This is a genomic window from Corynebacterium sp. HMSC068G04 (genome assembly GCF_001814885.1).
GTDB lineage: Bacteria > Actinomycetota > Actinomycetes > Mycobacteriales > Mycobacteriaceae > Corynebacterium > Corynebacterium hiratae.
This window is the reverse complement of sequence record NZ_KV818338.1, coordinates 163,006-205,804: the sequence shown is the minus strand read 5'-3', so window position 1 is coordinate 205,804 and position 42,799 is coordinate 163,006. Positions and strand designations below refer to the sequence as shown.

The following is a 42,799-nucleotide window of genomic DNA, read 5'->3' as shown; positions in this document are numbered from 1 at the left end:
CCACCTGCAGGTTGCGGGTTTCAGGTCTGGGGGAATGCAGAATGCGCAAGGCGCCCCCCGCACTCGTGGCATTATTGAAAATACGGGCCGGGGCGCAGCCTGAGTGGAGAGATTTAGGCATGAAAAAGTGCCCCTGACAGGGATCGAACCTGCGACCTTCGGTACCGGAAACCGATGCTCTAATCCGCTGAGCTACAAGGGCATTGCTGGCGAAATGCCAACGATGCGATTCTAGCCTATAAAGACTGAAGCGCAGTAATTGGCCTCACGCCGATGGGGGTGTGGTGGGAGTAGCGAGCGGTTAGGATCGCCGCTCGCTCGTCTCCCGCAGCCTGTGCGACTAAGCGGGCTGCTCCTGTGCCTGGGGCTGGTCAAAGAAGCCCGGCGCATCCGCGGTGTGGACCTCACCGGTGCGCAGGTAATCAACCACGATCTGGTCGACGGCCTTGTTGCCCATCGCGAAGTGGCCGTGACCCGGGCCGTGGACGGTCACCACGCGGGACTGCATCGGATCCGAGAGACCGCGGTAGAAAGCGTACGGGGTCTGCGGGTCACCGGTGGCCTGCAGCTGCAGCGGCTTGGTCTGCAGGTTCTGGCCGGAGACGGCAATCGGGGTGTTGACCGGTGCGCGGCCACCGCAACCCGCGCCGGAGGCGTACATCGAGTTGAACAGAGTGAAGGGGTCAATCGTGACGAAGTTCGACCAGAGGAACGCCGGAATGAGGGTGGGATCCGTCGGCGCGGTGTTCTCATTGCACATGATGATGTTCTGCATGCTCACGGCATTGAGAACGTCCTGCTGAGCCTGCTGCGGATCCTGCTGAGGCTGCTGTGCTGCCTGCTCCTCAAAGTTAATTGGCTCGATGCCGCCGATGTGCTTGGCCAGCGTGTCCCAGGCCTCCGGGCGGGGGAGCAGCTCACGGGTTGCGGACAGCGTCGGCGAGGAGGCTTGGACAGCTTGCGGGTTGCGTACCTTGCCGGCGAGGTGCTCCGCCTGCACGCGCAGCTCACCGGTAGCAGTCATGATATTGGCACCTGGCTGGCCGGCGAACTCCAGCCCCGGCGGGAGGTCACCAATCTGGGCGTTTGGTGGAAGCACAGTCGGGCGCACGCCTGCCTCGGCGGCAACAATCTGGGACCAGCGCTCGTAGGCCTTCAGCGGGGTCTTTCCGGCGTGGTAGGTGGCGTCATTCTTGGCCACGTACGCAAAGAAGTCATGTAGCGCATTCTCGTAGCCTGCCTGCTGGGAAGCGAAGATCTGGTTCCATGCCATGTTCGGGTTCATGCCAGAGTCGAGCACGACCTTGTCGGTGTGCTGTGGGTAGAGCGTGGCGTAGGTGGAGCCCAGGAAGGTGCCGTAGGAGAGACCGGCGATGTTGATTTTCTCCTCGCCGAGTGCCTGGCGGACAACCTCCCAGTCCTTGGCGGTGTTTTCCGTCGTCAGGGAGTCGGTGTAGCCAGGGGTGTTCTTCTCGCAGTCATTGCGGGTAATCGCGCCGATCTGCGTCATCTCCGCAAGGGGATTGGCGCCCAGCTCACTGGCCGTGCAGTTCACCTCTCCCGACTCGCGCAGGCCACGCGGCTGCACACCGATGATGTCGTAGCTCTGTTTGACTTCCTCCGGCCACGCGGCGAAGCTCACCCAGCTATACGCGTCACCGCCCGGGCCACCCGGGTTGGTAAACAGGGTGCCCTGTCGGTTTCCGGTGGCCTTGAGGCGGATGAGGCCGACGTCGATGGTGCCTTTCTCCGGGGCATCGTGATAGGTCGGAACGGTCACGTGCCCGCATTCAGCGCGCTCTTCGGTGACCCCTTCCGGGCACGGGCCCCAGTTGATGGTGGGTTGATCGGCGTGAGCAACAGCGGGCGCGGCAACCAGGCCGGCAGCAACAGCTACGGGCCCCAGCACCGAGCCTAAAACGCGAGAAAGACGCATAGAATAAGGCTCCTCAAATCGTTAATAAGTACGTGCCTTATCCTATGCGCCGGGGGTGATGTGAGCCGAGTGTTCGGAAGGGGCGGGTGCCCCCGAACGTCACACTACTTAACAATCACCACAATAAGATCGCGCGGGCCGTGGACACCCTCCACGCGGGAGAGCTCGATATCCGAGGTAGCGGAAGGGCCAGAGATCCACGTTGCCGGGCGCTCCGGGTTCATACGGGAAACCATCTCCGGGACACCGTAGACGATCTGGTCCTTGCGCACGATACACACGTGACGGTCCGGCACCAGGGTCAGCGCGCGACGGCCACAGGTCTCATTGGACTCAAGCACAATGGTGCCGGTCTGCGCGGAGGTGACGTGGGATTCGGTCACCACGGCATCGACAGCGTCGAGCTCGCGCGGGTCCTTGGCGTTGTCGTCTGGGGTGGTGGTGCCTTCGAAGCCGTCGAGAAGCCCAGCGTCCATGCCGGGTGCGTAGACGACGTTCGAGCAACCGCGCTCTTTAAGGATGTCCACGAGGGTGGAGTTCAACCCAGACTCATCGGTGACGTGCACATCAGCCTTGTAGTCTTCGAGGCGGTCCACCAGCATCTCACGCAGCTCATCCTCGTTGAGCGTGCCTTCCTTCTGGTACTCGCGCGGAATGTCTACGTGGTCCGGCAGGCCGGCCTGCTTCTGGGCGGCGGAAATGCGGTTGAGGATTTCCTCTTTGGCGGTGGTCACTTGATGCCCTCCTTCTTGGCTTGGGCGAGGAGTTCTTGAGCTTCGTCAGTGTCGAACCATTGGCGGAAGGACTTCTTCGGCGGAACGGCGGTGTCGCGTACGTCGGACCACCCAGACATGAACAGCGGCAGCTTGTCGATGACTCCGTTGAAACCGCCGAGGACACGGCCGAGCGCCACCATGTGGGTGATCTGGTTCCAGATCTTCGGGTTCTTCCACACCAGCTCAACTACCTGGAAGAGTTTCTCTTCGACCGGCGGGGTGGCGTGGGTGACCTTCTGGTAGCGGTTTTCCAGAATGACCTGGGAGAGCGGGATGCGCACCGGGCATACCTCGTCGCAACGGCCGCACAGGGAGCAGGCATAGGGCAAGCTTGCCGACGGATCGTTGTGGTCCTTCATGCCAGTCAGCTGCGGCGTCAGGGAGATACCAATCGGGCCCGGGTAAACGGAGCCATAAGCGTGGCCGCCGGCGCGCTCGTAGACCGGGCAGACGTTCAGGCAGGCAGAACAGCGGATGCACTTGAGTGCCTCGTGGCCCTTGGGGGAGGACAGAGCAGCGGTGCGGCCGTTATCCAGCAGCACGATGTGGAAGTTCTGCGGGCCGTCACCTTCGGTCACACCAGACCACATGGAGGTGTACGGGTTCATGCGCTCTGCAGTGGAGGAGCGCGGCAGCAGCTGCAGGAAGACCTCGAGGTCCTGGAAGGTCGGGACAAGCTTCTCAATACCCATCACGGTAATGAGGGTCTCCGGCAGGGTCAGGCACATGCGGCCATTGCCCTCGGACTCCACGATGTTGATGGTGCCGGTTTCTGCCACACCGAAGTTAGCGCCGGAGATGGCGACCTTGGCCTTCATGAACTGCTCGCGCAGGAACTGGCGGGATGCCTCAGCCAGTTCCGCCGGCTCGGCCTTGAGGGAGTCATCGGTATTCGGCATCTTGTTGACAAAGATGTCGCGAATCTCCGCGCGGTTGCGGTGGATAGCCGGGACCAGAATGTGGGAAGGCTTGTCCTCACCCAGCTGGACGATGAGCTCCGCCAGGTCAGTTTCCTGGGCGTGGATGCCGGCCTCTTCCAGGTGCTCGTTGAGCGCGATTTCCTGGGTGGCCATGGACTTGATCTTGACCACCTCGGTCTCACCGGTCTCGCGGATAAGACCCTCGATGATCTCGTTGGCTTCCTTGGCGTCGCGTGCCCAGTGGACGATGCCTCCGCGCTTGGTCACCTGCTCTTCGAATTGGAGCAGCAGTTCGCCCATGCGCACGGCGACGTCATCCTTGAGTGCCGAGCCGGCGTCGCGAAGCTGCTCCCAGTCCGGTGTTTCATCCACGGCGTGCTGGCGCTTGTCACGAATCGTGGTGGTGGCGTGGTGCAGGTTGCGGCGCTGGGTGGCGTTGTTGAGGCCCACGTGAGCCAGCGGCACGAAGGCCTTCGAGCCGCGCAGGTTGCCGTAGCCTTCAGGAGCGCGCGGAGGAGTGGTGTCGAGGAAGGAAGTCATTAGAGCATCTTCTCCTTGGAGTAGGCCGCAGAGGTAGGAGTCCACGGGTGTTCCTTGGTGGAGGCGAGGATTTCCGCCAAGTGGATAGCGCGAACACCGGAGCGCTGGCGGGCCAGGGCACCACCGATGTTCATCAGGCAGGAGGAGTCACCGCCGGTGACGTATTCGGCCTCGGTTTCGCGGATGTGGCGGGTTTTGTCACCCACCATCGCGGCAGAAACCTCGGCGTTCTTGAGCGCGAAGGTGCCGCCGAAGCCACAGCACTCTTCAGCATTAGGCAGCGGGGCGAGGTCGATTCCTTCGACCTCCTTAAGAAGCTGGTAGGGGCGGTCACCCAGTTTGAGGAAACGTAGGCCGTGGCAGGAGGGGTGGTAGGTCACGCGGTGAGGGAAGAAGGCGCCGACGTTGGTGACACCGGCGACGTCGACAAGAAACTCCGGCAAGTCCAGGGTCTTGCCGGCTGCCTTCTTGGCGCCGTCCACATCAGCGGAGGTGCCGAAGCGGTCCGCGATCATCTCGTGCTGCTCGCGCACGGCGCCCACGCAGGAGCCGGAGGCAGAAACCACGTAATCAATGGAGGGATCCGCGAAGGCGTCCGCATAGGTGCGGATCATGCCCAAGGTCTGCTCCTGGTAGCCGGTGTTGATGTGCATCTGGCCGCAACAAGTCTGTTCCTCGGGGAAGACGACGTCGTAGCCCAGGCGGGAGAGGATCAGGGCCGTGGCCTTGTGGGCATCGGGGAAAAGTGAGTCACCGATGCAGGTGGAAAACAATGCTATTCGCATTTGTGAGCGCTCCTTAATCTGCCTCCATGTGGCTTGTCCCGTGCTGTGCACAGCGGAGTTGTGCTCGGATGCGCGCTACCAGGACAGCCGCACTGGGCATTTTTCGAGTGTGTACCTTTGAGCCTACCGCCCAAAACTCACATTATCGACACGGGATTACCCCTCCTACCTGGCTTTTTATCGCAACACTAATGTTGTGAAATTCCTAACGTGCGGTGATGGTCGCAGCGGTCGCGGCCGATATGAGGCAACCCCCAGACTGGGCGATGAAGACGCCCGAATCTGGGGGTAGTTAGTGGTGTAGAACTTTATGGCTAAACCCTTTTAGGGGACCAAGAAGCCCAGCACGTTGGTCATGAGGAAGACGATGACGCACACGACGGCGAGGAAGGCCACAGAGTAGCCCACGACGGCCTTGAAGATGCGGGATTCCTCGCCCTCCATCTGGACCGCGGTGGCGGCGATGGCCAGCGACTGCGGGGAGATCATCTTGCCCACAACGCCACCCGAGGTATTGGCGGCCAGCATGAGGTCCGGGTTGACGCCGATGCGCTCGGCGGCGGTGACTTGCAGGTTGGCAAAGAGCGCGTTGGCAGAGGTGTCCGAGCCGGTGACCGCAGTGCCGATCCAGCCCAGAACGGGGGAAAAGAGCGCGAAGATGCCGCCTACAGAGGCTACAAACTGGCCAATGGAAATGGTCTGGCCGGAGTAGTTCATAGTGTAGGCCAGCGCCAGGACCAAGATGATGGTCAGCGCGGAGAACTTCATGCGGTTGACTACCTCGCCGAATTTGGCCACTGGTGCGGAGGCCTCCAGCGTGTAGCGGCCGTTCTCATTGAAGGCCATGTAGATGATGGCCACGATGATGCCGGAGATGAGCAGCAAGGTGCCCGGGTTGCCCAGCACGTTGAACGTGAAGGCGGTGTCCATGGCGTGGCCTTCGGCGTCGAAGACGGTGCCGTCGAGAAGCGGCCAGGCAACGTTGACCTGCAGGAAGCCGAAGATGGCCGGCCATGCGGTGGCGATGGCGAAGACAGCGGTGACCACGGCATAGGGCAGCAGGGCCATCCAAATGCGGCTGCCGTTGAGATCCGTGACCTCCTCCTGGGCGGGCAGCTCCATGCGCTCGCGCAGGCTGTCGACACCCTTGGGCTTCCACACACGCAGGAAGATGAAGCCCGCGCCGAGGGAGACGATGCAGGCCACGACGTTGGTGAGCTGGTAGGCGAAGAAGGTAGCCGCGGCCCACTGGGCAATGGCGAAGGAGATGCCGATGACGGCCGCGGCGGGGCCGGCCTCCTTAACACCGCGCATGCCGTCAAGGATAAAGAGGATGAAGAAAGGCACGACGGCGGCAATGAGCAGGACCTGGAGGGAAATCAACGCGGCGATGTCAGCGGTCTGCTCGGCGGTGCGCCCGCCGACCGAGCCCGCGGTGGTGACTGGGATGCCCACCGCGCCGAAGGCCACGGGCGCGGTGTTGGCAATGAGCACCGTGGTGGCCGCCTTGAGCGGCTTAACACCCAAGGCCAGGATCATGGTCGCCGTAATCGCGACGGGAGCGCCGAAGCCGGCGAGGGCCTCCAGCAGGCCACCGAAGCAGAAGGCGATGAGGATGGCCTGGATGCGGATATCGCCATCGCCCAGCAAGTCAAAGGTCTTGCGCAGGTCATTGAATCGTCCGGAAGCCACGGTCACTTCGTAGAACCAGATGGCGGTGATGATCACCCAGACGATGGGGAAGAGGCCAAAGAGTCCGCCGCGCACCGCGGAGGACAGGGCCATGCCGGTGGGCATGTCCATGCCAAAGACTGCGATGAGGAGTGCCACGAGAAGCGCTACCGCACCCGAGGTATGGGCGCGGGCCTTGAGGCCCAAGAGCGTGATGAAGAACGCGATGAGCGGCAGCGTGGACACCAGCGCGGTAAGCCCCACGTTGCCAGCAATGGCGTCGGTGGTGATGTTGAAGGTTGACATAAATCTCAATTCCAGTTGGCTCCCGCTGGCGTCCTCGTGGAGATCCCCAGGATGCGGCACCGCATGTTTCGGCCGAGCGAGAGGGCGAAAGATTGAATCGATTCAGATAACGCCTTTTAGGGTAGAACTTGGCGCTTCGCTGTGCTGCATTGTTCACCCGATGGGGGTGAGTGACCTTGCTAACGTCTGAGACCTGGTAGCGCCTCCAAGCGGCGGAGACGATAGACTTTGGCCCTATGAATCCTGAAGATCTTTCCGTCCTGATCAAGAACACTGCCGCCGCCGTGCTCACCGAGCATGAGCTGGACTCCTCCGTCCTGCCGGAGACCGTGAGCGTGGAGCGCCCGCGCAACCCGGAGCACGGCGATTACGCCACCAACCTGGCACTCCAGGTGGCCAAGAAGGCCGGCACCCAGCCCCGCGAGCTGGCGCAGTGGCTGGCGGATGCCCTCGCCGGCAATGACGCCATCGATGAAGCATCCATCGCGGGCCCGGGATTCCTCAACATTCGCCTCGCTGCTGCTGCCCAGGGCGCCATCGTGGCCCAAGTCCTTAGCGCCGGTGCGGACTTTGGTAGCAACTCCACCTACCAGGGCAAGAAGATCAACCTGGAGTTCGTCTCCGCGAACCCGACTGGCCCGATCCACCTGGGCGGAACCCGCTGGGCTGCCGTGGGCGATTCGCTGGGCCGCGTGCTCGAAGCCTCCGGCGCGGAGGTGACCCGCGAGTACTACTTCAACGATCACGGCGGACAGATCGACCGCTTCGCTCGCTCCCTCGTGGCTGCCGCCAAGGGCGAGCCCACCCCGGAGGACGGCTACGGCGGCGATTACATTAAGGAGATCGCGCAGGGGGTGCTGGATCAGAACCCGGCAGCTCTCGATGGCAGCGACGCCGACGTGCAGGAAGCCTTCCGCTCTGCCGGCGTGGAGATGATGTTCGCCCAGATCAAGGAGTCCCTCCACGAGTTCGGCGTGGACTTTGACGTCTACTTCCACGAGAACTCCCTCTTCGAGTCGGGCGCGGTGGAGAAGTCCATCCAGAAGCTCAAGGACAACGGCAAGCTCTACGAAGCCGAGGGCGCATGGTGGCTGAAATCCACCGAATACGGTGACGATAAGGACCGCGTGGTCATCAAGTCCGATGGCAACGCCGCCTACATCGCCGGCGATATCGCCTACGTGGCCGATAAGTTCGACCGCGGCCACGACCTGGCCATCTACATGCTGGGCGCAGACCATCACGGCTACATCGCTCGCCTGCGCGCCTCGGCCCAGGCCCTGGGCTATGACCCGGAGGCCGTCGAAGTCCTCATCGGCCAGATGGTGAACCTCGTCCGCGATGGCCAGGCGGTCAAGATGTCCAAGCGTGCCGGCACCGTCATCACCCTTGATGACCTTGTCGAGGCTATCGGCGTCGACGGCGCGCGTTACTCCCTGGTGCGCTCCTCCGTGGATTCCAGCCTGGACATCGACTTGGGCCTGTGGGCTTCCCAGTCGGCGGATAACCCGGTCTACTACGTGCAGTATGGCCACGCCCGTATTTGCTCCATCCTGCGCAAGGCAGCAGAGCTGGGCTTCGACACCGCCGCGCTTGCCGACGGCCCCCTCGACCTCCTCACCCACGAGAAGGAAGGCGACCTCATCCGCACCCTAGGCGAGTTCCCCGAGGTTGTGGCCACCGCCGCTACGCTGCGTGAACCGCACCGCATCGCGCGTTACGCCGAGGAGCTTGCCGCCGTGTTCCACCGCTTCTATGACCAGTGCCAAGTGCTGCCGAAGGCTGGTGAAGAGACCGAGCCGATTCACTCCGCACGCCTCGCCCTGGCCAGCGCCACCCGCCAGGTCATGGCCAATGCCTTGACCATGGTCGGGGTTAGCGCACCGGAGAAGATGTAAGAAAAGGTATCGATGACTGATTTCAATTCTCTTCCGGCCCACGTGTGGCCGCGCAACGCAGCGCGTGACTCCGATGGCGTGGTCTCGATTGGTGGCGTTTCCCTGACCGAGCTGGCCGAAGAATACGGCACCCCGCTCTATGTTTTCGATGAACAGGACTTCCGCTCGCGCTGCCGGGACATGGCCCAGGCCTTCGGCGGCCCTGACCACGTGCACTACGCCTCCAAGGCTTTCATCACCAAGCGCATCGTGCGCTGGGTAGACGAGGAGGGCCTGTGCCTCGACGTCGCCTCCCTCAATGAGGCCAAGCTAGCGCTCGCCGCGGACTTCCCGCCCGAGCGCATGACCGCGCATGGCAATAACAAGGAAGACGAGTACCTCGAGCTGTGCGTTAACGAGCGGATTGGCCATGTGGTGCTGGATAACGCGGAGGAGCTCTCGCGCCTCAACAGCATTGCTGCGGCCGCCGGCCGCGTGCAGCCGGTGATGATTCGCGTGAAGCCTGGCGTGGATGCCCACACGCACGAATTCATCGCCACGGCTCACGAGGACCAAAAGTTCGGCATCTCCCTGTCCACCGGCGCTGCCTTCGAGGTGGCTCGCACGGTGCTGGAATCCGCGAACCTTAAGCTCGTGGGATTGCACTGCCACGTGGGCTCCTCGGTGTTTAATGCCGATGGTTTCAAGCTGGCAGCCGAGCGCGTGCTGAGCCTGTACAAGCGCATTCACTCCGAGCTCGGCGTTGCCCTCGAGGAGTTGGACTTGGGCGGCGGCTTCGGCATTCCCTACATGGAATACGAGGAAGCCCTCGACGTCGCCACGCTGGCCAAGGACCTGCTCGACGCCGTGGAGCGCACCGCTACTGAGCTCGGCATCAAGCCGCCTTTCGTGTTGGTGGAGCCCGGCCGCTCGCTGGTGGGGGCCTCCGCGGTCACCGTCTACCGCGTGGGCACGGTCAAGGATGTGGAGACCGGCAAGGCGGATCTGCCGATGCGCCGCTACCTCTCCGTGGACGGTGGCATGTCCGATAACATCCGGCCGGCGCTCTATGGCTCGGAGTACGACGTGCGCGTGGTCAACCGCCGCACCCAGGGCGAGCCCGTAGATTCGCGCATCGTGGGCTTCCACTGCGAGTCCGGCGACATTCTGGTCAACGAGCGCCGTTTCCCCTCGGATATCACTACCGGGGATCTCCTCGCTTTCGCCACCACCGGTGCCTATCAGTACATGATGGCCTCGCGCTATAACGGTGCTTTGCGCCCGGCGGTCGTCTCCGTGCGTGACGGCAAAGCCTCGCTCATGCTGCGCCGGGAAACGGTGGAGGACTTGTTGGCGTTGGACGTCGACTAGCGCGGCGTTGCCACAGCTCACCGCATTTTATTCACAAAGATATGGCCGGTCGCGCGTTGTGCCGGCCACTTCGCGTAGAAATAGACAGCTCGTTCTGTATAGTGATGGGCTAGCACGTAACAATCATTCGCAATTTCAACAAGGGGACACCATGACGATGACGAACCGTAGCAAGAAACCCGAAGGCGAACCCGTAGGAATCGCGCTGCTTGGATTTGGCACCGTGGGCGCCGAGGTTTTCCGCCTCGTGCAGGAAAACGCTAACGCTTTTGCGCACCGCATTGGCGGCCCCGTGGAGATCCGCGGCGTCGCCGTGCACAACAAGAACAAGCTGCGCCCGGGCGTGCCGGCGGAGCTACTGACCGACGACGCCAAGGCACTTGTCCTGCGCGATGATATCGACCTCGTCGTCGAGGTCATCGGCGGCATTGATTTCCCGCGCGAGCTCGTCCTCGCGGCCCTCAACGCCGGCAAGTCCGTGGTTACCGCCAACAAGGCTCTCGTGGCCGCGCATGCGGATGAGCTCGCTGAGGCCGCCGACCGCGCTGACGTCGACCTTTATTTCGAGGCCGCCGTGGCCGCTGCCATCCCGGTGGTCGGCATGCTGCGCCGTTCCCTGGCCGGCGACAAGATCCAGCGCATCTCCGGAATCGTCAACGGCACCACGAACTTCATCCTGGACGCCATGGAGTCCACTGGTGCCTCCTATGAGGACGCACTGGCTGAGGCCACCCGCCTGGGCTACGCCGAGGCCGATCCCACCGCTGACGTGGAGGGCCACGACGCTGCCTCCAAGGCCGCCATCTTGGCTTCCCTGGGCTTCTACACCCGCCTGACCTTCGACGATGTCTACTGCGAGGGTATTTCCAAGATCACCGCGGATGACATCAAGGCTGCCAACCAGGCTGGCTACTCCATCAAGCTGCTCGCCATCTGCGAGCGCCTCGTCGATGAGGAGACCGGTGCGGAATCCGTTAATGCCCGCGTGCACCCGACGCTGGTTCCGAAGGAGCACCCGCTGGCTTCGGTCAGCCAGTCCTACAACGCCATCTTCGTTGAAGCGGAGGCCGCTGGCTCTCTGATGTTCTACGGCAATGGTGCCGGCGGTAACCCCACGGCATCCGCTGTGCTGGGTGATGTCATCGGTGCGGCACGCAACATTGTCCACGGCGGCCGTGCGCCGGGGGAGAACACCTACGCCAACCTACCTATTGCGGAGTTCGGAGAAGTGGAAACTCGTTATCACGTCGACATGGAAGTTGAAGACCGCACCGGCGTGCTCTCCGCCATTTCCGGTGTCTTTGCCCGCCATGGGGTCTCCCTGCGCACCGTGCGCCAGGAAGACGGCGATGCCACCGCTCGCCTCATCGTGGTCACCCACGCGGCGAAGGAAGCGGTGCTTGAGGATATCGTCGCTGCCCTCGGCGAGCTCGATGAGGTCAAGGCTGTCCACTCCGTCATCCGCCTCGGCGTCTAAGGGTTTTAGGTACAACAATGAGTATCGATATCGAAGTAGGCACCAAGGTCACGGTTCAGGTCCCGGCCTCCTCGGCCAACCTGGGCCCGGGCTACGACACCCTCGGCATCGCGCTGAGCCTTTACGACACCGTGGAGGTCGAGGTCACCCGCTCCGGCTTGGAGGTAGAAATCTTCGGCGAGGGCGCCGAAGAGCTGCCGCGCGACGGCTCCCACCTTGTGGTCAAGGCCATCCGCTCCGCACTCAAGGCCGCCGATGTCGAAGTCACCGGCCTGCGCGTGGTGTGCACGAATAACATCCCGCAGTCCCGCGGCTTGGGCTCCTCAGCGTCTGCCGCGGTGGCCGGCGTGGCCGCGGGCAACGGCCTGGCTGGGTTCCCGCTCTCCGAGGAGCAGGTTGTGCAGTTGTCTTCGGCCTTCGAAGGCCACCCGGATAACGCCGCGGCCTCCGTGCTGGGCAATGCGGTGGTCTCCTGGACCACCGTGCCTGTCGACGGCCGCTCGCTTCCGGAGTACCGCGCCGCCACCTTAGAGGTTCACCCAAGCATCAAGGCCACGGCCTTGGTCCCGGACTTCCATGCCTCGACGCAGGCAGTGCGCCGCGTGCTGCCCTCGCACGTCACGCATGCCGACGCCGCCTTCAACGTCTCCCGCACCGCGGTGAACGTGGCGGCGCTGACCGCTTACCCGGACCTGCTGTGGGAGGGCACCCGCGACCGCCTGCACCAGCCTTATCGCGCTGATGTCCTGCCGGTGACCGCGGAGTGGGTCAACCGCCTGCGCAATCGCGGCTATGCCGCCTACCTGTCGGGCGCTGGCCCCACCGTCATGGTCCTGCACACCGAGCCCATAGAGGAAGCGATCCTCGACGATGCCCGCGAGCAGAACCTGCGCGTACTGGAGCTGGAGGTCGCCGGGCCGGTCTCCGTCGAGCGTGGTTAGGCTAGCTAGCTGGGCTTTTCCACGCTGATCCGGCACACACCGTTGCCGGACTTGGGGATAAGTTTCAGGCTCAGCCGCCCGCCGGAATCGGCCGCCGCCTGCTCCAAGTAGCCATCGTGGATGGCGCAGACGAAGGGGGAGGGCTCTACTCCGGCGGTCACAAACGGGCAGGCGTGCAGCTCCACATCGGTGCGGCCCTCCTGGTCGAATTGCTCGGCTGAGGTTACTGGGTCAAAGCCCATTTCGCGCATCATCCGATGAAGCGAACCGAGCGCCTCAGCACCATGGCTGCTGGCAGCGGTCTTCGCCCACTCGCGGCCAAGCTCCCGCGCCTGCTCTGAGGCATAATCATTGAGCTGCTCCTTAGCCGCCAGGGCTTTAATCAACACACTGATCAGCGTGACGTACTCCTCCGCGACCGAACGGTTGTCCGGCACCCGCACTTGGAAGATCAGGGAGGGGCGCCCGCGCCCCTGCGCTGGGGCGGTGACTACTCGCACCGCGCCAGCGTTGACGAGTTCATCCAGATGCCCGCGCGCGGTGTTAACGTGCATGCCCATTTTCTTAGCAACTTCTGCGGCCCGTGCTCCTTGCGGGAACTTCTGTAAAACCGAGAGGACTTCGCGCTGCTTGGGGGAGAGCCTCATTGTGTCGGGAAATAGCTCGCTGGATGAGCGAGGACTATGGGTAGACATTGTGGACATGGACTGTAGCTCCTTGATTTACGCTACGAGGATCCTACATCCACTCCGTCGAATTTCTACTATCGCGGTGAGTATAAATACCGAGAGCTCCCTCACGACGTGGGCAGACTCAGAAGATTAAGTACGGGTATAGACCGTGAGGGCGCTGGCGTCGAGGGCCACAGGCACCACCTGGCCGGGAGCGGTTTTACGCGCTGGCTGGCCCACCGTGACCCGTTGGCCGTCGATGTCAACGAGGGTAGTGCTTCCCAAATCAGCCACAATGGTGGCACTCAAACTGGTGGCGTGCTGCGCGCCAGTGGGGTCGAAGTGCAGCGCGGTCTGCGGGAAGGCCGCCCAGTGCTCACCGTCGCGGTCTGGAGCAAACGCGTCTCCTCTGATGGAACCGCGCAGAACATTAACGCCCGCTAGCTCCGCCATGAAGCGGGTGGTGGGCTGCTCCAATAGTCGGTCCGCAGGGCCTTGGGAAGTGACTTCGCCGGCTTCCATCACCGCGACGTCATCCGCCAGCGTGGTGAGGTCCACGCAGCTGTGGGTAACAATGACCGTGGTACGGTCAGCGGCCGAGATGCGCAGAAGGTGGCGCCACCGCGCAGCGGATTCGACGTCCATGGCGGCAAAGGGCTCATCCGCAACCAATACTTCTGGCCGCGCCGCCAGCGCGCGCAAGAGGGCAACCTGCGCGGCCTGGCCGCCGGAAAGTTCTGATACATGGACCAGCTCCTGCAATCCGGCGGCCTTCAGCAATTCCTCCGTCCGTCGCGGGTCATTGGTCACCATGGTCAACGCTTGAGCCACGGTGGCTGTGGGCGGTAGTCCGGGGTTTTGAGAGAGCATGATGACGCGTTCAGTGTTAGTTTGCGCTCCCTGGAGCCGCCCGCTAGTAAAACGCATCAGCGTGGTCTTGCCGGCGCCGTTGGGTCCGACCACCGCGGTCACGCGCCCGCCCCGGAAGGTCGTGGTGGTGTCGCCGACCGTCACGGAAAGATCGTGGGGCGGCGTCAGCGGGGCAGTCGCCGCGCGGAGTGCATTTGGGTCCATCGGTTGCAAAGCGCGTACAGCTTGCTCGCGGCGGCGGCGCAGCAGCAGGGGCATTCCGGCAGCGGTGAGCGTAAGGATGGCTATCCCGATTAACACGGCCGACAGAGCATAGGCTTTGTCCGCGCTGACTTCACGTTCAAGGTAGATACCGCTCGGCATGGTTCGGGTAGAACCGGGCAGGGATCCGGCGAAGGTGATCGTCGTTCCAAATTCACCCAGTGAGCGGGCGAAAGCCAGTGCACCGCCCGTGAACACGGCGGGGAGGATAGCCGGGAGGATGATGTGCCGAAGGATGGTACTTGGGCTGAGGCCGACGCCCCGCGCGCTAGCCACGACCTCAGGATCGAGCTGCCGCAAAGCAGAATCCACCGCCACCACCACGAAGGGGAGGGTGACAAAGAGATGTGCTGCCACGACACCGGGGAAGGCAAAAGATATGTGCAGCCCTGCTTGCTCCAATACCGGGCCAAGCAGACCGCGGCGCCCGAGCAGCGCGGTAAGAGCCAACCCGCCCACCACGGGAGGCATGGCCAAAGGGAGGTAGACCACCAGCCGCACAAGGTGAGATACGCGGCGCAGCTGCTGGAGCCACAGAGCCAGGCAGGTGCCTAGGAACGTGGATAGCAAGGTTGACAATACCGCTGCGGACAGACTGACCCGGAGGAGGTCATGGGTCGTCGGTGCGTTCAGCGTGTCTGAGAGCTGTCCCCAAGGCACCCGCAGGCCCAGGGCGAGGACAGGGGCAAGGATGTAAATAGCGGCGAGCGTGCCGGCGGCGATGACCGGCCAGGTTGTCCGCGGGCGCTGCTCGCGCAAAAACGTGGGTGACACTTAGTTCACCGGGGTGAAACCGTACTTTTCCCAGGTGCTATCAAAATCCGACTCGAGGAGGTTGAGGACTTCTTGGGCTTCTTCGTGGCGGGGTGAATCAGACACCACCGCGCCCATGATCTCGTTACGGAAGTCTTCCGCGTGGTCGAGCGGGATGGCTTCGACATCTTCGCTAGCGGCGGCGTCGGTGGAATAGACCCATCCGGCGTCCGCCTCGCCGGAGGCGACCTTACCTAGGACGTCAGCTACCTGTCCCTCCAGGGAGGAGGCGTGCAGGTCCCAGTTGTTGGCCTCCATGATGCGCGTGGAAATGGCACCGCACGGCACGTTTGGGTCGCAGAGGACCAAGCGAGCGGAGGAATCCAGGTCTGCCGCGGAGCGCAGACCTAAAGGATTGCCCTTCGGCACGACCATGACCATGACGTTGCTCGCGAGGGCCACGGGGGCGTCAACGTTTCCCTGAGCGGTTGCATCATCCATGGTCTCGCGAGAGGCAGTAAGCAGCAGATCTGCGGGAGCGCCTTCATTGATCTGCTGAACGAGCGCGGAAGAGCCGCCATTGTTGAAGGCCAGCGGAGTTTCAGAAGCACTGGAGAGGTCGTCGTTGAGCACGCGCGTGGAGGACGCTGCAAATACCTGCAATGGCTCGTCGGAGCTGGAGGCACAGCCGGCAACAGTCAGCGCGGCGGCAAGGACGGGGACGGCAATTTTCAAACGGCGCATGGTCAGTTACGTTACGGCATCTTTACGCGGTCCGCGTGAATTTAATATGGACTTCCTTTGGTTCCTTCTTGAGGTATTCACGGTCGAAGGATTCTTCGCGCTGGTCCACCTCTGTGAGCAACGGAAGCGGGTCGTGCGGAGCAATGAGAATCATGGATTCGCCCACGTTGAGGGTGCCCAGCGCTCCATGGATGGCGCCGTGGCGCACCGCGTGGGGAATTTCGGAGGCGTTGAGGGTGGGAATGTCGTGGCCCTTGGAGGCATCAACAAGCGGCAAGTTCATTGATGGATTCCTTTCGAGTTCTAGCAGAGTGGGCGTTGCTGCCCGGGCCATCAATTTACTACGATTATATCCGTGCAAATAAAAGTGTCAGATATGTCTCTGCGCGATGTCTCGCTGGCTTCGCGCCGGCGCTGGCACACCATTGCCTTTAGCCTGGTCGCCGTGTGGATCGCGGTGGGCGTGGGAATCGCAGTGGCGAATTTTTGGGGAGCACCCGTGGTGTGGTGGGACCTCATCCACCCATTCACCCTCGGCGCGCTGACCACCGCCATCCTCGTGTTTAGCACCCACTTCACGGAGGCACTGACCCGCACTCCGGCCGTCGGTTTCCGCGGGGTGGGCGCGCGGGTGGGGCTGGTTCAGGTGGGGCTGGTTCTTCTACTTGTCGATCGCGCAGGCTACGACTGGGGCGTGCTTGCGGATATCGGCTCCGCTCTCGTCATCGCTGCCGTTGCGTGGCACCTGTGGGCGCTGTGGACCACGCTCCGGGGGTCATTGTCTGGTTCCTTTGCCGTCACCGTGCCTTTTTATCTGGCGGCGGCCTGCTTCATGATCTTCTCAGTAGTCCTGGTGATTCTGGCTGCGCACGGGGTAGGGAATTACTCGCTGTTGGTGGCCGCGCACTCACGCGGGATGGTGTGGGGCTTCGGCCTGCTGACCATCCTAGGCACGGTCATTACGCTGCTGCCGACGTTTACCCGGACCCCCATTTCCTCGGTGGCCCGGGCGCGGTGCAGCCGGGCTTTGGCAGTGCATTGCGCGGGGCTGGCGGTGGCCATGCTTGCCGACGCCTCCGGGCTCACCCGCGCCGCCGGTATGGCGCAGCTGCTCACCGTGCTTGCTGCCGTGCTCATCATCCAGCCAGTGCTGGCCGGCGCGCTTGGTGGCGAAAAGACGACGGCAAGCGTGTCCGCGATGGCGGGGTTGGTGTGGATGGTGGCGCTCTGCGCCGGTGATGCCGCCGCGACCATCGCAGGGGCCTACCCGCGAGCGGTGACGTTGCTACTCATGCCAGCGTTCGTTGGTGCCGGCCTGTTGCAGCTCGTAACCGGGGTGCTTCACCATATGCTGCCCATCCTGGCCGGGGCAGCCCGTCCCGCGCGTGGACACCTTCCGGGGTTGTTGCGCGTGGCGCTTATCAACCTCGGCGGTGCGCTCAGCCTCCTCGGCATTGTCAGTGCGTCCGTGGCCGGGCTTATCATGATGGGGCTTGGCCTCATCGCCAATATTGTGGCCCTAGTGTGGGCCCTCGCATCATCCCAAGGAGAAGTTCATGTCAAGCGCGCCCGTTAAACAGGAGCATTCTGAGAAGCAATGGGCATCCTGGCTCATTATCATCGTGGCGCTTCTCGCCGTCATTGGGCTGGCGGTGTTCAACTCGGCCACGGGCAGGCAAGACCCAGCTACGGTGGCATCCGCCGACGCCGTGACTGTTGACGTCTCCGTGGACGGCATGGCCTTTGTCCCGTCCTCCATTGACGTGGCCGCGGGCAGTCACCTCGTAGTGAACTTCACCAACACCGGCGACCAGGTACATGACCTGAAGATCGGACGCGAGGAGACCGGACGGGTAGAACCGGGCGAGACCGTGCAGCTGGATGCCGGGGTCATCGAGGAGTCCATCGAAGGATATTGCACGATCGCCGGCCACAAGATGCAGGGCATGACGTTCATGGTCAACGCCGATGACTCCGCTTCGAGTGGGCATGATCATGCGGGGGCGTCGGAAAGCACGGGCTCTGCTGGTGCCCCGGCGAAGGTGCCCTCGGCTGCCGAGCGCATGGCAGCTCGCGAAGGATTTGAGGCTTTTGATGCTTCCCTTGCCCCTGCCAAAGGTGACCTTCATGAGGAAACGTGGGTGATGACGGAGGAGGAGATGGAAGTTGCCCCGGGAGTGCGCCAAACCCGGTGGCTTTTCAACGGGCAGGCGCCCGGTCCAACCCTGCGCGGCAAGGTGGGGGATACGTTCCGCATCACCATCAAGAATGAGGGCTCGATGGGGCACTCGGTGGACTTTCACGCTGGGGAGGTCAACCCGGATGAGAACATGAAGACCATCCAGCCGGGCGAATCGCTGACCTATGAATTCGTGGCTCACAGGGCGGGTATCTGGATGTATCACTGCTCGACCATGCCGATGAGTCTGCACATTGCCAACGGCATGGCAGGAGCGGTGATCATCGATCCGCGCGGCGAGGATGCCCTCGCAGACGTCGATGCGGAGTACGTCATGACGGCAAACGAGATTTTTCTGGCCTCCGCGGGCAAAGAAGCAGAGGGTGCGGATGCGCAGCGAGTCAGCGACGGCGATTATGACCTCACCGCCTTCAACTACTATCCCAACCAATATGACGAGGGCTTAGCCCCGCTGCGCGCCAAGGTGGGCGATACCGTGCGCATTTGGCTGGTCAACCTCGGCCCGGATCTGCCATTGAGCTTCCATGTCGTGGGCGAGCAATTCGACACCGTGTATAAGGAAGGCGCCTACCTAATTAAGGGCGCGAAGGACTCCGGCTCCCAGGCGCTGGACCTTTTACCGGCCCAGGGCGGATTCGTGGAGATGACCTTCAACGAGCCGGGCACTTATTCCTTTGTTAATCACCTGATGACGAATGCGGAGAAGGGCCAGCACGGCCAATTCATCGTTGAGTAGCAAGTCGCTCGCGCCGCGCTCGTAGCTCGTCCAAGGTGTCGATATCGCGCACTGCGGGCGTTGCCTCGACCTCGGCGATGGTGCCCGCGAGCCTCAGTAAGTGCATGGCCGGCTTGTTGCGTGGATCTCTGAGCTCCTCCAGCGCGCGGGTGAGGGCCTCGGTGCGCCACAGCGCGCACAGCGGCTGCGGGAGCCCATCGAGTGTGGCCACTGCGACATCAGCACCGGAGCTTTCTAATGCCTGTTCGAGGGCAGGCAGCATCTGTGGGGAATCTGGGGCATCGACGGCCAAGATGGCGGTCGTGGACTTTGCGGCACCAGCCAGCGCGGCGTGGCCCGCGGCGATTCCCGCGGCTGGCCCGCCGAAAAGGGGCTTTTCACATACTTGGGGCATGCCCAAGTGGTAGGGCGAGACAACCGCCACCGGCGCATCATAAGGCAATTGGCGCAGGAGGCGGTCGATGAGGCGCTCACCGGCGAGGATGATACTTGCCTTGTCCACACCACCCATGCGTGTGCCGCGCCCACCCGCCAAAATAATGACACCTGACATTGTTCACTATCCTTCCTCACCCGGCAGGTCGCGGGACCAATCACCCGAGCGGCCGCCGGACTTCGCTGTGATGCCGCAGCGCCGGATATAAGCGGAGCGGTCCACGCCTTTCACCATGTCGATGAGAGCTAGCGCCGCAACGTTCACCGCGGTCAGCGCCTCCATTTCCACGCCGGTGCGGTCGGCGGTGTGAACGTTGGCTTCGATGAAGACGTGGTCTTCGCGCAGCTCGATGTCGACCGCGCACCCGTGCACGCCGATGGTGTGGGCAAGCGGTAGGAGATCCGGGACCTTCTTGGCGGCCGCAATACCGGCCACTCGAGCAACCGCAAGCACGTCGCCCTTCGGCACGGTTCCTTCCTGCAGCGCGGTGAGGACCTCCGGCGAGCAGGCCACCTCGCCTTGGGCGGTGGCGGAACGCACGGTGGGCTTCTTATCGGTGACGTCCACCATGTAGGCGGAGCCGGCCTCATTAAGGTGAGTGAACTTCATGGCTACAGCGGGTCCTTTCCTTGGGTGGACCTAGCCTATCTGACGAAGAGTGGGCCGATCCGGCGTTTAGAGGCGCGATCTTTGGCAACAACGGAGGGGTGGGGGATGTGGTGAAGCACCGTGAAGCTAGTAGGGGTAGACGGTAAGTTGCTCCCCTGTGGTGACGGGGCTCGTCAGCAGCGCGAAACCTTGCGTGCCGGGCAGTGCTGCAACGTGGTGGCTGCGCATGCGTGGTCCAGGCGGCGGGAAGGCGGTGATGCTTCCGTCCAGAGCAATCGAGCACGGCTGAATAAGCGGGCGGTGCGGATGCGGGAAGTCAGCCCCAGCGACGGCCGTCAGGTGCGGCCGGTCTAAAACTCCGGTGGGGCGGGGCAGCCCACGCAAGGAACGCATCAGCGGGGTGAGGTAGAGATGCGCGGAGACGAACGCCGCCACCGGGTTGCCCGGCAAACACACCACGGGAACACCGTCCCACAGCGCGTGGCCTTGCGGCGCGCCGGGGCGCTGGTTGACGTGTCCGAACCAATAAGAGCCGCGCTCCACGGCATCCTCAACGACCGCGCGAACCACGTCAAAGGCTCCTGCGGATACCCCGCCGGTGGTGACGATGAGATCGGAGTCAGCGGCAGCCGCGTCGAAGCGGCGGCGCAGCTCAACGGGTGAATCGCCACATACCGTGCGGGCGATGTCAACGGGGCCGGTAGTGCTAAGGAGTGCGTCGAGCATCGGACCATTGGAATCCGGGAGCTGGCCGTTGAGCAGCTCCTCACCCGTGGCAATGACGGTCACCCGCGGGGTGCGGTGGAGCACGGCGGTGTCGACGCCGGCGGAGAGGGCGGCGGCGATAAGGGAGGCGTCCACCAGCGTGGCGGCACCGGCTAGTTGGTGCCCGGCCTCGATGTGGGAGCCGCGCCGCCGGATGTGGTTGCGCTCGGGAAGGCGGTGCACCGTGACGGTCTCAGGCAGTGGCCCGGGGCCTGGTGGAATATCGGTGTCTTCCACGGGGATGACCAGACCATCAAAGCCCGCGGGTACTGGACCACCGGTCATGATGCGCAGCGCAGTGCCGGGCGGCAGGGTTTGGGCCGGCGCGCCGGCAGGCACATCACCCACGACAGGCAAAGTGAAGGGAACGGTGAGACTGTCTGGTGAGGAAGGCTGAGGAATGAGGAAGCCATCCATGGCCGAATTATCCTGCGGCGGGAGGGGAAGGCGGGCGACGAGGGGCTCAGCCAGCACGCGACCCTGCGATAAGGCAGCGCGTTCCGAAGGCAAGGCGCGGACCAGCGCGTGGAGGCACTCGAAGTATTCCTCGATACTTAAGTCAGTCCCGGTACTCGTCATTGCACCCAATCTAGCCACCGATGGCGGACATCGGGCGATCTGGCTGGAGGAAACCTTCATCATCCACCCCGTGGCCCGGTAATTTCCTCCACATTTCACCCGCCCACGCGGTAGCTAGCTCCGCATCGCTGGCGCCAGAGCGCATGAGGTCGCGCAGGGAGGTTTCCGAGTTGCCGAAGAGGCAATTGCGCACCGCGCCGTCTGCGGTCAGGCGCGTGCGGTCGCAGTCCCCGCAGAAGGGCCGAGTTACGGAGGCGATCACCCCGATGTGTCCTATGGGGAGGGAGCCATCGCGCGAGACCGCGGACCACAGTGCCGCCGGCGCGGAGCCGCGGGGTTTCTTAGCCGGGGTGAGCTCGAAGTCTTCGGCCAAGCGCGCCAAGATATCCTCCGCGGTGACCATCCGGGAACGCGCCCACTCCTCCCGTGGGCCCAATGGCATCTGCTCGATGAAGCGCAGTTGCGCGCCGCGTTCGAGGCAAAAGCGAGCCAAGGGAAGGATCGCAGACTCGTTGACACCCGGCATGATGACGGCGTTGATCTTGACCGGGTCCATGTCGGCGGCCAGCGCGGCGTCGATGGATGTGAGCACATCCGCTAGGCGGTCGCGCCGGGTGAGCCGGGCATAGAGCTCCGGATCGAGGGTGTCTAAGGAGATGTTGACGCGGTCGAGCCCGGCGCGCTGCAGCCCCGGCAGGCGCTTATCCAGGCCCAGCCCGTTGGTGGTGAGAGCAGTAGTGGGTGCCGTACCTTCGTCGGTCCGCAGGGCTTTGGTCGCGGCGATGATTTTCTCTAAGGAGCCGCGCAGGAGCGGCTCCCCACCGGTGAAGCGCACCTGCTGGATGCCGAGCTTGTCTACCGCGAGGCGGATGAGACGGATGGTTTCTTCATCGCTGAGCGTGTGTTCGGTGGGCAGCCACTCATAACCTTCGGCGGGCATGCAGTAGGTGCAGCGCAGATTGCAGCGATCCGTCAGGGAGACACGCAGGTCGCGGGCTTGGCGGCCGTAGCGATCCACGAGCGCGCGGCGGCCGTCGGGCCCTGGTGCCGGCAGGTCCGTGGGCGGAGTCCCCGCGCCCCGTACGCGCGGCAATGGCAGCGTCAGCGGGGCGGAGGTGTGTGGCGAAGGTTGGGATCGTTGGGCGGACATTGCTGGCAAGTCTAGATCGAAGCCTGCCGAATGAGTAGGAGGGGTGGGGCTAGTCCTCCCCGTCATCCTCTCCGGCATCGAGGCGCTGCGCCTCGCCCGGGCCCTTCAGCCGGATGATGTTGTACTCGCCCTCCGCCAGGTGGGCGCGCAGGTCCTTCTTGTCGAACTTGCCCACCGAAGTCTTATCGATGGATTTTACGAACGTCCAATACTCCGGCAGCATCCAGGAGGGAAGCTCAGAGCGCATCCCGTTGCGCAGGCGCTCGGCGGTCTCAATCGTGGGGCTGATATCCGCGGCGAGCACGGTGACAGCCAGCGGGCGCTCCACCCACTGTTTGTCGGGGTAGCCAATGACGGCGCATTCCAGCACCACCGGGTTGGCCATGATGAGGTTCTCCAACTGCACGGAGTAGATCCACTCACCACCGGAACGGATGACATCGCGGGCGCGATCCTCCACGGTGAGGAAGCCATCCTCGGTGACGAAGCCGACGTCGCCGGTGCGCAGCCAGCCGTCGGCCGTGAACTTGGAGTCCGCGTCCTCGACATCCTTGCCACGGAACTCGTGGGCAGCACCGCCGTCCTCCGAAGCGGGCGAGTGGTAGTAAGAACCGGTGACCAAGTTGCCGCGGACCTGAATCTCGCCGGCATTGCGGTCCGTGGTGTTGACCACGTGGCCGTCATTGACCACGCGGTATTCCAGGGAGGCAGGGAAGCGCCCTTGGGAGATGCGGTAGGCCCAGCGAGCCTCGCCCGAGGCGCCTGAGGGTGGGCGGGCCACCGTGCCCACCGTGGTGGTTTCCGCCATGCCCCACACGTGGACCACGTCCACGCCGTAGCGCTCTTCCCAGCTTTTGATGAGCTGCGGTGGCACAGGCGAGCCGCCAGCGAAGATCTCCGTCAGCGTCATGCGCTCCGGTGGATTCTTGAGGTAGTGCACGAAGAGCTGAATCCAAATGGTGGGCACACCGTGCGCCACGCGCGGGGAGGTGGCGGCGATGATTTTGGCCAGGGTGGCGGGGGAGACGTCGGCGTCGGGAAGCACCAGCGGCGTGCCCGTCATCCACGCAGCAAAGGGAACACCCCAGCTCAGCACGTGATAGATGGGGATGCAGCACAGGAATGTCTCGCCGTGGGTCACACACAGGGAATCGGAGGAGCGCAGCTGCATTCCTTCCAAGTACAGAGCGCGGTGGGAGTAGAGCACGCCCTTTGGTGCACCAGTGGTGCCGGTGGAGTAACACAGTGCGGCGGCGGTGTGCTCATCCAAAACCGGCCAGTCATACACGGTGGAGCGCCCATCCAGCAGTTGCTCGTAGCTGTAGATTTCAACGTTGCCCGGCAGAGCGGTGCTGGGCTTGCCGACGCCCGTAAACACCACCGCACGCACACAGTCCACACCTTCCAGAACCTGGGCTAGCTGCTCGGCGAGGCGACAATCCGCGACGATGACGCGGACCTCAGCGTGGTTGATGATGTGCCGGATCTGATCATTCATCAGCTGCTTGTTGAGCGGGGTGAACACCGCTCCCTTACAGGCGGTGCCAAAAAGCACTTCGAGGTGCTCGGCGCAGTTCCACATCAGTGAGCCCACGCGCTCGTCACCGGTGATGCCGAGCGTGTCATGCAGGGCGTGGGCGAAGGCGGCGGCGCGGGCGCCGACATCAGCGAAAGTGGTTTCCTCGCGTTCATTGCCGGGATTGGCGCTGTGCCAGGTGATGACCTGGGTTTGGCCGTGGACGGAGGAACCGTACTCCAGGATGCGGGTGAGGGACAGCGGGATATCCTGCATTGTGGAGAGCATGCGCACTACTTTAGCCGTGTCAGTGTGAGCGCGGGGGAAGGATGCGGTATAGTTATCCGCGACTGGTGGGGAACGCTTTCCCCGCATCTCCGAGCTCCCTCCACGGCTCACACACCTGCGGTGACACTCTCATGGCAGTCCAACGGTGCGCGCGACGGTGAGAGGGGAGAGATACGCTCGCAGTCGCCTTCTTAAAATATCTCCCCGCGCTTGACCCGCGGCCGATTCCTTGAGTGCTTTCAGGAGTTCAACAAGGAGTCCTTCACGTTCCGTACCGCCGGGCCGGAGAGGGGGGAGAGCCAAGACAACCACCGCCCACGGGGATCGCGGTTGCGTGAACTCGCTGGTGGCGGAGGACCATCCCAATTACACACTGGCTTCCAACGCCCGCTTGGAACAGCACCACGCACAGTGCAGGTGCGGCAGACAAGACGGCGCGCGTTGGTGAAGCGACGAAAGGATATCCGTGAGCGATACGGACAAGACCGCAGCACAGGATCTCGCCTCCCTGAAGCTGCCGGAATTGCGCAAGCTAGCTGCGGAGCGCGGACTTCGCGGCGTCTCCGGACTGCGCAAGGGGGATCTCATTACTGCCCTGACCACCGGCCAGGTGCCGGCGCGCGGCGCGAAGGCCGCTGCCCAGGGCGAGGCTAAGGACGCACCCGCCGCAGAGGACTCCGCACAGAAGGAGTCGAAGAAGGACGCGCAGCCGCGCCGCGCGACCCGCAAGGCTTCCCGCCCTGCCGGCGCTGCTGACCAGGCCTCCGAGAAACCGGAGTCTGAGAACACCCATAAGGGCGAGGACGGTGCTCAGGAGTCTGAGCAGAAGGACGGCCACGACGAGCAGCGCTACGAGTCCCGCTCCCAGGCCCGCCGCGCCCGCCGTAACCGCGCGCGCCGCCAGGAGCGCGAGGCCCGCGAAGAAGCCAAGGGCAATAACAACGGCAACGGAAATGGCAACGGCGCCGAGGACAAGCAGTCCAAGTCGGAGGGTAACCAGTCCCGTGGCGGCAACAACTCCGACAACTCCGATAACGGGGACCACGGCAACGGTGGCAACAACGGCGGTGGCAATAACGGGGGCGGCAACAACAACCGCCGCGATAACCACCGCAACGATGATGACAACAACGGCGGCGGTGGCCGCCGCAATCGCCGTAACCGTCGCAACCGCCGCGGGCGTGACCGCGATGGCGGCGGCAACGGCGGCAATGACCTGCAGATCCGCGAGGGCGATGAAGTGCAGGTAGTGGGCGGCATCCTCGAGGTCGTCGACAATAACGTGGCCTTCCTGCGCACTACCGGCTACCGCGCGGCCAGCTCCGATGTCTTTGTCAACAACAACCTCGTGCGCCGCCTGGGCCTGCGTTCCGGCGACGCCCTGACCGGCAAGGTCAAGGTCTCGGGCCCGACCCACACCCACGGCAACGGCCGCAACCGCCGCAAGTACAACCAGCTCGTGGAGGTCGACACCGTAAACGGCCTGGATCCGTCCACCGCGAAGGAGCGCCCGGACTTCGCCAAGCTCACCCCGCTGTACCCGAACCAGCGCCTGCGCTTGGAGACGGACCCGAAGATCCTCACCACCCGCGTCATCGACCTCATCATGCCGATTGGTAAGGGCCAGCGCGCGCTCATCGTCTCCCCGCCGAAGGCCGGTAAGACGACGATCCTGCAGAACATCGCCAACGCCATCGCCACGAACAACCCGGAGTGCTACCTCATGGTCGTCCTCGTGGACGAGCGCCCCGAAGAGGTCACCGACATGCAGCGCAGTGTCAACGGTGAGGTCATCGCCTCCACCTTTGACCGCCCGCCGTCAGAGCACACCTCGGTGGCGGAGCTGGCCATCGAGCGCGCCAAGCGCCTGGTGGAGCAGGGCAAGGACGTCGTCGTCCTGCTCGACTCCATCACCCGCCTCGGCCGCGCCTACAACAACTCCTCCCCGGCATCCGGCCGCATCCTGTCCGGTGGTGTGGACTCCAACGCCCTGTACCCGCCGAAGCGCTTCCTGGGTGCTGCTCGCAACATTGAGAACGGCGGCTCGCTGACCATCATCGCTACCGCGATGGTGGAAACCGGCTCCACCGGTGACACCGTCATCTTCGAGGAGTTCAAGGGCACCGGCAACGCCGAGCTCAAGCTGGACCGCGCCATCTCCGAGCGCCGCATTTTCCCGGCCGTGGATGTCAACCCGTCCGGCACCCGCAAGGACGAGCTCCTGCTGGTTCCGGAGGAAGCACGCATCATGACCAAGCTGCGCCGCATCCTCTCCGGCTTGGACTCCTTCGCCGCTATTGACCTGCTGATCAAGCAACTCAAGAAGACCCGCTCCAACGGCGAGTTCCTCATGCAGGTGGCCTCGTCCGCGCCCATGGCGGCTGACACGGATGAGGAGGACTACAAGTAATGTCTAACCAGGTTTCCCTCGTCGATGACATTGTCTCCGAGTTCCAAGGCATCGAAATGCAGATGGCTGACCCGGAGGTAGCCGGTGATCAGTCCCAATTCCGCAAGCTGTCCAAGCGCTACGCCGAACTGCGACCCATCGTCGCCGTGAACGACGAGCTGGTCCAGGCTCGCCAAGACCTGGCCGATGCCAAAGAAATGGCCTACGAGGACCACGAGTTCCAGCCTGAGGTCGACCGCCTTGAGCCGCTCGTCGTCCAGCTGGAGGAAAAGCTCGCGGACCTGCTGGCCCCGCGCGATGAGCATGACTCCGAGGACATCATCATGGAGATCAAGGCCGGTGCCGGCGGCGAAGAGGCAGCACTCTTCGCCGGCGACCTGGCCCGCATGTACGAGCGCTACGCCGATAAGGTCGGCTTCCAGTGGGAGGTCCTAGGCCTCAACGAGTCCGACCTCGGTGGTGTGAAGGACATGTCCATCTCCTTCAAGTCCAAGACCCCCTCGCGCGATGGCGCGTGGAGCGTGTTCAAGTTCGAGGGCGGCGTCCACCGCGTGCAGCGCGTGCCGGTGACCGAGTCCCAGGGCCGAATCCAGACCTCCGCAGCTGGTGTGCTGGTCTACCCGGAACCGGAAGAAGTCGAAGCCGTAAACATCGATGATAAGGACATCCGCGTCGACGTGTACCGTTCCTCCGGTAAGGGCGGCCAGGGCGTGAATACCACTGACTCCGCGGTGCGTATTACCCACCTGCCGACCGGCCTGGTGGTGACCTGTCAGAAGGAACGCTCCCAGATCCAGAACAAGGCGCGCGCCCTGCAGGTGCTGCAGGCACGCCTGGACCAGATGGAGCGCGAGGCCCGCGAGGCCGAGGCCGGCGAGCAGCGCGCCTCCCAGGTGCGCACCATGGATCGCTCCGAGCGTATCCGTACCTATAACTGGCCGGAGAACCGCATCACCGACCACCGCATCGGATACAAGGCCAATAACCTGGATTCCGTGCTCAACGGTGACATGCAGGACCTCATCGACGCCCTGCAAGCCCAAGAACGCGCAGAGCGCCTTGAGGCTGAGGACTAAGGCTAAGGCACGGTTTAATTCGGTGACTTTTCACACCTATCGGGAGGCGCTTCGTGATGCCACGGAGCGCCTTCGCGCTGCCGGGGTACCTTCATCCGAGTGGGACGCGCGCCTGCTGGCTGCCCACCTCATCCACTGCGGCCACATGGACATCCCGCTTAACGAGGCTCCGATGCCCGGCTTTGACGTGGCATATGGGGCGTTGGTGGGGCGTCGTGAAGCGCGCGAGCCCCTCCAGCACATCCTGGGCGTGGCGTGGTTCGGCGCCCTCGAACTCGAGGTGGGCCCCGGCGTGTTCATCCCGCGCCCGGAGACGGAGGTGCTCGCCGACTGGGGAGTTAAATCTCTTCAGAGATTTAACTCGGGGAAGATGACGAAACTTGACCCGCAATCTCCCCGCGTCGTGGATCTGTGCGCCGGATCCGGGGCGCTGGCGCTGTACGTCGCCCACTATGTGCCGCAGGCCCAGGTGTGGGCAGTGGAGCTTGCCGACGCCGCCCTGGCCTACACCCGGCGCAATGCCGCAACCGCTGCGCGCGGCCGGGCGGGTTCTGTGAACGTGGTGCAGGGCGACGTCACCGACGCCCAGCTCTTGTCGGAGCTGCACGACACCGTTGACCTCGTGCTCACCAACCCACCCTACGTTCCGGAGACCCCGGACCTGGACCCAGAGGTCTACCAGGATCCGCACGATGCGGTGTTTGGGGGAGCAGACGGCATGGAGACCATCACCGCGATGATCCCGACCATCGCCGCGCTGCTGCGCCCCGGCGGGCGGGTGGGCATTGAGCACGACGACGAGACCTCCCAACAAGTGCAGGAAGCCCTGCGCGCGCACGGCGGCTTCAGCGATATCGAGGTGCTCAAGGACCTCACTGGCACCGCACGATTTGTCACAGCGAAGCGGGGAGTACAGTAGATTGGTCGAAGATTGGTCGACAAGCCGATAGGAACGGGATTAAAGGAGAGACCAATGCAGGGACAGATTTATAACTGTGCGGACGCTGCTGAGCGCGAGGAAGGCATGGCACTTGCCGTCAAAGCAGCCAAGTCAGGCCGACTCGTCGTGATGCCCACCGACACGCTCTACGGGCTGGGCTGCGATGCTTTCGATAACGATGCCGTGGCCAGCCTTTTGGCCACCAAGCACCGCGGCCCGGACATGCCGGTGCCGGTGCTCGTCGGCTCCTGGGACACCGTCAAGGGGCTTGTCGCTTCGTTGGATGACACCGCGCAGACCCTCATCGAGGCCTTCTGGCCGGGTGGGCTGTCCATCGTGGTGCCGCAAGCGCCTTCGCTGCCTTGGAACTTGGGCGATACCCGTGGCACGGTGATGCTGCGTATGCCCCTGCACCCCATTGCTATTGAGCTCCTCCGCGAGGTCGGCCCCATGGCGGTCTCCTCCGCGAATATTTCTGGGCAAACCCCGCCGACCACCGCGATTGCCGCCAAGCAGCAGCTGGGCAAGGCCGTCACGGTCTATCTGGATGGGGGAGAGGCCGAGGTGGGCAAGCCCTCCACCATTATCGATCTGTCCGGTCCGCGCCCCTACCTCTTGCGCGAAGGCGCGCTGAGCGCCGAGCAGATTGGCGAGGTCATCGGAGTGTCTACAGAGTCCTTGCGCACCCGACCGGGTAGCCAATCCTCTTAAGGAGACATCAGTGGCTGGAACCGGAGTGCCGCTGCGCGAACTGGCGTTGATCATTTTCGTCGCGGCGGCGTTTACCTACATCACCACCGGACTGGTGCGCAGCGTCTTGGTGCGCAGCGGCCAGGTGGCGGAGATTCGTCTGCGTGATAGTCACTCGCAACCCACCCCGCAGTTGGGTGGCGTTGCCATGTTTACGGGGTTTGCGGCTGCTGTCTATCTCGCGGGCCAGCTTCCAGCCTTGACTCGCGGGTTTATGCCGGTCACGCCGGAGATGAACGCTGTGCTGTGGTCAGCCGCGGCCATTGTCATCGTCGGCGTGGTGGATGACCTGCTGGAACTGAGTGCTCTGGTCAAGCTGATCGGGCAATTGGTGGCGGCGGCCATCATGAGCGGTCTCGGTCTGACGTGGACTCTTCTCTTCTTGCCCTTTGGTGATGGAACCACGGTCATCCTCGACCAGGTCCAGGGAACACTCTTGACTACGTTCTTTACGGTCCTGCTCATCAACGCCATCAACTTCGTGGACGGGCTCGATGGGCTGGCTGCCGGGCTGGGCATGATTGCAGGTGGTGCCATCCTGGTTTTCTCGCTGACCGTGCTGCACGACCAGGGTGGGGCGGTCTCCGCCTATCCGCCGGCGATTATCGCGGCGGCGCTCGTGGGCGTGTGTGCCGGGTTCCTCCCGCATAACTTCGAGCCCTCTCGCATCTTCATGGGGGACAGCGGAGCGATGCTCATTGGCTTGCTGCTGGCGGCTGCATCCACCTCCGCGTCGGGCAAGATCAACATGTCGCTCTATGGAACCGTGGACATCGTGGCGCTGATGTCACCCGTTATCGTTGTTGTTGCTGCGGTCTTTATTCCAGTCCTCGACCTTGTCTGGGCTGTTATTCGCCGCGTATCTCAGGGGCGTTCGCCCTTTGCCGCGGACAAGGCCCACATCCACCACCGGCTGCTCTCGCTGGGGCACACCCACCGCCGCACCGTGTTGGTGCTGTACCTGTGGGTCTCTGCGGTGGCCTTCGGGGCGGTCTCTTTTTCCATCGTCCCCGCGCCCGTGGCCGTCGTACTAGCGCTTGTCGCGCTCGTTGTGGCCTTTGGCGTGACCCTGATTCCGCTGCGCCAGGGCAAGCTTGGGCGCCAGCCGCGTCCCACCAGCGTGGTGCTGGAAACGGATCCCTCCTGAGGTAGGGTATGGGGCTGTGACTGATTCAACGACCTCCGAAGAGCTTTCGCCGTACGACGATCATCGGCGTCCCCTCAAGCGTGCGCTCCGCCTTGGGGCCATCGGCCTTGTCGTCGTGACCATCGCGTCCCTGGCTATCTGGGGCGGTGTCCGTGGGTTGCCCGGAATCTGGGGTGTCCTCGTTGGCGCGGCCATTGGTGGCGGCTTCGTGCTCTTTACCGCGGCCTCAGTTCTTCTTACTGCGCGCACCACGCCGTCGACCACGATGGCGGTGGTGCTCGGCGGCTGGCTGCTCAAGGTGGTCATCCTCATCATGGTGCTGTTGTTGATCAAGGACCTTGAGTTCTACGACACGATGGCGCTTTTCGTCACCGTGCTGCTGGCGCTGGCGGTGACGCTCGGCACTGAGGTCTGGGGTGTGATTACATCCAACGTGACCTACGTGTCTTAGCCAGTCTCGACCTTTTAGAGTAAGCCACTGCTTCCGGTGACCCCGGGAGGGTGGCTTTTTGTGTAGTTAAGTGGCCACGGCGACAGCGCCCGTTACCCCCGTCAAGGTGGGAAAACACGGGTGTGTGACCAAATACACTTGGCAGGGTTTCGGCAGAATGTGGGCGTTTTATAGCGCCCACTGGCACTAGGCTGTGCCTTTAGGGCCGCAACGGGGCCCCCACGTGCGAAAACTTGAGGGCGAACTGATAGCATTCTCTTCGGGTTACCGCGGGTTAGCGCCATGCTATCCCGAAAAAGTACGGTTTATCCTTGCCCTGTTTACGCTGATGTGCGACGGAGTCCGTAGACAGGGCAAAGAGCTTGAGACGTCCATCGCACCACATAGCCTTCGACAAGCTGTGTGGCCCGAACACGGGAGAGAACGCTGAGCGTTACGACATTGGCCATGAAGGGTGAGTTTCACGCACCCGAACTGGATCCAGAATTTTTCCCGGGGCACGTAACCGATGATGGTGAAGTCGTCGATCTTCTTTTCGCCGATTTCGCCAACGGTTGGTTCGCTTTGGATCGCATCATGCTGGTTCGTCTGTTCATGGCGGCCATCCTGGTGCTCCTTTTTGTTGTCGCCTTCAGGAACCCGAAGCTGGTTCCTAAAGGATTGCAAAACGTAGCGGAGCATGCGATTGACTTCGTACGAATTCACATCGCAGAAGACATCTTGGGCCGCAAGGAAGGACGTCGATTCCTTCCGATCCTGGCCACGATCTTCTTCGGTGTTTTGTTCTGGAACGTAGCAACTATTGTTCCAGCTCTAAACATCTCTCCGAACGCTCGTATTGGTATGCCAATCGTGCTGGCTGTCGTCGCGTACATCGCCATGATTTACGCCGGCGCCAAGCGCTTTGGCTTCGGCAAGTTCATCAAGTCCTCGGTGGTTATTCCTAACCTGCCGCCGTTGCTGCACGTGCTTGTCGTACCGATTGAGGCTTTCTCTACGTTTGTCATGCGCCCAGTCACGCTGGCTCTTCGTCTGATGGCGAACTTCCTGGCTGGCCACCTCATTTTGGTCCTGTTGTACTCGGCAACGAACTTCTTCTTCTTCCAGTTCAACGGTTGGACTGCACTGAGTGGCCTCACTCTGGTCGCAGCGGTTCTGTTCACGCTGTACGAAATTATCGTCATCTTCCTGCAGGCATACATTTTCGCCCTGCTGACGGCGGTATACATCGAACTGTCGCTGCATGCAGATTCGCACTAACAACAACGCGAACCTCGCGGTTAACTAAATACCCCAAAACCACCACATCCCCCGCGGAAGAATCCGTGGGAAAACTTTGAAAGGGAACGACTTTCATCATGAACGAAATCATTCTTGCTCAGGCTGCTGACGAGTCCACCCTCAAGGGCCTCGGCGCCATCGGCTACGGCATCGCAACCATCGGCCCGGGTCTGGGCATCGGTATCCTCGTCGGCAAGACCGTCGAGGGCATGGCACGTCAGCCGGAGATGGCTGGCCAGCTGCGTACCACCATGTTCCTGGGTATCGCCTTCGTTGAGGCCCTCGCCCTGATTGGCCTCGTTGCAGGCTTCCTGTTCTAAAGAGCGCTTTACACAAAGTAAATCGAACTTTAAGAACGGAGCCCCATGAACAACGTCATTTACTACCTTGCAGCAGAAGGAAGTGAAACCCTGCCCCTCGAGTCGGGCAACTCTATCCTTCTGCCCAAGATGTACGACTTGGTCTGGTCGATCATTCCGTTCACCATCATCCTGATTGTGTTCTGGAAGCTCGTTCTTCCGGCATACAACAAGATGCTGCAGGAGCGTGAAGACCGGATCGAAGGTGGCCTTAAGCGTGCGGAGGCTCAGCAGGCCGAAGCAAAGGCCGCTCTGGAAAAGTACAATGCTCAGCTCGCTGACGCGCGAGCAGAGGCTGCGGAGATTCGTGAGCAGGCGCGCGAGCGCGGCAAGCTGATCGAGGCAGAGGCTAAGGAAGCTGCAGAAGAAGAGTCTCGTCGCATTCTGACCGCTGGCGAGAAGCAGCTTGAAGCTTCCCGCGCACAGGTCGTGTCTGAGCTGCGTTCCGACATCGGACAGAACTCCATCAACCTGGCAGAGAAGCTGCTCGGCGGCGAACTTTCGGACGCCACCAAGCAGTCCTCCACCATTGATAACTTCCTGTCCGAGCTCGACACTGTGGCACCGGCCGGAAAGTAGGCAACGATGAAGGCAGCTAGCCGCGAAGCACTCGCTACCGTTGAGTCCAAGCTGGATGAGTTCCTCTCCGGTGACCGCTCGGTGGCGACTGCTACCCAGGCAGGCCAGGACCTCTTTGAGGTGGTCCGCGTTCTCGACGGCGACCGCGAGCTGCGCGTCGCGCTGACCGACGACGCCTCCACCTCTGAGGAGCGCAAGTCCCTGGTCCAGACCCTTTCGGCGGCAAGGTTTCCCCGGTAGCACTGCAGGTGCTCCAGGAGGCAGCCGCCGCACAGTGGTCGACCCCGCGTGATATCGCCCGCGGCCTTATCATCCTTGGCCGTCGCGCACTGCTGCGCGGCGCTGAGTTTGAGGGCAAGCTGGGCCAGGTGGAAGACGAACTCTTCTCCCTGTCGCGCGTGCTTGACCGCGAAGGCGAACTGACCCAGCTGCTTTCAGACCGTACTGCGACGTCCGACCGCAAGGTTGGGCTGCTGGCAAGCGTGCTCTACGGCAAGGTCACGATGGTTACTGAAGCGCTTGCGCTGCAGGCCATTGGCCGCCCGGAGCAGAACCCGATTGATGATCTCGCCGGATTGGCGGACACTGCAGCCAAGCTGCAGGGCCGTACCATCGCGCGCGTGACCTCGGCGGGTGAGCTGAACGATAGCCAGCGGGCAGCACTCGCTGAAAAGCTGGGCAAAATTTATGGTCGTGCGATGTCCATCCACTCTGAGGTTGACACCAGCCTCCTCGGTGGTATGACCATCCGCGTCGGCGACGAAGTCATCGATGGTTCGACGGCAGGCAAGATTGCTCGCCTTCGCGCGCAGATGGCATAAGCCGAAACGACAGAAACGATTAAGTAATTGCTGGAAGATACTACCGAGAGCAGGAAGAACATGGCGGAGCTGACGATCTCCTCCGACGAGATCCGTAGCGCGATTGCGAACTACACCTCGAGCTACTCCGCGGAGGCCTCCCGTGAGGAGGTCGGCGTGGTCATTTCGGCAGCTGACGGTATTGCGCAGGTTTCGGGCCTGCCGTCCGTCATGGCGAATGAGCTGCTCGAGTTCCCCGGCGGCGTAATTGGCGTCGCACAGAACCTTGACACCAACTCCATCGGTGTCGTGGTCTTGGGCAACTTCGAGTCGCTTAAAGAAGGCGACGAGGTCAAGAGGACCGGCGAGGTTCTCTCCATCCCTGTGGGCGAGGAATTCCTCGGCCGCGTTATCAACCCCCTGGGCCAGCCGATTGACGGCATGGGCCCGATCACCGCTGAAGAGGACCGCGTCCTCGAGCTGCAGGCACCGTCCGTGCTGCAGCGTCAGCCGGTGGAAGAGCCGATGCAGACCGGCATCAAGGCTATTGACGCGATGACCCCGATTGGTCGCGGTCAGCGTCAGTTGATCATTGGTGACCGTAAGACGGGTAAGACCGCCGTTTGTATCGACACCATCCTGAACCAGAAGGCTAACTGGGAGTCTGGCGACAAGAACAAGCAGGTCCGCTGCATCTACGTCGCCATCGGCCAGAAGGGCTCCACCATTGCTGGTGTGCGCCACACCCTGGAGCAGCACGGCGCTCTGGAGTACACCACCATCGTGGCTGCTCCGGCATCCGACGCCGCCGGCTTCAAGTGGCTGGCACCGTTCTCCGGTGCAGCTTTGGGTCAGCACTGGATGTACCAGGGCAACCACGTCCTGATCATTTACGATGATCTGACCAAGCAGGCTGAGGCCTACCGTGCGATTTCCCTTCTGCTGCGCCGTCCGCCGGGCCGCGAGGCTTACCCGGGCGACGTCTTCTACCTCCACTCCCGTCTGCTGGAGCGTGCTGCAAAGCTCTCTGACGACATGGGTGCAGGTTCCATGACCGCACTGCCGATCATTGAGACCAAGGCGAACGACGTCTCCGCCTTCATTCCGACCAACGTTATTTCTATTACCGACGGCCAGGTCTTCCTGGAGTCCGACCTGTTCAACCAGGGCGTCCGTCCGGCAATTAACGTCGGTGTGTCCGTCTCCCGTGTTGGTGGTGCCGCACAGACCAAGGGTATGAAGAAGGTTGCCGGTAACCTCCGTCTCGAGCTGGCTGCCTACCGTGACCTGCAGGCCTTCGCGGCCTTCGCATCCGACCTGGATCCGGCTTCCAAGGCTCAGCTGGAGCGCGGTGAGCGCCTCGTCGAGCTGCTCAAGCAGTCCGAGTCCTCCCCGCAGCCTGTCGAGTACCAGATGGTGTCCATCTTCCTCGCAGACCAGGGCATCTTCGACGTCGTTCCCGTCGAGGACGTACGCCGCTTCGAGAAGGAGCTGCACGACCACCTCAACTCTGCAACCCCGCAGGTGTTCGAGCAGATCCAGGGCGGTACCGCTCTGACCGACGAGTCCAAGGATGCACTTGTTGCAGCAGCAAAGGACTTCACTCCGTCCTTCCGCACGACCGAGGGCAACAACCTTGGTACCGAGGCGCCGGTTGACCCGCTCGCCGCGGATGATGTGAATAAGACCGAGCTCAACGTCTCCCGCAAGACGGCCAAATAGAGTTTCGCACGCTCTAAGAATTAACCGTCTAGAAAAAGAAGGGAGGAGCGAACACCATGGCTAATCTTCGTGAACTGCGTGACCGTATCCGGTCCGTCAATTCCACCAAGAAGATCACCAAGGCACAGGAGCTCATTGCTACCTCGCGCATTACCAAGGCTCAGGCCAGGGTAGAAGCGGCGCAGCCTTATGCACGTGAACTGTCCAACGTGCTTAACAAGCTGGCGGCGCACACGTCCTTGGATCACCCGATGCTCCGGGAACGCGAAGATGCGAAGGTTGCCGCTATTCTCGTGGTCTCTTCGGACCGCGGTATGTGCGGTGGCTACAACAACAACATCTTCAAGAAGGCGGCCGAGCTGGAAGCCCTGCTCAAGAGCGAGGGTTTCGAGACCGTCCGCTACGTGACCGGCAACAAGGGCGTTGGCTTCTACAAGTTCCGTGAGGACGAGGTCGCAGGCAGCTGGACTGGATTCTCGCAGGATCCGACCTGGGAAAAGACGCACGATGTGCGCCGCCACATTATCGACGGCTTCGTCGCCGGTTCGAACGGCCAGGCCAAGACCCGCGAGGGCATTAACGTGGAGGGCGAGACCGTTCGCGGTTTCGACCAGGTACACGTCGTGTACACCGAGTTCGAGTCCATGCTGACCCAGACCGCGCGTGTGCAGCAGCTGCTGCCGGTGGTACCGGTTATCGAGGAAGAGGACTACAACCTGGGTGAGTCCGCGCTTTCCGACGCCGAGCCGAACAATCAGATCACCCCTGATTACGACTTCGAGCCGGATGCGGACACCCTGATGGAAGCGCTGCTTCCGCAGTACGTGTCTCGCCTCCTATTTGCGATGTTCTTGGAGTCCTCGGCCTCCGAGTCCGCCGCACGCCGTACCGCAATGAAGTCTGCAACCGACAACGCTACCGAGCTGGTCAAGGACCTCTCGCGCGTGGCCAACCAGGCCCGTCAGGCGCAGATTACCCAAGAAATCACAGAGATCGTCGGTGGCGCTGGGGCGCTCGCCGAAAGCGCAGAAAGTGACTAGATTATGACTACAGCTCTGCAAGAGCAGAACACACAGTCGTCGGCTACCGCCGGCCGTGTGGTGCGTGTCATCGGTCCGGTCGTCGACGTGGAGTTTCCGCGTGGCGGGCTGCCGGCACTGTACAACGCACTGACCGTCGAGGTGACCCTCGAGGCTGTTGCAAAGACCGTCACCCTTGAGGTCGCTCAGCACCTCGGTGACAACCTCGTCCGTGCCGTGTCCATGGCTCCGACCGACGGCCTCGTCCGCGGTGCCGCCGTGACCGACACCGGCAAGCCGATTTCCGTCCCGGTGGGCGATGTGGTCAAGGGCCACGTCTTCAACGCCCTCGGTGACTGCCTTGACCAGCCGGGTCTGGGCCGCGATGGCGAGCAGTGGGGCATCCACCGCGAGCCGCCGGCTTTCGACCAGCTCGAGGGTAAGACCGAGATTCTGGAGACCGGTATTAAGGTCATCGACCTGCTGACCCCGTACGTGAAGGGCGGCAAGATCGGCCTGTTCGGTGGTGCAGGTGTGGGTAAGACCGTTCTTATCCAGGAGATGATTACTCGTATCGCACGCGAGTTCTCCGGTACCTCCGTCTTCGCCGGCGTCGGCGAGCGCACCCGTGAGGGCACCGACCTCTTCCTCGAGATGGAAGAGATGGGCGTTCTCCAGGACACCGCACTTGTCTTCGGCCAGATGGATGAGCCGCCAGGAGTCCGTATGCGCGTGGCTCTGTCCGGCCTGACCATGGCGGAGTACTTCCGCGATGTGCAGAACCAGGACGTGCTGCTGTTCATCGACAACATCTTCCGTTTCACCCAGGCCGGTTCTGAGGTGTCGACCCTGCTGGGCCGCATGCCTTCCGCCGTGGGTTACCAGCCGACTCTGGCTGATGAGATGGGTGTGCTGCAGGAGCGTATTACCTCCACCAAGGGTAAGTCCATTACCTCCCTGCAGGCCGTCTACGTGCCGGCCGATGACTACACCGACCCGGCTCCGGCGACCACCTTCGCCCACCTCGATGCCACCACCGAGTTGGACCGTGGTATTGCTTCGAAGGGTATTTACCCGGCAGTGAACCCGCTGACCTCTACCTCTCGTATTCTGGAGCCGTCCATCGTGGGCGAGCGCCACTACGAGGTTGCACAGCGCGTCATCGGTATTCTGCAGAAGAACAAGGAGCTTCAGGACATCATCGCCATCCTTGGTATGGATGAGCTGTCTGAGGAAGACAAGATTACCGTTCAGCGTGCTCGCCGTATCGAGCGCTTCCTGGGCCAGAACTTCTTCGTCGCAGAGAAGTTCACCGGCCTGCCGGGCTCCTACGTGCCGCTGGCCGATACCATCGATGCTTTCGAGCGCATCTGCAACGGCGAATTCGACCACTACCCGGAGCAGGCCTTCAACGGCCTGGGTGGCTTGGACGACGTCGAGGCTGCGTACAAGAAGCTGACTGAGAAGAAGTAGGGAGAGGCACATGGCTGACATCACCGCCGAATTGGTTTCCGTCGAGCGCCTGCTGTGGACCGGCAAGGCCACCATGGTGACGGCTGAGACCACCGAGGGTGAGATCGGCGTGCTTCCTGGTCATGAGCCCATGGTCGGTCAGTTGATCGACAATGGTGTTGTGACCATCCACCCAGTCGACGGCGACCGTCGCGTCGCCGCTGTCCAGGGTGGCTTCCTCTCCGTGTCCGAGAACAAGATCACCGTCCTCGCCGATTGGGCCATCTGGGCCCGCGAGGTCGATGAAGCCCAGGCACAGGAAGACCTGAAGTCTGAGCGTGAGTTGACAAGGTCTCGCGGCGAAGCTGCACTGCGCGCCGTACGCCGCTTCAACAGCTAACGGATGAGCGGAGAGGGAACCGACGGGCAGCAATGACCGCCCTTCCCACTTTCACTTAGGAACCCCACAACCTCGCTAAGAGGGGGTGGGGTTCCTTCGTCTTCTCCGCCCCCAAGACGAGTAACTCTGAGCAATGACTAGCGTTGTCTACTCCAACGGCGGTACAATCAACCCATGAATTCTCAGGTGCTTCAGGGGCTAACAATTCTTTTAGGTCTGTGTGCACTGGTCCTTCTGGTTTTCCTCATCCTGGCGGCGGTGCGCTTTTTCACCGTGCGCTCCCGCGGCACGAGCATCCTTTTGCGCCAACTACCGTCGAAGGACTCTCATTCTTGGCGTCATGGTCTCGTGCGCTATGACGGCGAGTATATGAATTACTTTAAGCTTCGCTCCGTCATGCCGCGCGCCAACAAGCGTTTTAATCGCCTCGACATCGAATTGGGTAAGACTCGCCCGATGGACGATGACGAGGCTTCTTTTATGCCCTCGGATCACCAAATTATCCAGATTCGCATCGATGGGCGGGACTACGAGATTGCCTCCGATGCGCAGGGCATTATGGCCCTGAACGCGTGGGTGGAGTCGGCTCCGTCGAAGCGCCAAGAAAAGCTGGACTATCACCAGATGCGCCAACGGGCTACCCGTTTACCTAAGAAGTAGCGCTCAACGATAGGGTAGAGGACATGCGTCTTGTCATCGCCCAATGCTCCGTAGACTACGTCGGCCGCCTCGACGCCCACCTTCCGATGGCGGATCGGCTCATCCTCATTAAGGCCGATGGTTCGGTGTCCATCCACGCGGATGATCGCGCCTACAAGCCCTTGAACTGGATGACGCCGCCGTGCACCTTTGAGGAGTCAGCGATTGAGGATATCGATGGCGAAGACACCGGGGAAAAGCTGTGGCTGGTGGAGAACCCCAAGGGTGAGCAGCTGCGCATCACCATTGCTGCGATCCACCAGGATATCGACATGGAGCTAGGTGAAGATCCGGGCTTGGTCAAGGACGGTGTGGAGGCCCACCTGCAAGAGCTGCTGGCCGAGCACATCGAAACGTTGGGGGAGAAGTACTCTCTGGTGCGCCGCGAGTACCCCACGGCTATTGGCCCGGTGGACATTATGGCGAAGAACGCTGAGAACGAGTTCGTCGCCGTGGAGGTCAAACGCCGCGGGGGCATCGATGGCGTCGAGCAGCTCACGCGCTACCTCGAACTGCTTAACCGCGATGATTTGCTAGCACCCGTGCATGGTGTCTTCGCCGCGCAGGAAATCAAGCCCCAAGCCAGGACACTGGCGGAGGACCGCGGCATTCGCTGCGTGGTCCTGGACTACCAGGAGCTGCGCGGCATCGAATCCAACGAGCTGCGGTTGTTCTAGTGCCACGCCGCAACCGCAGAATCCGCGAGGAGTCGCGCTCGCTGCCGCGCGATGGCAGCGCCTTCCTGGGCTCGCAGACGGTGGCAGGGCCGACCTGGACCAATGGCGAGCCCTTCGTCATGCGGCACGTCGGAAGTGCCGCCGCCCAGAAGTATTACGTCTGTCCAGGATGCAACCAGAATATCCCTCCCGGGGTGGCGCACATCGTGGCGTGGCCACGGGATACCGGTGGGCGCGGTGAGGACCGTCGACACTGGCACCGGCACTGCTGGGACCGGCGGTAGGATGGCGGGCATGATTGTTGCCTTTTCCGTAGCGCCCACTGTCGTGGGCGATGAAAGTGCTGAAATGTCCGAGGCCGTGGCCGAAGCAGTGCGTGTTGTCCGTGCTTCGGGCTTGCCCAATGAGACCAACTCCATGTTCACCATCATTGAGGGTGAATGGGACGAGGTCTTCGCGGTCATTAAGGAGGCCACCGATGCCGTACGCGCCGTGTCGCCGCGCACGAGCCTGGTGATTAAGGCCGATATCCGCGAAGGCGTGACCGGGCAAATCACCCAAAAAGTAGATTCCGTTAACCGTTACCTGGAGGAGAATAAGTGACCGGACCGTACGTAGGAGGAGCCCTCGACCTGGGTGCGATCAAGCAGCAGGCGGAGGCACGGGCGCAAGCCCAGACACAGGCTGCAAGCGCCGGAGCCGCTAGCTCCAGCGGAGGGATCGCGCCCTTCTTCGAGGTCACCGAGCAGAGCTTCGAGAATGACTTGGTGCGCCGCTCTGCGGAGGTGCCGGTTATCGCCCTGATTGGCTCGCCGCGCTCCCCGGCCTCCGAGCAGCTCAAGAAGGACTTCGAGGAGATGGCGGCCGCCGGTGGGCTGAAGTTCATCGTCGGATATATCAACGCTGATGTGGTGCCCCAGGTGGCGCAGGTCTTCGGCGTGCAGAATCTGCCGACCACCGTTGCCATTGCAGCCGGCCAGCCAGTCACCAACTTCGAGGGCGGACAGCCGCGTGAGAACCTGGAGCAGTGGATCGCGGCGATCGTTGAGAAGCTCGGCCCCCAGCTCAAGGGCTTGTCTGAACAGGGCGAGGCGGGGGAGAGCCCCGCAGAGGAAGCAGCGGATCCGCGCCTGAGCCTTGCGGAAGACGCACTCAACCGCGGCGATTTCGATGCGGCCATTGCGACCTACGATGAGATCTTGGCCGCCGAGCCAGACAACGTGGAGATTAAGCAAGCGCGCGACACCACACTGCTGCTCAAGCGTTTGGACCCAGCTAATCGCAGCGAGGATCCCATCGCCGCGGCGGATGCCGCCCCGGAGGATGTGGCCAAGCAGCTCGATGCCGCCGACGCGGAGGTTGTCGCCGGTGCCCCTGACCGCGCCTTCGAGCGCCTCATCGACGCCATGAAGCGCACCGCCGGGGATGACAAGGAGCAGCTCAAGACTCGCCTCTTGGAGCTCTTTGGGCTCTTCGACTCCGGCGACCCTCGCGTGCTTGCTGCGCGCACGAAGCTGGCAAGCGCGCTGTACTAAAGACGGCGTAGTAATAGTGCCCGGCTTGTGCTGGGGCCGAGAGTGACCTTCCAGGACTGTCGCGGGTTGAACCCTCAGGATGACTCAACTGAGTCCTCTCTGAGGGTCTTTTGCGTTAAATCTATTATGTGAGTTGAAGCATGCTACATTCCTTCTAGTGTTATCACGCACACTGGTTGTTTAACTCTTTCAGGAGGACTCTCATGCGCAAGCTCCTCGGCGTCGTCGGCGCCGCCTCTCTTGCTTTTACCCTTGCCGCCTGCGGAAGCGACGGCTCCGATAGTGCCGGCGGTGCCAACTATGTTCGCGTTCTGGGCACCGAGCCGCAGCAGGGGCTTATCCCCGCGATGACGAATGAGAACGGTGGCGGACGCATCGTCGACATGCTGTTTTCCGGATTGGTGTACTACGACGCTGACGGCAACGTGCACAACGAGATGGCCGAGTCCATTGACAAGGAAGGGGACAAGACTTACAAGGTCACGCTCAAGCCGGACCTGAAGTTCTCCGATGGCTCCGCCGTAACCGCGGCTACTTTCGTCGATACGTGGAACTACGCTGTAGCCAACGAACAGCTCAATGAGAGCTTCTTCTCCTCCATTAAGGGCTACGGTGAAGGCGTCAAAGAAATGGAGGGCCTCAAGGTCATCGATGAGCGCACCTTCACCATCGAGCTCACCCAACCGGAAAGCGACTTTCCGAGCCGCTTAGGTTACAACGCGTACTTCCCGGTGCCTGCGGCCGCACTGGAGGACCCACAGGCTTTCGGCGAGACCCCGGTGTCCAACGGTCCGTACAAGATCAAGGAATGGAACCACAACCAGAACCTGATCATCGAGCCGAACCCGGAGTATAAGGGCGACCGCGCAGCGCAGAACGACGGCATCGAATTCGCCTTCTACGCCGACTCTAGTGCTGCGTACATGGACCTGCTGGCGAATAACCTCGATGTGCTCGAAGCCATTCCTTCATCCGCTTTCGGCAGCTATGAGCAGGACCTGGCCGGCCGCGAGGAGACCAAGCCGGCTGCCACCTACCTGGAGATGTCCATCCACGTAGAAACGCCTCATTTCAGTGGGGAAGAGGGCACGCTGCGACGCAAGGCAATCTCGATGGCCATCAACCGTGAGGAGATCGCGGAGACCATCTTCCATGGCACCCGCACCCCGGCCCGGGAGTTCACCTCACCGGTGCTGAACGGGTACAACGACAGCCTGCCGGGTTCGGAGAACCTGGACTATAACCCGGAGGAAGCCAAGAAGCTGTGGGCGGAGGCCGACAAGAAGTACGGTGCTTTTGAAGGCACGTTCCCGATCAACTATAA

The 42,799-nt window shown here is 62.6% G+C and carries 39 protein-coding genes, 1 tRNA gene and 1 pseudogene; 26 read left to right on the top strand and 15 right to left on the bottom strand.

The genetic code is table 11. The features are described from left to right. Positions 1–128 precede the first annotated feature (128 nt). From HMPREF2993_RS09235 to HMPREF2993_RS09210, 6 genes are all read right to left on the bottom strand, one after another. A tRNA-Arg gene (locus HMPREF2993_RS09235) sits at positions 129–202 on the bottom strand. A gap of 138 nt (positions 203–340) precedes the next feature. After that, positions 341–1,936 (bottom strand): alpha/beta fold hydrolase, encoded by a 1,596-nt coding sequence (locus tag HMPREF2993_RS09230; RefSeq protein WP_070511535.1) that lies wholly within the window; start codon positions 1,934–1,936, stop codon positions 341–343. A gap of 104 nt (positions 1,937–2,040) precedes the next feature. Continuing rightward, the gene (locus HMPREF2993_RS09225; RefSeq protein WP_070443739.1) at positions 2,041–2,670 is read right to left on the bottom strand and encodes a LutC/YkgG family protein; all 630 of its coding nucleotides are present in this window, start codon (positions 2,668–2,670) and stop codon (positions 2,041–2,043) included. Further along, positions 2,667–4,172, bottom strand: a complete 1,506-nt coding sequence (locus HMPREF2993_RS09220; RefSeq protein ID WP_070511539.1) for a LutB/LldF family L-lactate oxidation iron-sulfur protein — start codon at positions 4,170–4,172, stop codon at positions 2,667–2,669. Before HMPREF2993_RS09220 ends, HMPREF2993_RS09225 begins: the two co-directional genes overlap by 4 nt. Continuing rightward, positions 4,172–4,957, bottom strand: coding sequence for a (Fe-S)-binding protein (locus tag HMPREF2993_RS09215; RefSeq protein ID WP_010187137.1), 786 nt, complete (start codon positions 4,955–4,957; stop codon positions 4,172–4,174). Before HMPREF2993_RS09215 ends, HMPREF2993_RS09220 begins: the two co-directional genes overlap by 1 nt. Before the next feature lie 324 nt (positions 4,958–5,281). Next, the gene (locus HMPREF2993_RS09210; protein ID WP_070702027.1) at positions 5,282–6,934 is read right to left on the bottom strand and encodes an L-lactate permease; all 1,653 of its coding nucleotides are present in this window, start codon (positions 6,932–6,934) and stop codon (positions 5,282–5,284) included. Between the two features lie 236 nt (positions 6,935–7,170). Between HMPREF2993_RS09210 and argS the strand changes: the two genes are divergently transcribed. The 4 genes from argS to thrB all read left to right on the top strand — a co-directional run bounded on the left by argS (position 7,171) and on the right by thrB (position 12,600). Continuing rightward, complete coding sequence (gene argS / locus HMPREF2993_RS09205; RefSeq protein ID WP_046648913.1) at positions 7,171–8,832, top strand: arginine--tRNA ligase; 1,662 nt, start codon at positions 7,171–7,173, stop codon at positions 8,830–8,832. A gap of 12 nt (positions 8,833–8,844) precedes the next feature. After that, complete coding sequence (lysA, locus tag HMPREF2993_RS09200) at positions 8,845–10,182, top strand: diaminopimelate decarboxylase (RefSeq protein ID WP_046648914.1); 1,338 nt, start codon at positions 8,845–8,847, stop codon at positions 10,180–10,182. 151 nt (positions 10,183–10,333) lie between these two features. Then, complete coding sequence (locus tag HMPREF2993_RS09195) at positions 10,334–11,659, top strand: homoserine dehydrogenase (RefSeq protein WP_049155096.1); 1,326 nt, start codon at positions 10,334–10,336, stop codon at positions 11,657–11,659. A 17-nt stretch (positions 11,660–11,676) separates the two neighbouring features. Then, entirely contained in the window at positions 11,677–12,600 is a 924-nt protein-coding gene (gene thrB / locus HMPREF2993_RS09190; protein WP_010187115.1) for a homoserine kinase, read from the top strand. A 5-nt stretch (positions 12,601–12,605) separates the two neighbouring features. Here the strand turns inward: thrB and HMPREF2993_RS09185 are convergent, their stop codons facing one another. The 4 genes from HMPREF2993_RS09185 to HMPREF2993_RS09170 form a co-directional block, all read right to left on the bottom strand. Then, positions 12,606–13,304 (bottom strand): helix-turn-helix transcriptional regulator, encoded by a 699-nt coding sequence (locus tag HMPREF2993_RS09185; protein ID WP_070702025.1) that lies wholly within the window; start codon positions 13,302–13,304, stop codon positions 12,606–12,608. Positions 13,305–13,421: 117 nt separating this feature from the next. Further along, the gene (locus HMPREF2993_RS13980) at positions 13,422–15,176 is read right to left on the bottom strand and encodes an ATP-binding cassette domain-containing protein (RefSeq protein ID WP_070702023.1); all 1,755 of its coding nucleotides are present in this window, start codon (positions 15,174–15,176) and stop codon (positions 13,422–13,424) included. Next, entirely contained in the window at positions 15,177–15,899 is a 723-nt protein-coding gene (gene modA / locus HMPREF2993_RS09175) for a molybdate ABC transporter substrate-binding protein (protein WP_070681034.1), read from the bottom strand. Positions 15,900–15,921: 22 nt separating this feature from the next. Then, a complete protein-coding gene (locus HMPREF2993_RS09170; protein ID WP_070511556.1) occupies positions 15,922–16,182 on the bottom strand; it encodes a DUF2249 domain-containing protein in 261 nt (86 codons plus the stop codon). Positions 16,183–16,275: 93 nt separating this feature from the next. On the opposite strand from HMPREF2993_RS09170, the gene HMPREF2993_RS09165 reads away from it, so the two are divergent. Together HMPREF2993_RS09165 and HMPREF2993_RS09160 are read left to right on the top strand one after the other, a co-directional pair. After that, positions 16,276–17,475, top strand: coding sequence for an NnrS family protein (locus HMPREF2993_RS09165; RefSeq protein WP_070702021.1), 1,200 nt, complete (start codon positions 16,276–16,278; stop codon positions 17,473–17,475). Beyond that, positions 17,456–18,835: a multicopper oxidase domain-containing protein gene (locus HMPREF2993_RS09160; RefSeq protein ID WP_070515569.1), complete on the top strand. Its 1,380-nt coding sequence runs from the start codon at positions 17,456–17,458 to the stop codon at positions 18,833–18,835. The genes HMPREF2993_RS09165 and HMPREF2993_RS09160 overlap by 20 nt, the downstream gene beginning before the upstream one ends. Here HMPREF2993_RS09160 and HMPREF2993_RS09155 read toward each other — a convergent pair. The 5 genes from HMPREF2993_RS09155 to HMPREF2993_RS09135 form a co-directional block, all read right to left on the bottom strand. Beyond that, on the bottom strand, positions 18,822–19,388 hold the full coding sequence (locus HMPREF2993_RS09155; RefSeq protein WP_049155084.1) for a molybdenum cofactor guanylyltransferase: 567 nt from the start codon (positions 19,386–19,388) through the stop codon (positions 18,822–18,824). The two genes, HMPREF2993_RS09160 and HMPREF2993_RS09155, sit on opposite strands and share 14 nt — an antisense overlap. A gap of 6 nt (positions 19,389–19,394) precedes the next feature. Beyond that, complete coding sequence (gene moaC, locus HMPREF2993_RS09150; RefSeq protein ID WP_070702019.1) at positions 19,395–19,880, bottom strand: cyclic pyranopterin monophosphate synthase MoaC; 486 nt, start codon at positions 19,878–19,880, stop codon at positions 19,395–19,397. Between the two features lie 126 nt (positions 19,881–20,006). Then, a complete protein-coding gene (locus HMPREF2993_RS09145) occupies positions 20,007–21,224 on the bottom strand; it encodes a molybdopterin molybdotransferase MoeA (RefSeq protein WP_049155082.1) in 1,218 nt (405 codons plus the stop codon). A gap of 10 nt (positions 21,225–21,234) precedes the next feature. Then, on the bottom strand, positions 21,235–22,374 hold the full coding sequence (gene moaA / locus HMPREF2993_RS09140) for a GTP 3',8-cyclase MoaA (protein ID WP_049155079.1): 1,140 nt from the start codon (positions 22,372–22,374) through the stop codon (positions 21,235–21,237). A gap of 49 nt (positions 22,375–22,423) precedes the next feature. After that, positions 22,424–24,178, bottom strand: coding sequence for a long-chain fatty-acid--CoA ligase (locus tag HMPREF2993_RS09135; RefSeq protein WP_049155160.1), 1,755 nt, complete (start codon positions 24,176–24,178; stop codon positions 22,424–22,426). A 466-nt stretch (positions 24,179–24,644) separates the two neighbouring features. On the opposite strand from HMPREF2993_RS09135, the gene rho reads away from it, so the two are divergent. The 20 genes and pseudogenes from rho to HMPREF2993_RS09040 all read left to right on the top strand — a co-directional run. After that, complete coding sequence (gene rho, locus HMPREF2993_RS09130; RefSeq protein ID WP_070515572.1) at positions 24,645–26,588, top strand: transcription termination factor Rho; 1,944 nt, start codon at positions 24,645–24,647, stop codon at positions 26,586–26,588. After that, positions 26,588–27,664, top strand: coding sequence for a peptide chain release factor 1 (gene prfA, locus HMPREF2993_RS09125; RefSeq protein WP_049155076.1), 1,077 nt, complete (start codon positions 26,588–26,590; stop codon positions 27,662–27,664). The genes rho and prfA overlap by 1 nt, the downstream gene beginning before the upstream one ends. A gap of 22 nt (positions 27,665–27,686) precedes the next feature. After that, positions 27,687–28,583, top strand: coding sequence for a peptide chain release factor N(5)-glutamine methyltransferase (prmC, locus tag HMPREF2993_RS09120; RefSeq protein WP_070681056.1), 897 nt, complete (start codon positions 27,687–27,689; stop codon positions 28,581–28,583). A 54-nt stretch (positions 28,584–28,637) separates the two neighbouring features. Next, the gene (locus tag HMPREF2993_RS09115) at positions 28,638–29,315 is read left to right on the top strand and encodes an L-threonylcarbamoyladenylate synthase (protein WP_070702017.1); all 678 of its coding nucleotides are present in this window, start codon (positions 28,638–28,640) and stop codon (positions 29,313–29,315) included. Positions 29,316–29,325: 10 nt separating this feature from the next. After that, a complete protein-coding gene (locus HMPREF2993_RS09110) occupies positions 29,326–30,501 on the top strand; it encodes an MraY family glycosyltransferase (protein ID WP_049155071.1) in 1,176 nt (391 codons plus the stop codon). 16 nt (positions 30,502–30,517) lie between these two features. Further along, positions 30,518–30,952 (top strand): Cg1360 family ATP-synthase-associated protein, encoded by a 435-nt coding sequence (locus HMPREF2993_RS09105; RefSeq protein WP_049155069.1) that lies wholly within the window; start codon positions 30,518–30,520, stop codon positions 30,950–30,952. 447 nt (positions 30,953–31,399) lie between these two features. Beyond that, positions 31,400–32,212, top strand: a complete 813-nt coding sequence (gene atpB, locus HMPREF2993_RS09100; protein ID WP_049155068.1) for a F0F1 ATP synthase subunit A — start codon at positions 31,400–31,402, stop codon at positions 32,210–32,212. Positions 32,213–32,310: 98 nt separating this feature from the next. Continuing rightward, positions 32,311–32,553, top strand: coding sequence for an ATP synthase F0 subunit C (locus HMPREF2993_RS09095; protein WP_010187073.1), 243 nt, complete (start codon positions 32,311–32,313; stop codon positions 32,551–32,553). 45 nt (positions 32,554–32,598) lie between these two features. Further along, complete coding sequence (locus tag HMPREF2993_RS09090; RefSeq protein ID WP_010187072.1) at positions 32,599–33,171, top strand: F0F1 ATP synthase subunit B; 573 nt, start codon at positions 32,599–32,601, stop codon at positions 33,169–33,171. A 6-nt stretch (positions 33,172–33,177) separates the two neighbouring features. Beyond that, positions 33,178–33,992, top strand: a pseudogene (locus HMPREF2993_RS09085) (F0F1 ATP synthase subunit delta). Positions 33,993–34,052: 60 nt separating this feature from the next. Further along, positions 34,053–35,693, top strand: coding sequence for a F0F1 ATP synthase subunit alpha (gene atpA, locus HMPREF2993_RS09080; protein ID WP_010187069.1), 1,641 nt, complete (start codon positions 34,053–34,055; stop codon positions 35,691–35,693). A 56-nt stretch (positions 35,694–35,749) separates the two neighbouring features. Then, on the top strand, positions 35,750–36,733 hold the full coding sequence (locus HMPREF2993_RS09075) for a F0F1 ATP synthase subunit gamma (protein WP_070511577.1): 984 nt from the start codon (positions 35,750–35,752) through the stop codon (positions 36,731–36,733). A 3-nt stretch (positions 36,734–36,736) separates the two neighbouring features. Then, the gene (gene atpD / locus HMPREF2993_RS09070) at positions 36,737–38,185 is read left to right on the top strand and encodes a F0F1 ATP synthase subunit beta (protein ID WP_010187062.1); all 1,449 of its coding nucleotides are present in this window, start codon (positions 36,737–36,739) and stop codon (positions 38,183–38,185) included. 10 nt (positions 38,186–38,195) lie between these two features. Further along, positions 38,196–38,564, top strand: coding sequence for a F0F1 ATP synthase subunit epsilon (locus tag HMPREF2993_RS09065; RefSeq protein ID WP_049155064.1), 369 nt, complete (start codon positions 38,196–38,198; stop codon positions 38,562–38,564). A 174-nt stretch (positions 38,565–38,738) separates the two neighbouring features. After that, the gene (locus HMPREF2993_RS09060; RefSeq protein ID WP_070511579.1) at positions 38,739–39,224 is read left to right on the top strand and encodes a DUF2550 domain-containing protein; all 486 of its coding nucleotides are present in this window, start codon (positions 38,739–38,741) and stop codon (positions 39,222–39,224) included. Between the two features lie 23 nt (positions 39,225–39,247). Beyond that, a complete protein-coding gene (nucS, locus tag HMPREF2993_RS09055) occupies positions 39,248–39,940 on the top strand; it encodes an endonuclease NucS (protein WP_049155061.1) in 693 nt (230 codons plus the stop codon). Then, on the top strand, positions 39,940–40,224 hold the full coding sequence (locus tag HMPREF2993_RS13900; RefSeq protein ID WP_083318719.1) for a hypothetical protein: 285 nt from the start codon (positions 39,940–39,942) through the stop codon (positions 40,222–40,224). Before nucS ends, HMPREF2993_RS13900 begins: the two co-directional genes overlap by 1 nt. Before the next feature lie 10 nt (positions 40,225–40,234). After that, on the top strand, positions 40,235–40,543 hold the full coding sequence (locus tag HMPREF2993_RS09050; RefSeq protein WP_049155059.1) for a thiamine-binding protein: 309 nt from the start codon (positions 40,235–40,237) through the stop codon (positions 40,541–40,543). Beyond that, positions 40,540–41,475 carry a tetratricopeptide repeat protein gene (locus HMPREF2993_RS09045; RefSeq protein ID WP_070702015.1) on the top strand — a complete coding sequence of 312 codons (936 nt, stop codon included), beginning with the start codon at positions 40,540–40,542 and terminating at the stop codon, positions 41,473–41,475. The genes HMPREF2993_RS09050 and HMPREF2993_RS09045 overlap by 4 nt, the downstream gene beginning before the upstream one ends. Before the next feature lie 203 nt (positions 41,476–41,678). Further along, on the top strand, positions 41,679–42,799 hold a 1,121-nt coding region (locus HMPREF2993_RS09040; RefSeq protein ID WP_070702013.1), incomplete at its 3' end, for a peptide ABC transporter substrate-binding protein.

What these genes read in the sequence shown, in the direction of transcription:
- HMPREF2993_RS09215 (WP_010187137.1), bottom strand. Translation starts at nt 4,957, where the DNA reads ATGCGAATAGCATTGTTTTCCACCTGCATCGGTGACTCACTTTTCCCC.
- atpD (WP_010187062.1), top strand. Translation starts at nt 36,737, where the DNA reads ATGACTACAGCTCTGCAAGAGCAGAACACACAGTCGTCGGCTACCGCC.
- modA (WP_070681034.1), bottom strand. Translation starts at nt 15,899, where the DNA reads ATGCGCCGTTTGAAAATTGCCGTCCCCGTCCTTGCCGCCGCGCTGACT.
- thrB (WP_010187115.1), top strand. Translation starts at nt 11,677, where the DNA reads ATGAGTATCGATATCGAAGTAGGCACCAAGGTCACGGTTCAGGTCCCG.
- argS (WP_046648913.1), top strand. Translation starts at nt 7,171, where the DNA reads ATGAATCCTGAAGATCTTTCCGTCCTGATCAAGAACACTGCCGCCGCC.
- HMPREF2993_RS09230 (WP_070511535.1), bottom strand. Translation starts at nt 1,936, where the DNA reads ATGCGTCTTTCTCGCGTTTTAGGCTCGGTGCTGGGGCCCGTAGCTGTT.
- HMPREF2993_RS09210 (WP_070702027.1), bottom strand. Translation starts at nt 6,934, where the DNA reads ATGTCAACCTTCAACATCACCACCGACGCCATTGCTGGCAACGTGGGG.
- atpA (WP_010187069.1), top strand. Translation starts at nt 34,053, where the DNA reads ATGGCGGAGCTGACGATCTCCTCCGACGAGATCCGTAGCGCGATTGCG.
- nucS (WP_049155061.1), top strand. Translation starts at nt 39,248, where the DNA reads ATGCGTCTTGTCATCGCCCAATGCTCCGTAGACTACGTCGGCCGCCTC.
- HMPREF2993_RS09170 (WP_070511556.1), bottom strand. Translation starts at nt 16,182, where the DNA reads ATGAACTTGCCGCTTGTTGATGCCTCCAAGGGCCACGACATTCCCACC.
- HMPREF2993_RS09145 (WP_049155082.1), bottom strand. Translation starts at nt 21,224, where the DNA reads ATGACGAGTACCGGGACTGACTTAAGTATCGAGGAATACTTCGAGTGC.
- HMPREF2993_RS09090 (WP_010187072.1), top strand. Translation starts at nt 32,599, where the DNA reads ATGAACAACGTCATTTACTACCTTGCAGCAGAAGGAAGTGAAACCCTG.
- HMPREF2993_RS09075 (WP_070511577.1), top strand. Translation starts at nt 35,750, where the DNA reads ATGGCTAATCTTCGTGAACTGCGTGACCGTATCCGGTCCGTCAATTCC.
- HMPREF2993_RS09160 (WP_070515569.1), top strand. Translation starts at nt 17,456, where the DNA reads ATGTCAAGCGCGCCCGTTAAACAGGAGCATTCTGAGAAGCAATGGGCA.
- prfA (WP_049155076.1), top strand. Translation starts at nt 26,588, where the DNA reads ATGTCTAACCAGGTTTCCCTCGTCGATGACATTGTCTCCGAGTTCCAA.
- HMPREF2993_RS09065 (WP_049155064.1), top strand. Translation starts at nt 38,196, where the DNA reads ATGGCTGACATCACCGCCGAATTGGTTTCCGTCGAGCGCCTGCTGTGG.
- HMPREF2993_RS09185 (WP_070702025.1), bottom strand. Translation starts at nt 13,304, where the DNA reads ATGTCCACAATGTCTACCCATAGTCCTCGCTCATCCAGCGAGCTATTT.
- HMPREF2993_RS09050 (WP_049155059.1), top strand. Translation starts at nt 40,235, where the DNA reads ATGATTGTTGCCTTTTCCGTAGCGCCCACTGTCGTGGGCGATGAAAGT.
- lysA (WP_046648914.1), top strand. Translation starts at nt 8,845, where the DNA reads ATGACTGATTTCAATTCTCTTCCGGCCCACGTGTGGCCGCGCAACGCA.
- HMPREF2993_RS09115 (WP_070702017.1), top strand. Translation starts at nt 28,638, where the DNA reads ATGCAGGGACAGATTTATAACTGTGCGGACGCTGCTGAGCGCGAGGAA.
- HMPREF2993_RS09195 (WP_049155096.1), top strand. Translation starts at nt 10,334, where the DNA reads ATGACGATGACGAACCGTAGCAAGAAACCCGAAGGCGAACCCGTAGGA.
- moaC (WP_070702019.1), bottom strand. Translation starts at nt 19,880, where the DNA reads ATGAAGTTCACTCACCTTAATGAGGCCGGCTCCGCCTACATGGTGGAC.
- HMPREF2993_RS09155 (WP_049155084.1), bottom strand. Translation starts at nt 19,388, where the DNA reads ATGTCAGGTGTCATTATTTTGGCGGGTGGGCGCGGCACACGCATGGGT.
- HMPREF2993_RS09135 (WP_049155160.1), bottom strand. Translation starts at nt 24,178, where the DNA reads ATGCTCTCCACAATGCAGGATATCCCGCTGTCCCTCACCCGCATCCTG.
- atpB (WP_049155068.1), top strand. Translation starts at nt 31,400, where the DNA reads ATGAAGGGTGAGTTTCACGCACCCGAACTGGATCCAGAATTTTTCCCG.
- HMPREF2993_RS09060 (WP_070511579.1), top strand. Translation starts at nt 38,739, where the DNA reads ATGAATTCTCAGGTGCTTCAGGGGCTAACAATTCTTTTAGGTCTGTGT.
- HMPREF2993_RS09165 (WP_070702021.1), top strand. Translation starts at nt 16,276, where the DNA reads ATGTCTCTGCGCGATGTCTCGCTGGCTTCGCGCCGGCGCTGGCACACC.
- HMPREF2993_RS09220 (WP_070511539.1), bottom strand. Translation starts at nt 4,172, where the DNA reads ATGACTTCCTTCCTCGACACCACTCCTCCGCGCGCTCCTGAAGGCTAC.
- moaA (WP_049155079.1), bottom strand. Translation starts at nt 22,374, where the DNA reads ATGTCCGCCCAACGATCCCAACCTTCGCCACACACCTCCGCCCCGCTG.
- HMPREF2993_RS09095 (WP_010187073.1), top strand. Translation starts at nt 32,311, where the DNA reads ATGAACGAAATCATTCTTGCTCAGGCTGCTGACGAGTCCACCCTCAAG.